This window comes from uncultured Mailhella sp. (assembly GCF_947631555.1).
Classification (GTDB): domain Bacteria; phylum Desulfobacterota; class Desulfovibrionia; order Desulfovibrionales; family Desulfovibrionaceae; genus Mailhella.
Window position 1 is genome coordinate 1 of the sequence record NZ_CANRLT010000014.1, and the last position, 43,812, is coordinate 43,812.

Annotated in this window: 42 protein-coding genes; 20 read left to right on the top strand and 22 right to left on the bottom strand. The window is 54.8% G+C overall.

Annotated elements, in window-relative coordinates; genetic code table 11:
• Positions 1-52 precede the first annotated feature (52 nt).
• The 9 genes from speB to rnc all read right to left on the bottom strand — a co-directional run bounded on the left by speB (position 53) and on the right by rnc (position 14,579).
• A complete protein-coding gene (gene speB / locus Q0Z94_RS03290) occupies positions 53-931 on the bottom strand; it encodes an agmatinase (protein ID WP_298067594.1) in 879 nt (292 codons plus the stop codon).
• Positions 932-961: 30 nt separating this feature from the next.
• Positions 962-4,069: an efflux RND transporter permease subunit gene (locus Q0Z94_RS03295; protein ID WP_298067595.1), complete on the bottom strand. Its 3,108-nt coding sequence runs from the start codon at positions 4,067-4,069 to the stop codon at positions 962-964.
• Positions 4,066-5,187: an efflux RND transporter periplasmic adaptor subunit gene (locus Q0Z94_RS03300; RefSeq protein WP_298067596.1), complete on the bottom strand. Its 1,122-nt coding sequence runs from the start codon at positions 5,185-5,187 to the stop codon at positions 4,066-4,068. Before Q0Z94_RS03300 ends, Q0Z94_RS03295 begins: the two co-directional genes overlap by 4 nt.
• Positions 5,188-5,261: 74 nt before the next feature.
• On the bottom strand, positions 5,262-6,029 hold the full coding sequence (locus tag Q0Z94_RS03305) for an RNA methyltransferase (protein WP_298067597.1): 768 nt from the start codon (positions 6,027-6,029) through the stop codon (positions 5,262-5,264).
• A complete protein-coding gene (locus Q0Z94_RS03310) occupies positions 6,026-6,562 on the bottom strand; it encodes a DUF456 domain-containing protein (RefSeq protein ID WP_298067598.1) in 537 nt (178 codons plus the stop codon). Before Q0Z94_RS03310 ends, Q0Z94_RS03305 begins: the two co-directional genes overlap by 4 nt.
• A complete protein-coding gene (locus tag Q0Z94_RS03315) occupies positions 6,559-7,344 on the bottom strand; it encodes a DUF1786 family protein (RefSeq protein ID WP_298067599.1) in 786 nt (261 codons plus the stop codon). Before Q0Z94_RS03315 ends, Q0Z94_RS03310 begins: the two co-directional genes overlap by 4 nt.
• A gap of 59 nt (positions 7,345-7,403) precedes the next feature.
• Positions 7,404-9,413, bottom strand: a complete 2,010-nt coding sequence (locus Q0Z94_RS03320; protein ID WP_298067600.1) for a U32 family peptidase — start codon at positions 9,411-9,413, stop codon at positions 7,404-7,406.
• Between the two features lie 6 nt (positions 9,414-9,419).
• Positions 9,420-13,754, bottom strand: coding sequence for an acyl-CoA dehydratase activase-related protein (locus Q0Z94_RS03325; RefSeq protein ID WP_298067601.1), 4,335 nt, complete (start codon positions 13,752-13,754; stop codon positions 9,420-9,422).
• A gap of 69 nt (positions 13,755-13,823) precedes the next feature.
• The gene (gene rnc, locus Q0Z94_RS03330; RefSeq protein WP_298067602.1) at positions 13,824-14,579 is read right to left on the bottom strand and encodes a ribonuclease III; all 756 of its coding nucleotides are present in this window, start codon (positions 14,577-14,579) and stop codon (positions 13,824-13,826) included.
• Positions 14,580-14,725: 146 nt separating this feature from the next.
• Here rnc and Q0Z94_RS03335 point away from each other — a divergent pair, with 146 nt between their 5' ends.
• Together Q0Z94_RS03335 and Q0Z94_RS03340 are read left to right on the top strand one after the other, a co-directional pair.
• Positions 14,726-15,052: a hypothetical protein gene (locus Q0Z94_RS03335; RefSeq protein ID WP_298067603.1), complete on the top strand. Its 327-nt coding sequence runs from the start codon at positions 14,726-14,728 to the stop codon at positions 15,050-15,052.
• Positions 15,053-15,293: 241 nt separating this feature from the next.
• Complete coding sequence (locus Q0Z94_RS03340) at positions 15,294-15,707, top strand: DsrE family protein (protein ID WP_298067604.1); 414 nt, start codon at positions 15,294-15,296, stop codon at positions 15,705-15,707.
• Between the two features lie 334 nt (positions 15,708-16,041).
• On the opposite strand, the gene Q0Z94_RS03345 is transcribed toward Q0Z94_RS03340, so the two are convergent.
• On the bottom strand, positions 16,042-16,638 hold the full coding sequence (locus Q0Z94_RS03345) for a DVU0298 family protein (RefSeq protein ID WP_298067605.1): 597 nt from the start codon (positions 16,636-16,638) through the stop codon (positions 16,042-16,044).
• A gap of 263 nt (positions 16,639-16,901) precedes the next feature.
• On the opposite strand from Q0Z94_RS03345, the gene Q0Z94_RS03350 reads away from it, so the two are divergent.
• The 4 genes from Q0Z94_RS03350 to Q0Z94_RS03365 all read left to right on the top strand — a co-directional run bounded on the left by Q0Z94_RS03350 (position 16,902) and on the right by Q0Z94_RS03365 (position 20,323).
• Complete coding sequence (locus Q0Z94_RS03350) at positions 16,902-17,168, top strand: PxxKW family cysteine-rich protein (RefSeq protein ID WP_298067606.1); 267 nt, start codon at positions 16,902-16,904, stop codon at positions 17,166-17,168.
• Between the two features lie 83 nt (positions 17,169-17,251).
• Positions 17,252-18,532 carry a M20 family metallo-hydrolase gene (locus Q0Z94_RS03355; RefSeq protein WP_298067607.1) on the top strand — a complete coding sequence of 427 codons (1,281 nt, stop codon included), beginning with the start codon at positions 17,252-17,254 and terminating at the stop codon, positions 18,530-18,532.
• Between the two features lie 19 nt (positions 18,533-18,551).
• Positions 18,552-19,676, top strand: a complete 1,125-nt coding sequence (locus Q0Z94_RS03360; protein ID WP_298067608.1) for a glycosyltransferase family 4 protein — start codon at positions 18,552-18,554, stop codon at positions 19,674-19,676.
• 89 nt (positions 19,677-19,765) lie between these two features.
• A complete protein-coding gene (locus Q0Z94_RS03365) occupies positions 19,766-20,323 on the top strand; it encodes a cyclophilin-like fold protein (protein WP_298067609.1) in 558 nt (185 codons plus the stop codon).
• A gap of 48 nt (positions 20,324-20,371) precedes the next feature.
• On the opposite strand, the gene Q0Z94_RS03370 is transcribed toward Q0Z94_RS03365, so the two are convergent.
• On the bottom strand, positions 20,372-21,220 hold the full coding sequence (locus tag Q0Z94_RS03370) for an acyl-ACP thioesterase domain-containing protein (RefSeq protein WP_298067610.1): 849 nt from the start codon (positions 21,218-21,220) through the stop codon (positions 20,372-20,374).
• 270 nt (positions 21,221-21,490) lie between these two features.
• Here Q0Z94_RS03370 and folK point away from each other — a divergent pair, with 270 nt between their 5' ends.
• Positions 21,491-21,988 (top strand): 2-amino-4-hydroxy-6-hydroxymethyldihydropteridine diphosphokinase, encoded by a 498-nt coding sequence (folK, locus tag Q0Z94_RS03375; protein WP_298067611.1) that lies wholly within the window; start codon positions 21,491-21,493, stop codon positions 21,986-21,988.
• Positions 21,989-22,034: 46 nt separating this feature from the next.
• A complete protein-coding gene (locus Q0Z94_RS03380; RefSeq protein WP_298067612.1) occupies positions 22,035-22,307 on the top strand; it encodes a transcriptional regulator in 273 nt (90 codons plus the stop codon).
• Between the two features lie 55 nt (positions 22,308-22,362).
• Here Q0Z94_RS03380 and rsmG read toward each other — a convergent pair whose 3' ends face one another.
• From rsmG to Q0Z94_RS03400, 4 genes are read right to left on the bottom strand one after another with little or no spacing between them, the layout of a single operon-like run.
• Positions 22,363-23,013 (bottom strand): 16S rRNA (guanine(527)-N(7))-methyltransferase RsmG, encoded by a 651-nt coding sequence (gene rsmG / locus Q0Z94_RS03385; protein ID WP_366517567.1) that lies wholly within the window; start codon positions 23,011-23,013, stop codon positions 22,363-22,365.
• Positions 23,000-23,779, bottom strand: a complete 780-nt coding sequence (locus tag Q0Z94_RS03390) for a lysophospholipid acyltransferase family protein (protein WP_298067613.1) — start codon at positions 23,777-23,779, stop codon at positions 23,000-23,002. Before Q0Z94_RS03390 ends, rsmG begins: the two co-directional genes overlap by 14 nt.
• Positions 23,780-23,793: 14 nt before the next feature.
• Positions 23,794-25,008, bottom strand: a complete 1,215-nt coding sequence (locus Q0Z94_RS03395; RefSeq protein WP_298067614.1) for a replication-associated recombination protein A — start codon at positions 25,006-25,008, stop codon at positions 23,794-23,796.
• Complete coding sequence (locus tag Q0Z94_RS03400; RefSeq protein WP_298067615.1) at positions 25,005-25,739, bottom strand: 16S rRNA (uracil(1498)-N(3))-methyltransferase; 735 nt, start codon at positions 25,737-25,739, stop codon at positions 25,005-25,007. The genes Q0Z94_RS03395 and Q0Z94_RS03400 overlap by 4 nt, the downstream gene beginning before the upstream one ends.
• A 198-nt stretch (positions 25,740-25,937) precedes the next feature.
• Here Q0Z94_RS03400 and Q0Z94_RS03405 point away from each other — a divergent pair, with 198 nt between their 5' ends.
• Positions 25,938-26,909, top strand: coding sequence for a GAF domain-containing protein (locus Q0Z94_RS03405; protein ID WP_298067616.1), 972 nt, complete (start codon positions 25,938-25,940; stop codon positions 26,907-26,909).
• A 90-nt stretch (positions 26,910-26,999) separates the two neighbouring features.
• Here the strand turns inward: Q0Z94_RS03405 and Q0Z94_RS03410 are convergent, their stop codons facing one another.
• Positions 27,000-27,665: an NUDIX domain-containing protein gene (locus tag Q0Z94_RS03410; RefSeq protein ID WP_298067617.1), complete on the bottom strand. Its 666-nt coding sequence runs from the start codon at positions 27,663-27,665 to the stop codon at positions 27,000-27,002.
• Between Q0Z94_RS03410 and Q0Z94_RS03415 the strand changes: the two genes are divergently transcribed.
• The 3 genes from Q0Z94_RS03415 (at position 27,664) to Q0Z94_RS03425 (ending at position 30,347) form a co-directional block, all read left to right on the top strand.
• Positions 27,664-28,170: a GNAT family N-acetyltransferase gene (locus Q0Z94_RS03415; RefSeq protein WP_298067618.1), complete on the top strand. Its 507-nt coding sequence runs from the start codon at positions 27,664-27,666 to the stop codon at positions 28,168-28,170. The genes Q0Z94_RS03410 and Q0Z94_RS03415 overlap by 2 nt on opposite strands.
• Positions 28,167-28,655 carry a pyridoxamine 5'-phosphate oxidase family protein gene (locus tag Q0Z94_RS03420; protein WP_298067619.1) on the top strand — a complete coding sequence of 163 codons (489 nt, stop codon included), beginning with the start codon at positions 28,167-28,169 and terminating at the stop codon, positions 28,653-28,655. The genes Q0Z94_RS03415 and Q0Z94_RS03420 overlap by 4 nt, the downstream gene beginning before the upstream one ends.
• A gap of 816 nt (positions 28,656-29,471) precedes the next feature.
• A complete protein-coding gene (locus Q0Z94_RS03425) occupies positions 29,472-30,347 on the top strand; it encodes a PHP domain-containing protein (protein WP_298067620.1) in 876 nt (291 codons plus the stop codon).
• A gap of 81 nt (positions 30,348-30,428) precedes the next feature.
• Here the strand turns inward: Q0Z94_RS03425 and Q0Z94_RS03430 are convergent, their stop codons facing one another.
• Positions 30,429-31,205, bottom strand: a complete 777-nt coding sequence (locus tag Q0Z94_RS03430; protein WP_298067621.1) for an HAD-IIA family hydrolase — start codon at positions 31,203-31,205, stop codon at positions 30,429-30,431.
• Between the two features lie 215 nt (positions 31,206-31,420).
• Here Q0Z94_RS03430 and glpA point away from each other — a divergent pair, with 215 nt between their 5' ends.
• The 6 genes from glpA (at position 31,421) to Q0Z94_RS03460 (ending at position 38,127) form a co-directional block, all read left to right on the top strand.
• Positions 31,421-33,031, top strand: a complete 1,611-nt coding sequence (glpA, locus tag Q0Z94_RS03435; RefSeq protein WP_298067622.1) for an anaerobic glycerol-3-phosphate dehydrogenase subunit GlpA — start codon at positions 31,421-31,423, stop codon at positions 33,029-33,031.
• Positions 33,015-34,265, top strand: coding sequence for an anaerobic glycerol-3-phosphate dehydrogenase subunit GlpB (glpB, locus tag Q0Z94_RS03440; RefSeq protein ID WP_298067623.1), 1,251 nt, complete (start codon positions 33,015-33,017; stop codon positions 34,263-34,265). Before glpA ends, glpB begins: the two co-directional genes overlap by 17 nt.
• A 4-nt stretch (positions 34,266-34,269) precedes the next feature.
• Positions 34,270-35,475, top strand: coding sequence for an anaerobic glycerol-3-phosphate dehydrogenase subunit C (locus Q0Z94_RS03445; RefSeq protein WP_298067624.1), 1,206 nt, complete (start codon positions 34,270-34,272; stop codon positions 35,473-35,475).
• Between the two features lie 34 nt (positions 35,476-35,509).
• Entirely contained in the window at positions 35,510-35,755 is a 246-nt protein-coding gene (locus Q0Z94_RS03450) for a hypothetical protein (protein WP_298067625.1), read from the top strand.
• Between the two features lie 124 nt (positions 35,756-35,879).
• Positions 35,880-37,523: an FmdE family protein gene (locus Q0Z94_RS03455; RefSeq protein ID WP_298067626.1), complete on the top strand. Its 1,644-nt coding sequence runs from the start codon at positions 35,880-35,882 to the stop codon at positions 37,521-37,523.
• 1 nt (position 37,524) lies between these two features.
• Positions 37,525-38,127 carry a molybdenum cofactor guanylyltransferase gene (locus tag Q0Z94_RS03460; RefSeq protein ID WP_298067627.1) on the top strand — a complete coding sequence of 201 codons (603 nt, stop codon included), beginning with the start codon at positions 37,525-37,527 and terminating at the stop codon, positions 38,125-38,127.
• A 160-nt stretch (positions 38,128-38,287) separates the two neighbouring features.
• Here the strand turns inward: Q0Z94_RS03460 and Q0Z94_RS03465 are convergent, their stop codons facing one another.
• The 5 genes from Q0Z94_RS03465 to Q0Z94_RS03485 form a co-directional block, all read right to left on the bottom strand.
• Positions 38,288-38,665 (bottom strand): iron hydrogenase small subunit, encoded by a 378-nt coding sequence (locus Q0Z94_RS03465; protein WP_298067628.1) that lies wholly within the window; start codon positions 38,663-38,665, stop codon positions 38,288-38,290.
• A 12-nt stretch (positions 38,666-38,677) separates the two neighbouring features.
• Positions 38,678-39,928, bottom strand: coding sequence for a [FeFe] hydrogenase, group A (locus tag Q0Z94_RS03470; protein WP_298067629.1), 1,251 nt, complete (start codon positions 39,926-39,928; stop codon positions 38,678-38,680).
• A 206-nt stretch (positions 39,929-40,134) separates the two neighbouring features.
• Positions 40,135-40,929, bottom strand: coding sequence for a MetQ/NlpA family ABC transporter substrate-binding protein (locus Q0Z94_RS03475; RefSeq protein WP_298067630.1), 795 nt, complete (start codon positions 40,927-40,929; stop codon positions 40,135-40,137).
• Positions 40,930-40,971: 42 nt separating this feature from the next.
• Complete coding sequence (locus Q0Z94_RS03480) at positions 40,972-41,634, bottom strand: methionine ABC transporter permease (RefSeq protein ID WP_298067631.1); 663 nt, start codon at positions 41,632-41,634, stop codon at positions 40,972-40,974.
• Positions 41,627-42,634 (bottom strand): ATP-binding cassette domain-containing protein, encoded by a 1,008-nt coding sequence (locus tag Q0Z94_RS03485; protein ID WP_298067632.1) that lies wholly within the window; start codon positions 42,632-42,634, stop codon positions 41,627-41,629. The genes Q0Z94_RS03480 and Q0Z94_RS03485 overlap by 8 nt, the downstream gene beginning before the upstream one ends.
• A gap of 170 nt (positions 42,635-42,804) precedes the next feature.
• Between Q0Z94_RS03485 and ybaK the strand changes: the two genes are divergently transcribed.
• Positions 42,805-43,287 carry a Cys-tRNA(Pro) deacylase gene (gene ybaK, locus Q0Z94_RS03490; RefSeq protein ID WP_298067633.1) on the top strand — a complete coding sequence of 161 codons (483 nt, stop codon included), beginning with the start codon at positions 42,805-42,807 and terminating at the stop codon, positions 43,285-43,287.
• A 4-nt stretch (positions 43,288-43,291) separates the two neighbouring features.
• Positions 43,292-43,812: GAF domain-containing protein (locus Q0Z94_RS03495; protein WP_298067634.1), on the top strand; the 521-nt coding region annotated here is incomplete at its 3' end.

A 43,812-nucleotide genomic window follows, 5' to 3' on the forward strand; every position in this document is an offset into this window, starting at 1 on the left:
CTATCGGCCTGAAGGCCGAGGTCTCAAACCATAAAGGAAGTGAGATGAAGTGCTAATCTTCCCAGCCGTGAGCGCGGGAGATCAAGCCCATGATGGCATAGGTGAGGCTGGCCGCGGCAAAATCCGAAGCGATCCGTCCTTCACGGGGCGCGAGTTCCACGACGTCGAAACCGAGAACCCGGCGTCCGTGCATGGCCTTTTCCAAGAGTTCCAGTGCCTGATACCAGCCAAGTCCTCCGGGCACGGGCGTACCCGTTTCGGCGATGATCGAAGGGTCAAGTCCGTCCAAATCGAAGGTGATGAAGATATTTTCCGGAAAGTCTTCAGGAACGAGACAGTCAGGAACACCCTCGCGCCAGAGCTGCGGAGCGTCCCAGCTCAGGACATGGAAACTCTTTCGAGCGTTAAGTTCTTCCCGGCAGAAGATACGGTTGCCTATCTGGATGAGAGGCAGATTAAGATCCTTTACGGCCCTGCACATGGCACAAGCGTGGCTCCAGCGGCTGCCCTCGTAGCTGTCGCGCAGATCGGCGTGGGCGTCGAACTGGATGAGTCCGAAGCGCCCATAGTGTTGTTTCAATGCGACGAGTTCCCCATAGCTGAGGGAATGCTCACCGCCGAGGACCACGGGAATCGCGCCGTAATCCAGAGCTTTGTTTACGGCCTCCGCAATGCGTTCCATGACCGTTTCCGGTTCGCCGGAACAGTCCACAGGAGGCTGGGTAAAGATGCCTCCGTGCCCAGGAAAGCCGATTCCATCGCAGAGTTCCAGCTGATTTGAGGCATTGAGGATGGCCTCCGGCCCTCGGCCCGTTCCGTCTCCATAGCTTACCGACGCTTCATAGGGAACGGGGATGACGTGGAAGCGTACTTCATCCGCGGGGCGGGACGGAACTTCTGAAGCTAGAAAGCGGTTTTCATATTCCTGCATAGGGTACTCCTGAGGGAAGCGGGAAAGGGTTCAGTCCTGCGGTGCTGCCAGGTTCTTGCGGAAAAGGCGGCGCATATGCCGTCCCACCCACTGACCGAAGCGGTCGAGATAGACGTAATAAACCGGCGTGATGTACAGCGTCACAAGCTGTGAGAAGATAAGTCCTCCGGAGACGCAGATGCCTATGGGCTGGCGGGATTCAGCGCCCGTACTCCCAATGCCGAAGGCCAGTGGAAGCGCGCCCATGACAGCGGCCAGCGTTGTCATGAGGATGGGCCGGAAGCGGATGAGACAGCCCTGAATAACGGCTTCTTCGGAATCCATGTGTCCGCTTCGTTCGGCACTCAGAGCGAAGTCCAGAACCATGATGGCGTTTTTCTTAACGATGCCGATGAGCATGATGATGCCCACGAAGGCCGTCATGTTCAGTTCGGAATGGAAAAGCCAGAGTGCGAACAGAGCGCCGAAGCCGGCAGAGGGCAGACCGGACAGGATGGTGATGGGGTGGATGAAACTTTCGTACAGAATACCGAGGACGATATAGATCAGCACGAGGGCCACAATGATCATGACAATCATGTCGTGCACGGACTTCTGAAAATCGCGGGCCGTTCCGAAAAGGCTCCCCGACACGGAATCCGGCAGCAGATCGCGCGCGGTATTGACCACGTCGGTCATGGCATCGCCCATGGCATAGCCCGGCGCAACGTTGAAGGACACGGTGACAGAGGGAAACTGGCCCAGATGGTTGACCGAGAGCGGGCCTGCGGTGAGTTCACGCGTGACCAGCGTTTCCAGCGGAACCAGTTCACCGCTGCCTGCGCGCAGATAGACGGTATCCAGAATGCCGGCACTGTCCTGAAGTTCCCGCAGAACTTCCATTTTCACGGTGTAGTCGCTGACATCCGTGTAGATAGTGGAGATTTCCCGTGTGCCGAAAGCCGAGTACAGCGCCTGTTCGATCTGGGAAAGGGTAATGCCGAGCATGTTGGCTTTTTCCCGATCCACGACCAGACGTATCGCCGGAGTCATGAGCTGAAGATCCGTTCCCACATCGCGCACACTGGGCAGGCGGGAAACGGCGGCTTCCACGTCGCGGGCGGCCTGATACAGTTCTTCGGTATCACTGCCCACGAGCGTATAGGCATAGACGCCGATGTGACGGCTGCCAGCGCCCTGCATATTGGCGTTGCGCAGAGAGACCATGAGCGTGGGATTGTTGCCGAGCTTCTGCCGCAGACGGTCGATCACGGTATTGATGTTTTCGCGTTCGCCGACGGGCTTCAGACGGATCATGATGTTTGCGGTATTCGTGTCTGCGCGGGTACCGCCGCCAATGGTGGTGATATAGCTGCGCACCGCCGGATCCGCTTCAATAAGGGGGTGGAGTTCGCTGACCGCCTGAGTGAGAGCCGTGAAGGAGATGGATTCCTCAGCTCTCGCGGAGACGCGGATGCGCCCGCCGTCGATGGCGGGAAAGTAGCCGGTGGGAACCATGGTGGAGAGCAGCCAGGTAGCGAAGATGAGAGAAAGTGAAGCCAGAAAGGTGAGGAACTTGTGCCGCATGACCGCGCGCAGGCTGCGCGCATACAGTGAGAGCAGACCGACAAAGGCGCGCTCCATGACAGCCTTGAAGCCTGAATGCTTCTGGTGCACAGACTGATCGGTGAGAAACACGGCGCTCATCATGGGCGTGAGGCTGATGGAGATGAAGAAGGAGATGGAAATGGCGATGATGATGACGGCGGCAAATTCAAAGAACATGCGCCCTGCCACGCCCGGCAGGAAAAGCAGTGGGATGAACACCGTCCCAAGAGAAACCGTCATGGAAAGGATGGTGAAGCCGATTTCGCCAGCGCCGTCCATGGCCGCCTGAAACGGGGATTTTCCCATTTCGCGGTGACGGATGATGTTTTCCAGCATGACGATGGCGTCGTCCACCACGAAGCCCACCACCAGAATGAGAGCCATGAGCGACATGTTGTCCAGACTGAAGCGGGACACCAGCATGACCGGGAACGTGGCCACCACGGAAAGGGGAAGCGCCAGACTGGGGATAATGGTGGCCATGCCGTCGCGCAGAAAGAGATAGATGACAAGCACCACCAGAAAGATGGTCAGAAGCAGCGTGAATTGTACCTCGGCCACCGATTCCTTGATGGGAATGGAGGTGTCTTCCACGATGGAAAGCTCCACTGAAGGCGGAAGAGAGGCTTCAATTTCAGGCAAAAGTTCAAGTACATCTTTAACTACTTGGACGGTATTGCCGCCGGGCTGCCTTGTGACCTGCACAATAACGCCGGGATTTCCGCTGATGAAGCTTGCCTGATTGGTTTCTTCCACGCCTTCGACCACATCGGCCACATCATCGAGATGAACGGGGGCATTATCCCGCCAGGCAACAACGATTTTGGCGAAGTCCTCAGCTTTAACCAGCGCGCCGTTGACTTCGATATTGCGGATACGGTCCGGGCTTTCGAGTTTGCCGGTGGGCAGCGTGACGTTGGCCGCGTCAATGGCATTGCGGATCTCGTCCGCGCTTACATCGCGCGCTACCATGAGTTCGGGGCGAAGGTTTACCCGCACGGCGTACCGCTTGGCTCCGCGCACTTCCGTCTTGGAGACGCCGCTTACCATGGACAGACGCTGCGAAACGTAGTTTTCTGCATAGTCCGTAATCTGCTGGCGGGTGAGTGTGTTGGAGGTTAATGCGAGCTGAATGACGGGAAGGGCGTCTGGATCAAGCTTCATGAAGCGCGGCATTTGGGTCATGGTTTCCGGCATCCGGGAGTAGGCGATGGAGATCGCCGACTGCACGTCGAGGGCCGCGCCATCGATATCGCGATCCATTTCAAATTCGATGACCACCAGTGTTCTGCCGAGCTTGTTCGTTGAGGTCATGCTCTTGATGCTCGCGATGTTGGAAAGCTGCTTTTCCAGAGGTTTGGCCACGGACGTAGCCATGACTTCAGGTGAGGCTCCGTCCAGCGTGGCCGAAACGATGATAACGGGAACTTCCACATTGGGATTATCATTGATGGGCAGACGGAGATAGCTCATCATACCGAAAATGAGTATTCCCGCCATGAGAAGTGTGGTTGCTACAGGCCGTTTGATGAACAGTGAAGAGATGTTCATCCCTCAGCTCCCGTCTTTGGACTATTCTTTTCCGCGTCATCTTCGGCAAGACGGACTTCGACGCCGTCCTTGAGGCGCACATGCCCCTCCAGAACCACCTTTTCTCCCGCTTCAAGTCCTTTGGAAACAACGGTTACGCCATCATTTTCCACGTCTGTTTCCACCAGCCGGATATGCGCCTTCCCGTCATCACCCACCACGAAGACCAGGGGGCCGTCAGGCCCGATCATGACGGCGCGGCTGGGGACGGTGACGGCGTGTTCGCGCACGTCCAGGGTGATGCGAACGCGCAGAAATTCCCCGGCCCAAAGTTCGGAGCCGGCGTTTTCAAAGCGCGCCTTCAGCGGAACCGTTCCCGTGGCAGGAGCCACATTACCCACAAAGATCACAGTTCCGGAAACTGGAGTTCCTTCCTTGCTCACCGCGGAGACGCGAAGCGCGCCCCGTTCCATGCTGCGTCGCACCTGTGGCAGGTATTTCTCCGAAATGCTGAAAGTGATGTCGGCAGGGTGAACGGTGTCGAGCATGAGGAGGGAAGTCTGTGGCGTAACCACATTGCCCCGGTCGACCTTGACTTCCCCGGCTCGTCCATCCATAGGCGCACGGATCTCGCAGTAGGAAAGATCCAGCCGGGCCTTTTCCACGGCTGCCTCATCTTCCTTGACGGCAGCCCGTGCGCTGATGAGATTGACTCTTGCGGCATCGTTTTCCGCCACACTGGAAAAGCCGCCCTTGGTCATTTTCTGTGAGCGGGCATAATCATCTTCGGCCTTGGTCAGCCTGGCCCTGTCGCTTTCCAGTCTCGCCAGAGCCTGATGCAGGACTATTTCGGAGGGGTCCTTCTCGATGACGAAAAGGAGCTGTCCCTGCTTCAGCGTATCGCCGTCCTTGACAAGTATCTGTTCAAGTTCTCCTGCCGTGCGGGAGACAATATTGACGGAAGCCGAAGGCTCTACGGTGCCTACGGCTTCCACTTCGCAGGGGATGTCACGATAGGAAGATTCGGTCAGCCGGACAAGAGCCTTGGTTTCAGTCGTGCTGTTTTCAGACGTTTTCTCGCCGGAGCAGCCGGCAAGAATCAGGATGGAGAAGGCACAGAGGAGAAGCGGTTTGAACACGGCGGCACTCCTGAAGTTCTGGATGGACGGCCGAAGCCTGTGGTTACTCCTTTTCCCAGTCTGCAAAGATGCGGTCAAGGCTGTTTGCCTTTTCCTGCAAGGTGCAGCATCTGGCGGCAGATACCCATAAAAATATCCATTTCATGGCGGCGCACATCTGCCCGATCAAAAAAGCGTGCCAGAGGCAGGAAAAAATGTTCGGGGTTGTCCGAAGGGAGTGTTCCTATGGCCATCAGGGAATCCTTCAACGCTTGAAAAAGGATTTCTCTTTCTCCTGCGTTGATGCGGCGTGACTGGCAGGGATGACTGTCCATGCGCACAGCGTCCGGCAGGGCAAGGCAGCATTCATACATCATGAGCAGCACGGACTGAGCCAGATTCAGGGACGAAGCGTCAGGAGCCGTGGGGATGGTCACCAGGCGGCCGCAGTTTTCCAGATCCTCGTTGCTCAGTCCACGATCTTCAGGCCCAAAGACAATGGCCGCTTCTTCCCCAGCCGTCAGACGTTCAGCGATTTCACGAGCCGTCTGCCGCGGTGTGGAAAGCTGTCGCCTGGCGCCGCCTGTCCGCGCTGTCGTACCAACTACCAGTGTACACGGAGCCACGGCTTTCTGAAGCGTATCGGTGACGGTAAGGGTATCGAGCAGGGGCTGTCCCTGGCTTGTGGCCGTGAGCAGGGCTTTTTCATAGTTCCAGCGGCGGGGGGCTGCGAGATAGAGCGGAGCGTGGCCGAAGTTCGCCGAAGCTCTTGCTGCCATGCCTATATTTTCGGGAAAATTCGTTCGCACGAGAACAAGGCGCAGACGGCGAATCGGGGTAGAAAGGCGTTCGGAATCCGTCATAGCGTCACCGTCCTCAGCGGCACAGCATCAGGCCAGATATAGGACGCCGTAAGCGCGATCAGGGAGACCCCGATGCCGAACTTGACGATCATCCCGAAAAATTTTCCGACAAAGGCTCCCTGCGCGGCGCGAAAGGCGGCTTTCGAATCCTGATGGCGGAGAAAGCGTTCCGTCAGATAGCATCCGGCCCAGGCCCCGAAGAGTGAGCCGAGCACGGCTCCCAGACCGAAGAGAAAGGGGGAACCGGCCAGAGCACCGAGAATGGCTCCGACGATACCGGCGAAAGTCGAAGCCGGAGAAGAGCCGTATTTTTGCGAACCCCAGATCTGCATCAGAAATTCCATCCCCTCTCCCAGCAGGGCAAGCCCGAAGAAAAGGACAAAGAATCCCGCCGTCAGTGTATTGCCGGGCACAAGCATGGCCCAGAGAACAACGAGTACGGCCATGGCCCAGTTGCCGGGCAGCGTGACCAGATTGAGAAGCGCACACAGACTCATGGCCAGAAGCAGAAAGACAGCGAAAAGAAAACTCATGCCGCATCCCTCCGTTTCAGAGCTTCCAACAGTCCGAAACAGCGAGCAAAGGCTTCGTCCTGGCAGGTTTTGACAAGGCGTCCGCACTCTGCAAAACGTGTACTGTTAGGGCCGAAGACAAAGGTCGGGCGGAAGCCTTCGGCCTCTGCGGGCAGCTCCCCGCAGATACAGCCGTGACCTCCGCTCGCCCGAACTTCTTCATCAGGAAGCCAGTTCAAACGCATTTCCTCCACATGCCTGCGAAAGGTTTCCAGTGCGACGGAAGAATGCTGCTCATACAGCCCCAAAAGTCGTTCACGGTAGACCATGAAGACCTGAACATGGCTGTGACCGGCGTAAATCAGAGTTACACCTTCCTGCTGGCAGCGTTCCCGCACGGTGCGAAGGCTGAGTCCGGCCATGAATGCGGCGGCCGCGCTGTCAGCGGCAAGTGTGAGTGGGAAGACGGAAGCTGTTTTTTCAAGCAGTGCTTGAACTTCCCATCCCGGCAGAGTGTTGCACAAAACGCGCTCGGGGCACAGTCCCGAACCGTGAAGCTCCGCCTTCCAGCGTCTCATCCGGAGTGCATCTGCAGGAGAAGCCGCGGGATGTATCCCCATGCCGCAGACAAGTGCAAGCTCCGGCTGGGGGAAGCCTCCGTCACAGAGGAAGGTTGCGGCGTCGCGGACAGGATGGCCCGCCGGAACGATGGTTTTTGGCCATTCGGAAGGCTCGGAATCGGGCAATGCCAGGAGAAGCGTGGTAGTACCGCTGCCGGCATCCAGGACGAGGGTTGTTTTCATGAGGCTGGATCCCGTGTCAAAAAAAGAACGTGTCTCATGGTACAACGCTCGTTCCATTATCACAAGAGGCTGCCGTTCCAGTTAAATTCGCTGGTGCGGCGCAAAGGAGGCATTCCCGGCGGCAGGTTCTCTTCCAGTTTGGCGAAGAAGCAGTATCCTGCGGCTTCCAGTTCCTGCCGATGGGCGGAAAGATCAAGAGGCCAGCCGGGGTAGATCCACAGATTGCGGCCGTAGTTCCGCCCCCAGAAACTTTCTCCCTTGGGACTGTAAAACGTTTCATTGGCCTTGACGAGATTCAGGTCGTGGCGGGATATGCCCACGGGCCAGAACCCGGAAAGAACCATGCCGAGGGGAAGGCAGCATTGTTTCGGCAGGGACAGAAAATCGTCTCTGGACAGCTCCGGGCTGACGAACGCAGACTCGAAGCCCATGCTGGACAGCAAAGCCACGGCCGCAGGGTTGGCAATGTTGCAGAACGGTCCCGCAGTGAGCTGGAGGGAACGTTGCTTCGCTTCCTGAGTAAACAGGCTGATCTGCCACGGGGAATTGCACACAAAACGTGTGGCTCCGCCGCGGATGGCTTCCATGACGAGACGCTGCCAGAGTGCGTCTTCTTCCGGCCAGATGACAGGCGGCAGCCACCAGGAGATGCGGGGCATGACGGTACGGGAGATGGCCCTTACCGTATTGGGCGACATCCACAAAGCCGTTGTCACGGAGCGGGATGCGCGGGTCTCCCGCCCCTGGGGCAGGCTGGAACGGACGAGGTAGTCCGGCTGCCGCCGTCCTCGTACGGGAGCGGGCAGACGAGGTGTCCATTCCACCAGGGGACTTTCCACCCTGCGGCAATTTTCCAGCTTGTTTTCCCAGTCGCGAAGGATCCGGACAAGTTCAGGTTCGCGGCGGTCGATGAGAAAGACCGGAACGCCGGCTTTGGGCATTTTATTCTTGCCGAGTCGCAGCGTGCAGGTTCCGGCCTTTGGCGTGCGGCGGGTCACGGGAATGGTGTCATGCCAGGGTTCATCTTCATAGCCTATGCGCAGAAGATCCTTAGGCAGAAGTTCAAGCCGTGGCTTGATGAAGGGACAGGACGTTCCGCTCCGTTTTTCGAACTGAATCTTGCCCACGAGCATACCGGAACTTGTCGGTTCTGTGGGCGTGGAAATCTGGATATTTTTTTGAGGCAGGAAGCGGGCGTGGGTCGAGGGGCGCCCCAGCGCCATGCCGAACAGTGCTTCAGCATCTTTTTTGGCCTGCGCCCAGTTCTCGGTTCCCAGAGAGTCAAGAAGCATGCGGTAGGCCGTGACAACATGATAGACATAGTGCGGGCCTTTTTTGCGGCCTTCAATCTTGAGACTGCGGACGTGGGGAATGCCGGTCAGCGTTTTGACGAGAACGTCAAGCGAAAGATCCTGACAGGAGAAGAATCGGCCTTCGCGCCCCTTCTGCCTGTAAATGCGGCGGCAGGGCTGGACGCAGCGGCCTCGCAGTCCGCTCTTGCCGCCGAGATAGCTTGACCAGTAGCAGCGACCGGAGACGCACCAGCACAGGGCACCATGAATGAACATTTCAAAGTCCATGTCGTGCGGGGCTTGTTCATCCATCTGACGAATTTCATCGATGGACAGCTCACGGGGCAGAACCACGCGCTGCACGCCTCTGTCATGGATCGCGAACAAATCCCGGGATGAAGAGATGTTGGACAGTGTGGAAAGATGGAGTTCGCCCTCGTATCCTGCCTGACGTGCCACATCGATGAGTCCGATGTCCTGAATGATGAGGGCATGGGGATGAGCGTCTCTTTGGAGGCGCTTGATGAGCCTTCCTGCGGAGGTGAGGTCAGAAGCCTTGAGCATGGAATTGAAGGCTACATAGACCTTTCTGCCGTTCTGGTCTGCCAGATCCACCATGCGGGCCAGTTCTGTGGTACTGAAATTTTCGGCCCCGGCTCGGGCGGAAAAGTTTTTCAGGCCCGCATAGACGGCGTCAGCGCCTGCGGCTATACCCGCAAGAAAGGAGGAAAGGTCGCCGGCCGGAGCCAGAAGTTCAGGCAGTGTCTGTTGGGTCATGGTATCCTATGTCGATGGCCGGCCTTCGGTTTCTCCCTGCAGGGCTACGGACATCATAAGTTTGATGCGGTTGATCTGGTTTACTTCACTTGCGCCCGCATCGTAGTCGACGGCTGCGATGTTTGCAGTGGGAAAACGGCGTTTCAGTTCCTTAATGACGCCCTTGCCGGTGATGTGGTTGGGCAGACAGCCGAAAGGCTGCATACAGAGAATGTTCGGGACGTGCTCATGGAGCAGTTCCATCATCTCTGCAGTGAGCAGCCAGCCCTCGCCGGTCTGCTGCCCCAGAGAAACAACGCCATCGACCATGCGGCGCAGCTTACTGAACGCCAGGGGAGGCGCAAATCTCCGGCTTCTGGAAAGCGCGAAGCGCAGGGGCAGGCGCAGCGTAAGCAGAATGCGAAGCAGCAGGCCGCTTGCCAGAGCACGTTTCATACTGCCGCTGCACTGCCGCCAACGGTGGATTTCGTCATAGAGACCGTAAAGGATAAAGTCCGTAAAATCGGTGAGAACGGCTTCGCCCCCTTCGGACTCCACGACATTGACGGCATGGTTGTTGGCGTCAGGATGATACTTTAAAAGTATTTCGCCGACAAGTCCTACCCTGGGACGGCGGGGAACATCGCGAAGGGGTAGGGCGTCGAACTCCTTTACGGCCTGGCAGAGATGCCGGTAGGAACTTAGGAGCGAACCGCAGAGAATGTCCCGCTCGAAGACGGCCGCCCAGCGTTCGGCCAGAGCTTCAGCGCTGCCGGGGACGCTTTCGTACGGCCGGGTGCGGCAGAGCATACGCATGAGTCCGTCACCGCACAGGATGGCCTGAACGGATCGCAGGAGCATACGGCTCGTAACCCTGAAGCCTGGATTACGGCTCATTCCGGAGAGATTGAAGGAGAGGACAGGGATGTCCGCAAGCCCGCATTCCTTAAGGGCTTTTTTCAGGAAGCCGATATAGTTCGTGGCGCGGCATCCTCCTCCCGTCTGGGACAGGATCAGAGCCACGCGGCTGCGGTCATATCTGCCACTGTGCAGGGCGTGGAGGAGCTGCCCGATAACAGTGATGGCCGGATAGCACACATCGTTGTTGACGTGGCGCAGGCCTTCTTCCACAGCTTCTCTGTCCACCACGGGCAAGAGTTCCGCCTTGTAGCCGCAGGAACGCAGCATGGATGGCATGAACCGAAAGTGCATGGGGGATAACTGCGGGATGAGTATGGTATGCGTCCTGCGCATCGCTTCTGTAAACGGAGGCGTGTCCTGCTCTGGTTCCGGCATGGGGACTAGAAACGGGCTTTGGGCTGTTGTCCCGGGGAGAGCGTGCTTCTGCCGTTCCTTCATCGTTGCAAGCAAGGAACGGATACGGATACGCGCCGCCCCGAGGTTGGCCCCCTCGTCAATTTTAATCTGTGTGTATAAACGTCCTGTTTTTTCAAGAATCTCTTTCACCTGATCCGCCGTGACCGCATCAAGGCCACAGCCGAAGGAGACCATCTGCACCAGTGAAACCCGATCAGATGTGGAGGCGAACAGTGCGGCACGGTACAGTCGTGCGTGATAGGTCCACTGGTCGACCACACGGAGATGCTCCGGTTCTGGCGCAAGATGGGCGATCGCATCTTCCGTCAGGACTGCCAGTCCTGCAGCCGTGATCAGATCCGGAATGCCGTGGTGAATTTCCGGGTCAATATGGTACGGATGTCCCGCCAGAATGACACCCATCCTTCCTGCAGCCTTCAGCTCTGCAAGAACCTGTGCACCCTTTTTGCGTATGTCGTCCTTGAAGCGTTTCTTTTCCCTGAAGGCTTCGCAGAGTGCTCCCTCCAGTTCGATGAGCGGGATGTTTCGAAAGAGCTGGAGACGGGGGAGCATCCTGATCAGACCGTCCTTTTCCACTGGCAGGAAGGGACAGATGAACTGAACGCCTTTTTCACGAAGCAGGTTCACGTTATTTTTGAGAAGTTCGGGATAGCCGCCCACTACCGGGCAGTTATAACGGTTGTCCTGTGAGGCGAACTCGCGGCGTTCGAAGGCAATGCAAGGATAGAAAATACGCTTTATTCCACGGTTGATCAGTTCCAGAAGATGTCCATGACTGAGTTTTGCCGGATAGCACACAGTCTGAGAAGGAATGGTGGAAAGCGCTTTGGCGTACTGCCCTTTGGATGACGGGGAGGAAAGCTCCACGCGGAAGCCCAGATTGGTGAACAACGTGAACCAGAACGGATAATCCTCGTACATGTTCAAGACGCGCGGGATGCCGATAACGCCGCGGGGAGCCTTCTCCATAGGCAGGGGGACATAGGGCGCGAAGAGTCTTTCATACTTGTACGCCGCCAGGTTGGGCATCTTTCCTTCTGCATGGACTTGACCCGCGCCACGTTCACAGCGGTTGCCGGAAACGAAACGATTTCCGTCAGAAAAGCGGATCACGGTCAGAAGACAGTGGTTGGAGCAGCCCGTACAGCGTGTGGCGGAGCTTTCGTAGGAAAATGCCGCGATTTCTTCCCTGTTCAGCAGCGTTGAAGTTTCATGGGCGCTTTCGCGGGCAATCAGTGCCGCGCCGAACGCCCCCATCAGTCCGGCGATATCGAGGCGAACCACTTCGCGCCCCAGACATAGTTCAAGGGCTCGGAGCAGCGCATCGTTTTTGAAGGAACCGCCCTGCGCGATGATATGTTCTCCCAGCTCTTCCGGGCTGGAAATCTTGATAACCTTATAAAGTGCGTTCCTGACCACGGAGCAGGAAAGTCCAGCCGCGATGTCGCTGACAGGACGCCCTTCCTTCTGGGCCTGTTTCACGCGGGAATTCATGAAGACCGTGCAGCGCGTACCGAGATCCACAGGATTTTGAGCGTGCAGGGCCTCGTCCACGAAGTCAGGAAGCTCCATGCCCAGAGATTTCGCAAAAGTCTCGATGAAGGAGCCGCAGCCAGCAGAACAGGCTTCGTTGAGCTGGATACGATCCACAATGCCGTCTTTGACGTGCAGGCACTTCATGTCCTGGCCGCCGATGTCCAGAACAAAGGTCACTTCCGGCAGGAAAAACTGTGCGGCCTTGCAGTGTGCAAGCGTCTCTACCTCATCGATGTCGGCGTGGAGTCCAGCCTTGAGCAAGCCGCCTCCGTATCCCGTGACGCCTGCCCCGGCGATGCGTACATGCTCGGGAAGCAGAGCGTAGACTTCCTTCAGAATGTCCACGGCGGCGTCTAGAGGTCGCCCCTGACCAGGCGCATACGTTGTGTGGAGGATACGTCCTTCCTTGTCGATGAGGACGGATTTGATCGTGGTGGAACCGGCATCTATGCCCAGATAGACAGGGGCAGGCTGTTGCACCGTGCCCGGAAGGGTACATATATCAGCCCGTGCCGCACGGTGGGAGGCGTGACGCCGGCGAAACGCAGCCAGTTCCTCGGCGTTTTTGAAAAGGGGAGGTAAAGAAAGAGCCTGTGAAGCATTTGGGGAAGACCGCATGGTTCCGGCGAGGGTTAAAAGTTCCTCCGTCGTCCAGATCCGTTCCCCAGCCTGCTGCGAACCGGGAACGTCTTGCCGATAAAGGGACTGCATGGCCGCTCCCACGGCCACGAAGTATTCCGCGCCTTCAGGGAAAAGCGCATTCTCTGCCGAGAGGTGCAGCGTCTCGGTGAAACGCTTGCGCAAACTGTCCAGAAAGGCCAGGGGGCCGCCAAGAAAGGCCACTTTGCCCTCGATGACACGCCCGCAGGCCAGACCGCTGACTGTCTGTTCCACTACGGCCTGAAAGATGGACGCCGCGATGTCTTCCCGAGAGCAGCCTTCGTTGAGCAGGGGAAGGACATCTGTCTTGGCAAAGACGCCGCAGCGCGAGGCAATGGGGTAGAGTGTGTGGCTGTGGGAAGCCAGATCGTTCAGGCCAGCGGCATCGGTATCAAGAAAGGCCGCCATCTGATCGATGAACGCACCTGTGCCTCCGGCACAGGTTTCGTTCATGCGCTGTTCAACGCCATTGGTGAAGAACGTGATCTTTGCGTCTTCTCCGCCCAGCTCAATAGCAACATCTACGCCGGGCAGACGGCGGCGGAGGCTCTCGGCGGACGCAATGACTTCCTGAACGAAGGGGATGTGAAATTCAGCGGCGAGTGCGATAGCTCCTGAACCTGTGGCCGCCAGTGTGAACTTGCGCTCCAAGAGACACGGCCGCCCGAGAGCTTCCTGAAGAAGCCGGGCAACCGTGGCGCGCACATCGGAACGATGGCGCTCATATCGCGCATAGAGTACACAAGCATCTTGGTCGAGAGCAACGAGCTTCACCGTTGTGGAGCCGATATCCAGACCAATGTGAATCAAGGTAGACCTTGTATCCATACAAGATACCCTGAGGGAATCGAACGAAGTCATCATAGCGGGAATCGAAGTTTCCGCAAGGGGGATATGCTAGCCCTGAATGTTTTCAGAAGGTGGGGTATTGCAGGAAGCGTCTTCATCGTCAAGAGCTTCGAGTGCCAGTTTTGCGGCTTCCTGCTCGGCACGCTTGAGGCTGCCACCGCTGGCTGTAAAGCTGCGTCCGTTGGAGAGAGCGAGGTGAACCTGAAAGGTGCGGGCGTGTTCCGGACCACTGCTCGAAAGGAGGCTATAGACCGGCAGTGTGTGCAGGAGCGATTGTGTGACTTCCTGAAGGCGTGTCTTATAGTCTTTGACTTTACCGGCGTCTCCGTAAGATGGCCAATGACCTTCGTACAGACGGCTGACAAGCGCGGAGGCAGCAGCTTGGCCGCCGTCCAGATACACTGCGCCAAGTACGGCTTCCACGGCATCCGCGATGAGCGCAGGGCGTGACCTGCCGCCTTGTGCCTCTTCCCCCCGTCCCATGAACAGTGCTTCGCCGAGGCGCAGACCGCGGGCCAGTTCAGCGAGTTTCCCTTCACTGACGAGAAGAGAGCGCAGACGCGTCAACTCGCCTTCGCGTTCTGTGGGAAATCTTTGATAAAGCTCCAGAGAAATGTTGATTTCCAGAACCGCGTCACCAAGAAATTCCAGGCGTTCGTTGTGCATCGTGCCGTGTTCATTTGCCCAGGAGCTGTGCGTCAGAGCCGCAGCAAGCAGTGAAACGTCGTGAAACTGGTAGTGGAGTCGCTCTTCTACGTCGGAAAGGAGCTTCTGGTTCCCGGGGGACAGGGGGGGCTGGTGCATAGTTTTCCTCGCTTCCCAACGTCATAGACGTTCCATCGATGCTTGGCAAGCACGTTATGCTGTCTGTCAAGCATGCTCTCCTTGACAAGGCGGCCGTGACTTCCTAACTTTCGGTTACCACATCTGACAAGGAAAGGAGTTGAATCATGGCCTACGATATTCGTTTGGTGAAAATCGTTACCGGCGAACTTGTTATCGGCAAATTTGATACAGAAGCCAACGCACTGAAGGACGTCGCCATCATGCAGACCGTGCCGACTCAGCAGGGAGTACAGCTGATGATGCTCCCCTACGGCTACCCCTTCGATCATGATTGCAGCGGCAGCATCGATGCCAGGCATTTTCTGTTCGAATACAAGAGTACACCTCAGGACGTGCAGGACAAATATCTGGAAGTGTGTTCCAATCTTTCTCTGTCTTCCGGAGGACTCAATCCCAATCCCCAGAACGGAGGGGCCGGACTCATACTGTAGTTCAGCTCCGCCTGCCGGAAGCGTATCTTTCGTCAGACAGGAGAAAGCACACGGATGGAAGCCCGAAAAGCGGCTGTATTCACAATCTTGGCAGGTCAAAAAGAGATTGACAGAGAGCTTGCAGTGAGGATATGCGTTTACTGTGTTCCCTGTATGCTTCAGCGTTCGGCTCGGAACCTGCCACGGTTGTTTGCGGCGTCGGCGCTGTAGACTGAAACCGCTTCGTTTCAAGGAGAATGTCATGAACTATGATCTGGTCATCCATGTAAACGCCAACGATCCCGCTGTGTTAGAGCTGGCTTTCAGCCAAGCCGCCAACTACAGGAAAGCAGCACTTGCCAAGCGGCACAAAATTTCACCCCAGGAGATCGCTGTTGAAGCCGGATTCATGGCTCTGGAAGGAGAGGCTCCCTTCAAGCTGATCATGGTTGTCAACGGCCCGGCCGTACAGCAGCTTGTGAAGGAAAACGCCGAGCTTATGGAAGTGGCGCAGCAGGCCATCGCCAACGGGCTGAAGATCCATGTTGGGCAGTGCGCCATGAATTCCCATCACCTGGAAAAGGATATGCTCTGGCCGTTTGTGGAAGTAGTTCCGTCGGCTACGCTGGAGCTTGTCCAGCTTCAGGATGCAGGTTTTTCGTACATCAAGGTGTAGCCAGCCGCAGGAAAGAATTTCAGGCCGAAGAACGGGACGTTCTCCGGCCTGTTTTTCATTAAACGTTCCTTTGACGTACCCTCCCGTCTTTCAGAGGAAAAGAAGGATGGACAAAACGGCAAAGCCAATGAACGCTTTTCCGTAATTTCCCTCTCATGGACGGGCAAATTTGCACGGCCTCTCTCTATTGGCAGTAGAGGCTATCGGCGGAAAGGGACAACTGTGGAATGAAACAGCTTCAGTCTGTTCGGAAAGCGTTGTTCTCTGTGAGGACGGCGCTTTTTGAGTTCAGAAAAAACTTTGATTTCCTCTATAGGCAGTCAGCCGGAAACTTTCAGACCGGTGACCGGAACGGAGTGAGCATATGCGTCCGCACAAGGGCACAGGCAGCCTCCCGGCAGGCATGGTCGGTCTCATTTTCTGCAGAACTTCTAAGCAGGGGAAGAGCTTCTTCAGCAAATTCGGGGCGGGCCGCGAGCAGTCTGGCAATGGCCTTGTAGCATGAGATACGCAGCGGGGCATAGTCACAGAAGGCCGTACTCTTATCTTCCGGGGCATCATAGACATAGTGGAGCAGGACACGGCGGAAGGCGTCAGCAAGCGGCGGGCATTGGGCAAGTGTTTCTCCGAAAGCTTCCGGGATACCCCAGCCGATGTTGCCCGATTCCTCATTCATGTGCCACATGAACCTGCGGATGATATTTTTTGCGTCTTCCGGGGAAGTGCTGTAGACCTTGCCCACCTGCATTCCCAGCGTCTGGGCTGCGCGATCTGTCATTTCTCCGCCTTCGGGCAGGCAGGCGAACAGAGGCTGAACAATGCTGATGGGCGGAATTTCTGAGCATTCCGGGGGTAGAGGATTTGCCGGCGTCCAGTCTTCACGGGCAAGCCATGCACGGATCAGAGCCTTCAAAGTGCGAAAATGTGGCATAAGCGCTTCTCCTTCCTTGCGCAACTATATAATCCCCTTGCACGGATTGTCCAGAAGCGGCGGAAGGACTTCTCCGTGCAGCGTTTTTTGCTGGTTCTGAAGGACGCAATTTTTTAGTGATGCTGCCGGGCGGCTCCTTTGCCGAAAGTTTTCCGTGAGCGGCATATGTTTTTCCTTGACAGAATCACCGATCCGGGACAATTATTTGCGTTCCGGTTATGCTGACAACCCACATGTGTGGGGAATATGATTTGGAGGATTTTATGAGCACAGTTCTTCAGAACGCCGTCAAGACCGAGTCAGGCGTCGAAGTCAACGGTATCTCTGTTCAGCCCATTGTGGAAAAATGCGACGGCTGCGACCGCGTCTGCGAATTTGAAGGACAGAAGTACTGCGGCAGCTATCCCGTCCCTGCCAGAAAGTGGGTTTCAGGCAAGTGCAACTTTGCAACCCACATTAAGGTCGAAGCCGCTGCCAAGGCCAAGGTGAATCCCTTGAAGGCCTCCAAGCGTGCCGCCAAGGGACGTTAAGCCTTTTTTTCATTTTTCCCTGTTACCGGATACCGCCTGCGGCATCCGGTATCTTGTATTTAATGCGCCGCGAGGGAGCAGGTATGACAGAAAGGATGGCTGGGCCTGGAGATCCGCTTTTACACAACGAACAGAAACAAACGCTTCAGAAAGAGCTTTCCCATGCCGGAGACCTTGTCTTTGAGCTGCAAAGCCGCTTGACGGCGTTCAAGGCTCTGGGTCCGGACAACGGCGGCTCAGGAGAGCAGGAAAAGGCCGATTTTCTGGAAGGCTGGCTTCGTTCCGCGGGGGTGGACGATATCTGTCACGTTGATGCACCAGACAGTCGTGTTCCTTCAGGCAGACGTCCCAATCTCATCGTTCGTATTCCCGGGCGCAGTTCCCGCACTCTCTGGATACTGGGACATATGGACGTTGTGCCGGCGGGTGAAGCGAGCCTCTGGACCTCGGATCCCTGGACTGTCGTCCGTGCCCCCGGCGATCCTGATCTCATCATCGGACGAGGCGTCGAAGACAATCAACAGGCAGTGGTCTGCGGATGCATTCTGGCAGCGGCTCTGAAAAAACTAGACATCACGCCGGATCTTGGTCTTGGGCTCATCTTCGTTTCCGATGAAGAATCCGGCAACACTCACGGCATCCATCACATCTTCCGGGAGAAACCGGATCTTGTACGGGAAGGAGATCTCGTCCTGGTTCCGGATTCCGGCAGCGAGGACGGTGACTTCATCGAAGTGGCTGAAAAGGGCATTCTCTGGCTTAAAGTCACGGTAAAGGGACGGCAAAGTCACGGTTCCCGTCCTGACGATGGCAAAAATGCACTCGTGGCTGCCGCCGGTATGATTCTTGGCTGCGCTGAGATGGAGCACTCGTTCCCGGAACGGAACGCCCTTTTTTCGCCCGCCCGATCTACCTTTACACCCACCAGACATGAAGCTAATGTGCCTAACATCAATACCATGTCAGGGCAGGAGATCTTCTACATCGACTGCCGTGTGCTTCCCTGCTATACGCTTGAAGAGGTCATTGAGGCTTTTCGCAGGTTGGGGAAGACCAAGGCGGAGAGATACGGAGTGGAGATTCTGGTAGAGCCAGTAATGAGTGAACCCGCAGCTAGTCCGACGCCGGAAGACAGCACCGTGGTATGCAGCCTGAAGAGGGCCGTTCGGGAAGTTCTCGGTCGGGATTGCCGCTGCGGCGGCGTTGGAGGATCGACGGTGGCCGTGAGTTTTCGTGGGCGGGGCATTCCCGCTGCCGTTTGGTCGCGTATTCTGGAAAACTGCCACGCTCCCAACGAGTCCGCCCGTATTTCCTTCGCTCTTGATGACGTGAAGGTATACGCTCATATGCTGTTCACCGGCTGAGCCATCAAAAGGAGTGTCCATGCGTACCATTCAGGTCGTCAACGTCCGCTGGTATAACGCCACCGCGTGGTATGGCGTCACTCTGGCACAATGCCTGCGAAACGCTGGTCATGAATCTCTTGTCGCCGGTCTGGAAGGGACACCTCCACTGAATAAAGCTAGAGAGCTGGGTCTGCCCACCGTGAGTCTGCCCTTTAATTCTCAGGATCCGCTGAATCTGCTTCGATCCTGGCGTGGAATGGACGCACTCATCAGAGAGTTCCGGCCGGATATAGTGAACTGTCATCGAGGCGAAGCATTCATCCTCTGGGCGCTCCTGAAGCATCGCTACGGTTTTGGACTGGTGCGGACAAGGGGAGATCGCCGTCTGCCGCGTGGTGGTGTGGTGAACCGTTGGCTTCACTGCCGATGCGCTGACGCCGTTATCGCCACAAACACACTCATGACTCGCCACTTCAGGGAATCACTCCATGTGCCGGAATCCCACCTTCACACCATTCTGGGCGGCGTAGATACGGCGCGCTTCCATGCCGACGCCGGAGCACGGTCCGCGATGCGAAAACTTTATGGCTTTTCCGAGCCAGATGTCGTCATGGGACTTCTCGGCCGTATGGACGAAGTAAAGGGCATACGCGAAACCCTGCTGGCGCTTGCCAAGGCTCGCGAACTCTCTCCTGCAGCACAGGCACTTCGATTTCTTATCATCGGCTTTGATTCGGAGTTTTCCACTGAGGACGTAGCTCGCTGGACAAAGGACGCCGGTCTCGGTGAACTGGGCAGTATTGTGACGGTCACAGGCCGTGTAGAAAAACCGGAAGCAGTGATCAACGCCCTGGATTTCGGCATACTTGCGTCATTGGGTTCCGAGGCCATAGCACGAGCTGCGCTGGAGATTATGGCCAGCGGCATTCCGCTCATCTCTTCCACAACGGGAGTCATGCCCGACCTCATTCCCCCACGCTATAGTTTCGAACCTGGAGATATTTCCGCTATGGCTGAACGGATGCTTCAAGCTCTGGAGTCAGAATGGCGGAGACAGCTGGGGCAATACTGTGAAGGGCGCGTTTTTAAAGGCGGTCTCCGCCTTGACGACTTTCTTCATGCAACGCTGAACGTCTATAACGACATATTGAAAAAGTCCTGAACTCTGTAAGCATCCAATGGAAGTCTCTGCCAAAAGGTGCTTGCAGAAAAATGTTGGATAATGTCTGTGTGCAAACATGGGGCGGAAGAATGTCGACTGTTGTCCTGGCTTTTCTCGTTTTAACCTGTGCGTTTCCATGCGTCAGCGGCGCAACGGAAAGCACGTTGACGCCTCAGGTATGTACGGAGACAGCAAGACTGCCGGAGCAGCTTACGTCTGGAGGATACTCACACATGCAACCTGGCGGGAAAACAGGTGAAGCAGCTCTGCGGCAATCAGCGGAACCGGGAACGATCAGAATCGCCATAGGTAAGGAAACGATGACGGCCGTTCTCGAGAAGAATCCGTCCGCCGAAGCTTTTCTTGAACTCCTAAAAGAAGATCCAGTCATTGTATCCATGCACGATTTTGGCGGGTTTGAAAAGTCCGGCGAGCTTGAAACGAAGCTTGTCCGCAGTGATACCCGCATTACGGCTGAACCGGGGGACGTCACCTTGTATTTCGGCAGGACGATTGCCATTTATTATGACAGCAATACTTGGAACCTCACAAGACTTGCCAGAATCAAGGATAAGACGCAGACGGAGCTGAAAAAGCTTCTCAAGGCCGGTGGTGAAGACGTCACTGCGACATTTTTCATCGAATGAGCGGTGCCGAGGCAACCGCACATTCCAGTAACGCTGTCCGGAATGATTTCAGAGTGATGAATGATAAGGTATGTCCGGCGGCGTTTCCCAGAGCGTCAGCGCCCGGCAGACTTCGTTGCCGTCAGGGACACGCTGTATACTGTGAAGCAAGGCATGGGGAACTTTCCTGCCCATGACCTCAGCGGGTACGCCCGCCGGAGGTGTCACGGGTGCATAGAGGCTTCTGAGTTCTTCCTGAGGAAAGCATTCGCTGCGGAAAGTGACATCGACAAGACTGGGGATGGGGAGTGTTCCATTCGGACTTCCGTCGTAGATTGGCTGCGGGAGAGCCTCCATGAGCCACGCCAGATAACGGGTATTGTTCACATGGCCGTTCATATCCAGATCGTCACAGCGCACTCGGATAACACTGTCGCCCGTTTCTTTGCGGAGACGGGGAATGACCCGACAGGCAAAACCGTCACAGGGTCTGGGATGCTTCGGGTAACGATCCGCCAACGGTTCAGGGATTGAGGAAAGGGAGCGCTCGTGAATGTCCATGACCAGCCAGGCGCTGCCGCCGCTGAGAATAAGTCTTCCTTCGGCGTCGTAGATTTCATATCCGCGTGTGCCAAAATGATCCAACGTAGAAGGCCAAGTATGAACGCGCAGGTGTTCTTCCGCCACGGGAAGCCTGACAATGCGCAGAACCAGACGGGCGAGTATCCAGGTCTTTCCCAAAGGAAGCATGTCGTTTGCACCGAACCCCAGGGTGTCAGCACTCAGTCCTGCAGCCTCCTGAAGCCAGTTGCCCACGGCGGAGAGCGTCGCTACTCCATTGGCTCCGATTTCGCCATAGCGAACGGAAAAATCCATGTCATAGGCCAGTTCTACAAAATTTCCTTCTGGTTGTATCATCAGGACTGCCTTTTTATTAAGAGAGATTTCCACAGCATTGAGTAGGAGGTTAGCACCAGAGAGCAGTGGAGTCCAGTACGGTGCGGTTTGCCGTTTCCAGGAGTTGGAAACAAAAGATCGTCTGAAAATTCCGAAAAGATGCTCATCGTTAATGTAAAACTTTAATAAAACGTTCTTTCTTCAAACAGCTTGTCGCCAGGCGATGAAACAGACTGGACAGAAAAAGGTCTCTCCCGTTATAGTCTGAGGGACGGCAAAGGAGAAGCAGCCATGAAGCAGGCTTTCGTTTGTCTCGGGTCGAATATGGGCGATGCCATGCAGAATCTTGAACGTGCTCGCCGTGAACTGGCGGCACTACCTGGAGTTTGCACAGTCACTGCATCCCAGATTTACAGGACGGAGCCGCAGGGCAGGAAGGAACAGCCCTGGTTCCTCAATCAGGTTCTTCGCCTTGAATGCATGGAAGATATGACGGCTTGCGGACTTCTTGAAGCCATGCTTGACATGGAAACTGGGATGGGGCGGATCAGAGACTCGTCCGATCGCTTTGGGCCTCGCGTCATTGATATGGACCTGCTGCTTTTCGGGGAGGAATGCAGCAGCGATCCTCACGTTACACTTCCTCATCCGCGCATGTCGGAGCGAGCCTTCGTGCTGGTTCCTCTCGCGGAACTTGCGCCTGACTTGAGACTGCCGGACGGCAGGAGTATACACTCTCTGCTTAACGCCTTGAATTATCGGCTTTCCGGCACTTCGATCTTTCAATAATGTTTAAGTACTTTCCCTGAGACGGGGTCTTTCAAAAGGAGCGGATATGATCTTCAAGGTTGTTCTCTTTGTACTGGTCTGCTATGTGCTGTACCGGCTTTTTATGAACGATCGCAAAAAGAGTGCCGATCAGGAAGTAAAAGAGCAGAAAAAGCGCATGGATACAGGCGAAATGGTTCAGGATCCCATTTGCGGCACGTACGTGGACAAGGAAAATGCCATCAGCGTCCGCAATGGTGATCAAGTCACTTATTTCTGCAGCTATGAATGCCGTCAGAAATATCTGGATCACCTTGAGGAACAGCGGAAACTGGACTAAATGAGTCCGCAGATACTGATAAAAGGGTCGCTATGCGCGGCTCTTTTCGTGTGATTCAGACCGCAGAAAATGCACAGAAATGCCGTGTTTCTTTCCCTGTCTCATAGACGTAATGTCCAACCTTCAACCAATCTGTGCCGGGCGGGGTATGGAATTCTTCCAATGAAAGAAAGACCACAACTCCTCCAGGTCTGAGAAACCCGTGGACAAATTCAAGCAGTTCCCTCCAGGGCATGAATGCCCGGCTCACGATGAGGTCTGCCTTTTTGTCCCGCATGAAAACTTCGGCACGCCCTCGAAACACTCGTGTGCCCGGCAGCGTCTGGCGTGCCAGGACAGTAGAAAGAAAGATGGCTCGCTTTTCCCGTGCCTCCACCAGCCAGTATGTGCCGTCCTGCCAGAGTATGCGGAGCGGTATGCCTGGAAGCCCGGCGCCGGCTCCAAGATCCCAAATCTCTGGGGCAGTGGGGAGTTTCATCAGGATTTGTTCCTGAAGAAAGTGTTCGAGGTGGAAGCTGTCCATGACAAGCTCATCCAGTGCATCACGCCAGCGCTTTGCCCCCACAAGATTCATGACCTTGTTCCACTGCATGAGCAAATTAAGATAGTCTGAAAGAGCCTGAGCCTTGGCCTTGTCTAATAAGAAGCCCTGTCGTAAGCAATATTCAACGAGAAAGGCGGGTGTGCACCCACTAAGCGCATCCATCGCTCTTTACCCATGCGTCCCAGGTTGTTTTAATGAACCGCACGATCTGGGCGTGCTCTTCACGTCCAGGGCCGCTGATGGTGACGGCTTTCCCAAAACGTATACGGACGGGAAGCTGGGGGCGGATTAGCCCCAGATCCTTGATAAGTGTTCCCTCCGCCCAAGCGTCCGTCTTGAGGGCTATGGGCACGACGGGTACTTTGGCTTTGCGGGCCAGCTTGACGCCAAGACTGTTGAAATCCTTTTCCTCCACCACGGGCATACGGCTGCCCTGAGTGAAGATGATGATGGATCGGCCAGAGGCAAGAATTTTGCTTCCTCCATCCAGAACGAGGGCCAGATCCTCACGTGGGTTTGCGCGGCCAAGAGCCAGAGGTTCACGGGAGGCAAGTACCGGCCCCAGCACAGGATACCTGAGCAGGGACTTTTTGACGACGAATGTCACGTCCTTGCGCGGCTCAATGATACAGGGCAGAAACATGGTTTCCATGGTACTCATGTGATTGGCTTCAAAAACGCAGGGGCCGTCGAAGTCGATATTCTCCACTCCATCGATATGCAGGGAAAAGCCGAGGCGCTCCATGAGACGGGCGACCTGTTCGCTGTCATGGATCCAGCGTTCTGCAGAATAGCGGCCGGACTTGAACGTTTTGTCAGCGTCACGAAAAATACCGATCATGCCAAAATAGAAACGCAGAGTAGGAAAGTTGACGCGGACATCCGAGATCGGAGTTTCGTAATTGCGGGAAAACATCATCGAGTTCATGGCATCCTCAAAACTCATCCGTCCTGTGCAGTGCGGCGATGCCTTCTGTGCCAGGAGTTGAGACGGGGTTCTTCGCCCTGATCCTTGCTTTGATAGTAATGGCGAGCGAGTACGGTTTCCGGAAGGTATTCCTGATCTACCCAGGAGCCAGGAAAATTATGGGGGTACTGGTAATCCTTGCCGTAGCCCCATTGCTTCTGCAGTGTGGTCGCAGCGTTGCGCAGGTGGAGGGGCACGGGCTGCATACCGTTGTTCTTTATCTCGCGTACAGCGTTGTGGTAGGCAGCGTAGCTGGAATTGCTCTTTGGTGCAAGGGCGAGATACGTCACCGTTTCGGCAAGAGGAATATACCCTTCGGGCATTCCGACAAATTCCACGGCCTGTTGGCAGGCGACGGCGAGAGGCAAAGCCTGCGGGTCACCGAGACCCACGTCTTCCGAGGCTGAGAGGATGAGCCTGCGGCAGATGAAACGGGGATCTTCTCCGCCCTCCAGAAGACAGGCAAGATAGTAAAGGGCGGCGTCCGGATCACTGCCACGAATGGATTTGATCATGGCCGAGGCCAGTTCATAGTGACTGTCACCGTTTTTGTCATGGCGCGCTACGAGTTCAGGCAGCGCCTGCTGCACATGGACGAGCCCCCGTTGATCTTCAGGAAGTGCGGCAACGTATTCAAGGAGATTGAGCAGAGAGCGGGCGTCTCCTCCGGCAGACGCGGATAAAAATTCTAAAACATCATCAGCAAAATTGACCCCAAGCTTTTCGGCACCCCGTTTGGCCAGAATGACCAGTTCGGAGCAGCTTAGGGGCTTCAGTCTGAGTACATGGAGACGGGACAGAAGTTGACGGGTGACGCTGAAGGACGGATTTTCCGTAGTCGTGGCGATCATGGTTATTTCGCCACTTTCCAGAAGAGGCAGGAAAAAGTCCTGCTGCGCCTTGGAAAAGCGATGCAGTTCGTCCAAAACGAGTACGTCAATGCCTGAAATTTGTCTGCGAAGCTGTGCCAGTCCCGCTTCAGGAGCGCTGAGGCGCAGGAAGCTGTCACTTTGGGAACGTGCGAGGAGCAGCGCAAGCGTTGATTTTCCGCATCCGGGCGGCCCGAACAGCAACAGGCTCGGCAGGTGTTTCGCCGAACGAAGAGTCTGGATCTGAGAGCGGAGATGGCTCTGACCAACAAACTCTTCCCAGATGGACGGGCGAAGTTTTTCCGGAAGTGGCGCTTTCATGTCTCGCTCTCCTGCCCCTGCCGTTTCCACCAGTGCAGTCCAAGGGCCATCAGTGCGGCAGTCTCCCAGCGGAGTATGCGTCTGCCCATGCTGAGGGCGTGGAAGCCTGCATTGCGAAGTTTTGCCGCTTCGCTGTCCGTAAAGCCTCCTTCCGGCCCAATGACGCAAAGTGTACGCCCTGGTAGGGCAAGACAGGCTTCGTCCATGAAACCATCCGTGGTCAGACGGTGTTCAACAAGCACATGACGGTGTTCAATATCGAGGCTTTGATGGATAAGTTCTTCCACTCCGCCCGGCAATGTACGCAATTCGGGAAGCCACGGATTTTGGCTTTGCTTCGCTCCGGCCACCAGTGAGGCTCGCCATGCTTCCTTGATATCAGCTGGGACGGGGAACTGACTGCGCTCTGCCTGCCAGAACCAGAGACCTTGGGCTTCCAGTTCAACGGCTTTTTCCAGAAGCCAGCTCCGCCTGGCCTCTCTGCCCCAGCCTGCGGCCAGAACAACGCCTGACTTGGGACGTGGAACAAAGGCTTCTTTCAGTACAGTCAGGGAGACGCACTGCCGGGAAATGGAAGAAATAGAGCATACGGCCGTACGTCCGACACCGTTGAGCAGAAGGATCGTTTCTCCCTGACGAAGACGGAGAACTCGACTCAGATGATGCGCCTCCTGGCCGGAAAGCTTCGGAGAGGGTTCCCACTGTCGTGGAGAAAGATAAAATGTATGCATAGACACTCCTTCCAAACCTGCGCCAGAAGTATAGCGACAGCGGGAGCTTTTGAAAAGCCCGGAAGTCATCCCCAGAATGCACTGACAGCACGGGGTGTTAAGACATGAGCGGAAAGACTTGCCCCGAGGGCAGGCTGCTGATATGCTTGAGGCCGTCAACAGCAGTATTTCCTTTAATGCACACACTCAGAAACAGCCATGATCGTCAAAAATCCCGTTGAATCCATACTTGCGCTGGCCGCCAGCGTTTTCGATGCTTATTCCGTAGTCCTGTTTGACGCCACCAGGGACGGGCAGGGCGCTCAGCTTATCGCTGCCTACAGTCAGGAAGATCATATCGATCAGAATACTGTGGTCACGCCGGGCAGGGGACTGGTGGGCTGGATTCTCCGCAACAACAGCCCCATTGTTATCGGTTCCATTGACGAGACACATGCGTATCTCGGCTATTATGAAGAAGACTGGGAGCCGGATATCTGCTCTTTTTTAGGCTGTCCCCTTCCCAATGGCGGCATACTCTGCATCGACAGCCGCCAGCGTCAGGCTTTTTCTCAGGACAAACAGGTGCTCATCGCGACCTTCGCTGATATCCTTTCTCAAACGCAATCCATGGAAATGCCCAAGGAACAGGGGAAATCGAAATACCTGCAAGCCCTCGATGAACTGGACAGGCTGCGGAAAAACTATTCCGGCTGGAAAGTCTATCTGCAAAAGGCACTGCCCATCATGCTCAAAGCTTCAGGTATGCAGTATGCGGTATTCGCTTCGCGCGTGGAAGGCAGTTCGAACTATATCGTTGAAGGGGAAAGTCCGGATCTGCTTCTCACAGATCAACAGCCGTTGGAACTATCCGTACATAACGGCATCATCGGTTGGGTCTTTCGCAATGAAGAAGCTGTCTATAATGATGGGCGCACTGGTATGACGCCACTATTCGGGAAACGCGAAGGTATTCCAGAATTCAGCAGTATGCTCTGCACTCCGGTGAGTATGAATAAAAATACTTGCGGCGTCCTCTGCCTGACCTCTAAGGAAGGAATGCCGATCGGCGAAGAACTGCGCACCTTCGGGCGTCTTGCAGCTGACGACCTTGGCCGGCTTCTGGAAATGCTCTCTCTTCGCTATAAGCTGCGTATGGCGGAAAAGGAACGAAAAACTGGCGGACAGTAATCTCTGCCACCTCTCCAAAAAAAGCAAGGTATTCACCAATGTCCTGGAACGGTTCTCTAAAAAGGCACGGTAACGCAGACCGCGGAGCAATCAATGGAACTTTTCTGCTCCGGGGGAAATTCTGCCTGACTGTACGGCCCAGATTAATTCTGGCGTGAGCAGACTTTGCTGATGTTCAACCAACCCCTGCAGCTCAAAGACATCAACAAACATGCCATCGGATGTACTGCCTGGTGTGGGAATCGCCGGACATGGGCCGGCAAGAAAAAATGTGGCAGAAAGATTGGCTCCGGTACTGTCGGCATAGGGCAGGGAACCTATGTTGCGCAGTCTGGTTGCGCCTATACCGAGTTGCACGGCAAGTTCGCGGCGTGCGGCGTCTTCCGAAGATTCTCCAGCAAAGATTCGTCCTGCGGCAGAAACGTCCCAAAGCCCTGCATAGAGTGCTGAAGTTTTCGTTTTTTTCTGAAGATAGACTTGTCCGCGAATATTTTTGAGGCAGACCAGCACCACTCGATGAAGCAATCCGAGAGAAGGAGCCAAACTCTGGGATGTGAGTATGAAAGGACGTCCGTACGCATCTAAAAGTTCAACCATCTGTTGAAGCTGGGACGGGGGGAGAGCGTAAGGCCCATCAGGCAAAGAGGAAAGGTATCGTCTGTGCATACGTTGTTCCTGAACTGTTTGAACATGGTCGTTTATCCCTGCGCTGTCAACTCTGTACTTTTTCTTTTTTGCGCGGTACATATACCACATGAACGTAATCCGCTGGCTCACTCTGAAGGATATGCCCCTCGTGGCAGAACTTGAAGCTCTCTGTTTCCCCACAGCGTGGTGCGTTGAACAGTTTATCCATACATGGAATAATGGCTTTTTTGCGGCTTACGGTTCCTTCCTTGGGGAAACTTTGACGGCGTATATCACCCTTTCCGTGTCATCCGAAGAACTGGAAGTTCTGAATATCGCCGTCCTGCCCAAATATAGGGGGCAGGGGCTTTCTCGGCCACTCATGGGCTTCGCTTTGGCCGATACTCTGAAAGGTGGACATCTTCTTCGTCTGGGCAAGATGGCAAAAGGTTGGGAATGTGCCTTTCTGGAAGTTCGTCCCAGTAATGTTACGGCGCTGTCGCTCTATGCCAGCCTTGGTTTTCGCTGCGTTGGACGACGTAAACAGTATTACGAAGACGGTGAGGATGCACTTGTGTACTCGCTGGAGAAACAGGATTTCCTGAATACCTGGCATGAGGAGAAGCAGCTATGAGAAGAAAAGACAGAGAAGTTTCGGATCGTGCGGCAATTTTCGACATTATGAAACGCTGTCCGGTCTGTCATGTGGCTTTCGGCGGCGATGACTATCCGTACGTCATTCCCTTATCCTTCGCTTTTGCAGAAAAAAACGGTGGTGTGATTCTGTATTTCCACAGTGCAACGGAAGGGCACAAACTTACCCTTCTGGCACGGGATCCGAAGGTGGCCTTTTCCATGGAAGCCACCGATGTGTCCGTAGTCACCGATGACAACATGGCCTGCCGCAGTACGGTATTTTTTGAAAGTGTCTGTGGAACTGGCGAGATGTATTTGCTCTCAGAGGAAGAAAAACGCGCGGGACTCATCGCGATTGCCGAACGCTACAGAATGAAAGGTGGTTCCTGTCATATTCTTGACGCTGCGCTTGAACGTACCACGGTCATGGTGCTTCAGGTGCGCGAGATCACGGGAAAGCGGCATCTGCAAGAACACTGCTAAAAGGAACGCGGCCCTGCCGGAACGCCAGGCGTGCTGGGAAAAGCGGAAGCTCGCCTTGACGGAAAGGAGTCGGCATCGGGATGATAGCGCATGTATGGTTCGCGCCCCGAAGTCAAGAAGAAATCCGAAAGGCATTATCATTTTCACGAGATTTGATTAACTTTTCGCTAAAACAGTCTCCTTTCCGGACATCTTCTTGATAGGTTCAGGCTCTGATGGCTTGCGGAGAGTGCATGCATGTATCCGGCTTTCGCTTTTGCGAGCCATGATGAAATCCGCACGATGAGTTCCTATCACTTTTTCAGGGTTGTTACCTTTGCTTCATGCCGGAGTTCCCCATCGTCGGCTCTGCCGTTTTCTTATCTTTCAAAAAAAATGATGCTCACAAAGAGGTTAAATACTGCCTTCGTTGTTCGGGATTCCTCCTGTTCGTTTAAAGGTTTATATCATCAGCGGCCACTTCAGTAGAGGCGTCTGCATGTGAACATGACAGTAGTAGACGTCACCGAAAAGACTTTCTTTGATGAGCGCCTCCGGCACGGCAAGAACTTTCCCGTTTTTTAATATTTCAAGGCAGACAAGGTAAGGCCTGCCCGAGACGTGAACATTGACAAAAAAGGAATCCGTACTCAATAATAGATATATGGCGTTACTGTCTCCCCCTTCAGCTTGCACTGAAGGTCATCCGGCTGACAGAAGCCTCAAGGCAACGATTTCTCGTACCACACGACGTGTACAGCAAGAGGGACAATTTTTTTGCGTTGAATTCCGCACATGAGAAATACTTAATCATCATTCAGCAAAGGCAGGTAAGACATGGCCGTATCCCGTATTGATCTCCATATCCACAGCACGGCTTCCGATGGTTCGGACAGCCCTTCAGCCATCGCAGAACAGGCGGCATCCCTGCATCTTGCTGCCTTTGCGCTGACAGATCACGATACGTTGGAAGGACTGGAAGAAGCGGAAACTGCTGCGCAGCGTCTGGGTGTGCCCTTCGTGCGTGGCTGCGAAGTGAGTACTCACACTGAATGGGGGGCGGCACACTTCCTCGGACTGTGGCTGCCGCACGACAAAGAGCGCCTGACTGAACTGCAGGAAACACTTGAAGTGGTGCGAAAAGACAGAGCAGAGCGCAATTTTCGCATGACTGAAAAACTTCAAGAGCTGGGTTTCCCCGTGAACTATGAAGAAGTCACTGCGATCGCTGGAAATAAAGTAGTCGCGCGTCCCCACTTCGCTGAACTGCTTGTCAAAAAAGGTATTGTGAAGACAGAGGTAGAGGCGTTCGAGAAGTATCTTGGCAACGGCAAACCGGCCTACATTCCACGCAAGGTTCTTTCTCCCGAAGAGGCTGCTGAGCTGCTCAAGCGAAGCGGGGCCCTGGTGGTCATGGCCCATCCTCGGTTGCTTAAGGCTCCTCGGAAGGCGCTGGAACAGCTCATTGCCCGCCTAGTTCCTCTGGGGCTTGACGCACTGGAGGCGTACCACAGCGAACACAAACCCAATGATGTGCGTATATGTGTCGAACTTGCCAGAAAGTATGGCTTGCACCTTTCTGGTGGTTCAGATTATCATGGTACGCACAAGAAAGATATTCGCATGGGCTACGGGAAAGGCAGTCTGTGCGTGCACCGCGGAATCTACGACGATCTTTTGCAATACAGGGAAGAGAAGGGACTCATTGATTGACCTTAACGCTTACAGAAAAAGCCGCTCCGACAGAGAGCGGCCTCTTCTGTAGCTTGAAAGAGCCCACGGGAAAAACGAGTATTATTCTTCCCATGCCTTGCCCAGATCTTCAGCAATGACCGTGGGCTGAATCGATTCTGCAAGAGCTTCTTCCAGTGTCGCTTCGCCGCTGAGTACGAGGATAAAGTCAATGCCTGCATTTTCAGCAAGCTTTTTGTCCGTACTCAGGCGGTCGCCCGCCATGACCATGTCTTCCCTGCGATATTTTGACGTGAGCGGTTCCAGAACCGCGGGGTCTGGTTTTCCGAAAATATATTGTGGTTCGCGCCCGGTAGCGACTTTGTACAAGGCAAGCATACTGCCGACGTCCGGCAGAGGGCCTTCGGGAGACGGACAGACTTTGTCTGGATGGGTAGCGAGAAAGAGCACGTTCGGATGATTTTCCAAAAGCAGGGCAGAGCGGGACAGCTTCTCATAGGTAAGCTCGGTGTCATAGGCGAGAATGACGGCCTGAGCCCCTTCTTCCTGCTGAGCCAGTTCCGGCATACGTTGGGCCAGATCTCTGCAGAAATCCCTGTTGCCCACGATATAAGCGGTATGGATACCGTGAGTTTTCAGAAAATGTACCAGAGGCGTGGTGGGTGAAAGGATGAGATCCAGCGTCGCGGGTATCCCCATTCCATTCAGTTTTTTCACATAGGTATCTGGAGCTTTTGACGTGTTGTTGCTGAGGAAGTGGAAGTCCAGCCTGTCCCAATTGTTGCGAATGAAGTCCACAGCCCCCCGGATCGGGATGTTCCCAAGGTAGACGGTTCCATCCATATCGAGAACGACACAACGTTTTTCGGAAATCTTCATGGCAGACTTTCTCCTGTGAGAGGTGACAGTACTTGTCTATACCAAAGAGTCTATCCAAGACAAGAGGAAACCTTTTTGTTTTTAATTTGTTGAATTTTTTGAAATTACGCCATGTTATACGATATCTTGACGCCCGTTCCGTTAGGGGCTACACAAAAAAATCATATTGATTCATTTTTCTCAAACGAAAAGATAACCGTGTGGGAAGGGTGGAAATGAAGCATACAACTGTAGTCATCATTGGCGGAGGAGCCACAGGCATAGGCATTCTGCGTGATCTGAGCATGCGCGGAGTCAAGGCCGTTCTTCTAGAACAGGGGGGCATAGCTGCGGGAGCGAGTTCCCGTTTCCATGGTCTGCTCCACAGCGGCGGTCGGTATGCCGTCAAAGACAATGAAGCGGCGCGGGAATGTATCGAAGAAAATACGATACTTCGGCGCATCGGCCGCGAATGTGTCGAGGAATCGGAAGGTTTTTTCGTCCTTACCCGCGAAGACGATCCTTCCTATGAAAAAATATGGGTAGATTCTTGTGAAAAAGCTGGTATCAGCGCTGCTCCTTTAGATGTTAAGGATGCGCTCAGACTTGAACCGAACCTTGATCCCGATATTCGGGCAGTCTATCGCGTCCCAGACTCCAGCGTAGACGGTTTCCGCTTGGTCTGGCACAACGCGATGTCGGCTCGCCGCTATGGCGGAGAGATGCTTACGCATCATCAGGTCATTGCCATTGATCAAGAAGGAGGACGGGTGAAAGCCGTACGCGCCCGTAATCTTATCACCGGCGAAGAAGTCTGCATAGCCTGCGAAATGGTGGTGAACGCCGCCGGTTCCTGGGCCGCACAGATCGTTCGGCTTGTGGGACTGGACGTGGGTGTACAGCCAGACAGGGGCACACTCATCGCCTTTAACCACCGCTTTACCTCCCGCATCATCAACCGACTGCACATGAGTTCCGATGGCGACATTTTTGTACCCCACGGTTCCATTACCATTCTTGGCACCACATCGTTCAAGGCCGACCGGCCTGACGATCACCATGTTCCTCCAGAAGACGTTCTCCGGCTTCTTGACATTGGCGAAGTGCTTTTCCCACAGCTTCGCAGTTACCGCATTCTTCGGGCATTTGCCGGCACCCGTCCCTTGTATATCAGCAACGGCAGCGCCGCAGGGCGAGCGGCAAGCCGCGGCTTCCACATCTCCGACCATTCGGAGGAAGGCTTGGAGGGGATGCTGTCCATTTTCGGCGGCAAATTCACGACGTACCGCCTGATGGCCGAAAAGCTCTGTGATCTTCTCTGCAGCAAACTCGGCGTCACGGCAAAATGCCGCACGGCTTTGGAGCCGCTCATCGCCGATCCTTCCCCCGAAGTACTGGAAAAAGCCAGGAAGGTTTTTCCCGTCCACGGGGCGGAGCTGGCAGCCAATCGTTTGGGAGATGCTTTCCCCACCGTTGTGGAACGTGCTGAGGCCATGAAGGAAAATACGCTTCTCTGCGAATGCGAAATGGTTTCCCGCGCGGAAATCGAATTTGTGGCAAACGATCCTGCCAGCACGTCGCTTACTGATGTGCGTTTGCGGACACGTCTGGGCATGGGAACCTGTCAGGGAACCTTCTGCTCACTGCGTACCATTGGCACACTTACGGAATGCGGCGTATCTTTCCCGATCTCTCCCGCCGAAAACCTGAGGGGATTCCTCCAGGAACGCTGGAAAGGCCTGCGGCCTGCACTTTGGGGCATACAGGCCAGAGAGATGGAGCTTGGGCGTGCGGTCTATGCAGCCACACTGAACCTCGATGGAGCGAAACATGAACAGGAAAAGTGATATCCTCGTTGTTGGTTCAGGCCTTGCCGGTATGACGGCGGCACTGACAGCTGCTGCATCTGGAAAATCGGTAACACTCCTTTGTTACGGCGCAGGTTCCTTGTCCATCAGCAGCGACTGCATTGATGTTCTAGGATATTTTGGCGGTGAGCGTACGAAGGAGCCTTTCACAGTCATGGAGCGTCTGCCGGAAGAACATCCCTACCGCAAAATCGGCACGCAAGCAGTCAAAACCGCGTTGGAATGGTTTGAAAAATTTTGTGCCGGCGCGGGATTAGATCTACACAAACCGGCGGAAGGAGAGGGCAACCACGAACTCATTACTGTCATGGGAACCACAAAACCGAGCTGGCTTTGCCCTGACAGTCACGATGCGGCCTGTATCCGTGATGCAAAACATATTGCCGTCTTCACCGTTGAAAACATGAAGGATGTGCATCCAAGACTCATCATCGATCAGCTCAAGCATTATCCGTTCTTGGCAGATAAGGATTTTCAAGGCTTTACCCTTCCTTGTCCCATCAAGGATGCCCGCCGCAACATCACGCCTCTGGACATTGCGCGCTATGTGGACAAGCCTGATGGTCTGCGCTGGCTTCACGAAAATCTGGAAGCTTTTGCCGGGAAGTTTGATGTTTTTCTGCTTCCGCCTATCTGTGGCATGGAGCTCGCTCAAAACGTATGGAAGAAACTCAGCACTGAGCTGAACGTCCGTATTGTCGAAATGATCTCCATTCCACCTGCGGTCTCCGGTCTGCGACTGTACGATGTACTGCGCAAGTCGCTCAATCAGAAGGGCGTGTACCTGGCCGAGAACGTCCAGATCCTGAGTGCGGATGTGGAGCAGGGGAAGTGCAGGGCACTGTATTCTGAGGAGGGTCAGCGCTGGGAAGCCGATGAATTTGTCATTGCCACAGGAGGTCTCCTGAGCGGTGGTATCAGCACTGAACCAGGAAAAGCGTGGGAAAGCATTTTTCATATTCCGCTGAATGTTCCCGCTGATATAGAAGCCTGGTCTTCGCCTGATATCTTCGGCAGCAGCCTCTTTGCACGTATGGGTGTTTCCGTGGGAGGCGATCTTCGGCCTCTGGACGAGGGCGGTGCGATCCTGCTCAAGAATGTCCGTTTTGCCGGACGCGTCCTCGGCGGATACGATTTCGCTCTTGAAAAAAGCGGTCACGGAGTGGCTCTTGCCACGGGCTGGCTGGCCGGTACACTGGCTGGAAAGGAGTAGGGCAATGAAACACCGCAATCCCGATAAATGTGTTGCCTGCAGCACCTGTGTGGTGCAGTGCCCTGTTGCTGAAGTGACGTCCAAATTCCTTGGGCCACGAATGACCGGGCCGGCCTCGGAACGTTTCCGACTGCTGAACGCGGGCGAAGACGAATCACTAAGCTACTGTGCTAACTGCAAAAATTGCAATATTTCCTGTCCGCAGGGTGTAGACGTGGCCAATATCAACATGCTGGCCCGGACTCGCTACAGTCGCGAACATCGTCCTTCTTTCCGAGACTGGATACTTGCCCACGGTGAACTGGAAGCCGATCTGGTGCGATTCTTCCCCTCGAGTCTGGTCAACTTCGGCATGGTCAATCCTCTGACGAAATTCGTCCTGGACGCGATCGGTATCAGTAAGAAGGCGGATCTCCCAACCTTTGCCCGGGATCAATTTCCGGCGCTGTTCAAGTCTTACCGTCAGCCAACTCTTCACAAAAAAGTTGTTTTCTTCCCTGGTTGCTATATCAAAGCCTATGCCCCTGAAACAGGCATAGATCTGGTCTGGCTGCTCAATAGGGCAGGGTACAACGTCATATATCCTGAAAATTTCTGTTGCTGTGGCACACCGCTGTACACGAACGGCTTTGAAAAAGACGCTCGCAAAAATGCCGCTGTTAATTTGCTTGAACTGAAAAAATGGCGTGAGGAAGGGATTCCCGTCCTGTCTCTATGCCCAAGCTGCCAGCTTATGTTCCGTTCGGAGATTCCAATTTATTTTCCTGAGTTGGCTGAAGAGCTGGATGGAAAGACGGCCTTGGACGACGCCCAGGAATTTATTCTTTCCTGCATCGAAAAAGGGGAATTGCCCCTCGCTGGCGCAGAACAGAATAAACTTGATGTCATGTACCATGCGCCCTGCCATCTTCGGGCGCAGGGCATTGGTATGCCCGGGCTTGAACTTCTCAAAAAACTTCCGGGCGTACACGCTGTCAACGCTGACGCTGGTTGCTGCGGAATATCGGGCAGCTATGGATTCAAGAAAGAAAAATATGACATCGGCATGGCCGTTGGTTCACAGCTTTTCCGAACCATCAAGGATAGCGGCATAGAGCAGGTAGCTACCGACTGCGGAACCTGCCGGGTTCAGATTATGCACGGCACGGGCCATCCTGTTGCTCATCCGTTGAATATCCTACGCCGTCGTCTGGACACAACGAGACGTTAAACTTACGTCTGTTTTTCAGACACGGATGCATCTCATGAAAAGAACTGCCGGTTTTCAGGCAGTTCTTTTCATGAGTGCCCTGGAAGTCTTGCCTATACTTCGAACAAGAGGACAAAAACGTGTACGCGTTGAGCGTTATGGTATGATTTTTGCGGATTTGTATTTAAGGTTTTTTGTGTTAGATTTTCGTTCAGTTTTTTTGTTGGGCGATAAAAGTTTACATAATTTACATTATGGGACATTAATTATTATCGCTTTGTTGCCTGTTCACCTTATATAGGGGTTGCTCGACGCTCACCAGAACCTTCTTTTCTTTCATTCGCTTGCCGCGTATGCTAATATCCTACTTTGGATGAGTTCACCTTAACCTCTCACGGCTCACAGATAAAGCCACGGATACTTCCATGAACATTGAAACCTACACATTCAAAGAGTTTAAGGCTCTGGCAGCTAGTTTTCACGGGTATGCCGCACCAGGGATTCTTCTTGGTGGATACATGGTGGCTTTGGGCAAAAGATTACTTCCGGAGGGAACACTGTTCGAGGCCGTTTCTGAAACGCCAAAATGCCTTCCCGACGCCGTACAGCTTTTGTCCCTTTGCAGCATGGGAAATCAACGGATACACATTCGGGATCTTGGCCGTTATGCCGTGACGCTTTATGACAAATACACAGGACAGGGCGTCCGCATAAGCGTAGATATGGAAAAGCTTCGAGCGTGGCCGGAATATTATTCCTGGCTCATGAAGCTTAAACCTAAAAAAGATCAGGATGAGAGCAAACTGTTGCAGGAAATAGAAAATGCAGGCGATTCCGTTTGCCGGGTGGAAGCTGTATCCGTATCGCCTGAGCTGCTAGGACGCCGGCATTCTGGTTCAATCGGGATATGCCCTGTCTGCGGAGAAAGTTATCCTGTGGAACACGGGCCGCTCTGTCGAGGCTGTCAGGGAGAAAACTATTTTATCCATAAGGCAAAAAAAGAGGAATCTCCCCTTCCCCCCGGCGTTCAGGTAGTTCCGCTGGAAGATGCTGTTGGCAAAAAACTCGTTCACGACATGACCAGAATCGTTCCCGGCGAAAGCAAAGGGCCGGCCTTTACTGCTGGACAGCTCGTAACAGCAGGCGATCTTTGCCGCCTTCAGCAGATCGGTCGCTTTGAAGTAGCGATACAGACGGATGCCTCGTCTGGGGACGCTGACTTCATCCATGAAAATGCCGTGGCTGAAGCCTTTGCCAAACGCATGGCAGGAATTGGTGTACGCTACTCCCTTCCGCCTCACGAAGGCAAAATCGACTTTGTGGCCGCATATTCCGGCCTGCTCTCTGTCGATGTACGCAGACTTGAACGCTTCAACCTTGTTCCTGATGTCATGTGCGCCAGCCTGCACGATGCCACACTTGTCACTGAAGGAGAAAAATTTGCAGGTACCCGTGCCATACCGTTGTTTCTCGAACGAAGGAAGCTTGCCCTTGCACTCTCGGAGCTGGGAACAACACCGATTTTCACGGTCACGCCTCTGCGTAAGGCAAAAATGGGTATCCTCGTCACAGGTACGGAGGTTTTTAACGGGCTGATCGAAGATAAGTTTATCCCTATCATGCGAGAAAAGGCCCATCAGTACCGTTGTGACGTCCTTTGTACTGCGGTCACTCCTGATGACAAAAACACCATTGCTGAACAGGTTCAGCGCATGCTCAAGTCTGGCATCGACCTCCTCGTGACCACAGGGGGTATGTCGGTAGACCCTGGTGATGTTACCCGCCCTGCTCTGCTTGAAGTCGGACTCACCGAGGTTCTATATGGAATGCCTGTGCTGCCTGGCGCCATGGCTATGGTCGGACGTATCGAAAGTGCAGCTGGTGCCGTGCAGGTCATGGGCGTGCCCGCCTGCGCACTTTTCTTCAAGCACACGGTCTTTGATCTGCTTCTGCCGCGTCTTCTTGCGGGGCGCCGCATCACCCGTGCCGAACTCGCCCGCCTTGGGGAAGGTGGCTATTGTCGTTCCTGCTCTGTCTGCACCTTCCCCAAATGCGGTTTTGGGAAATAACATGATCGGAGTCATTCTTGCGGGCGGACAATCTTCGAGGTTTGGAAGTGACAAATCTCACCTGCTTCTTCCAGGCCGTAACATTACCCTTCTGCAACACCTTCTCTCTGTACTTTCTGCCCTGCCCTGTCTGTCTGGCACGGCGATTTCCTGCCGCTCAGAACAGCTTCCTCTGCTGGAAAATTTCGTCTCTTCCCGCTTTGTTCTTGACCATACGCACGGTGAAAACGGTAAACCAACGCCTCTTCGCGGTCTTATCTCTACAATTGAAACTTTGGATGACGCCACCCTTGTCATTCCATGTGACCTGCCGCTCATGACAACAAGCACACTGGCACTTCTGGCGAATGCTCGCTCACAACGTGCGACGCCAAAAACACTCCGCACCGCCTTTGTTCACGATTGCGGCATGATGGAACCTCTTGTCGCCATTTATGAAAAAGAAGCTCTCCCTCACCTGCTAGACGCACTTCGCAAACAGCTCTTGAGTCTCCATGACGCCATACCTCCAGAACGGCAAATTCTGGTTCCAAGCGGCGACAGATCCCCCTTTTTCAACCTGAATACGCCCGCCGATCTCTGTGCACTCGCAGGCCTTTCCTGATCTCCCTCAATTTTTATGGTTTTACCACTTTCAAGTATTCCTTGAAGATTCTCTCGTCACCCACTGCCTTTCCACAGAAAAGGCGGCCTGCCACAGACAGACCGCCTTTTCATAACAAGTTCAAAAAGCAATCAAAAAGCCACGTTTTCAGACACAAAGCCTACGCTTCGTAGGGATACTTCTTGTTGAGGAACGCTCCCCCGCGAGGACCTGGATACTGCCCTTCCTCATGAAGCTTCTTCACCGCTGCGGACTTGTCATACCAATGGGAATGAAGCAGATGTTCTGCGGTTTCGCTCAGAGGTTTATCCAAGTAGTTCTTGTAAAGGAGCTTGACTTGTGCATTATCCTGGGAAGCACGATGGGCAAAGGCCTGATCTTCGCGGTACACGCTGGCTATCCGTTCGCACATATGGGACATGAGCGTCTGGACACCGGCCATAGCACGGCCAGTCCAATGAACACCAAAGGCAAGTCCACCTGAAAGGACAAAACAGCCGTAGAGGAAACCGCGGCGAGTGACGCTGGTGATAGACATGACAATTCCTCCTTATGCCTGGCTGTTTTCAAGGCGCTGTCTGTAGCTGGCGAACAGCTGACCGGTTCTGCGTTCAAACACTTCCCAAACGGAAGGCATAATGGGCTGACCTCCTCCGCAGACACAGCCGCCGGGACAGGCCATAAACTCAATGAAATGATAGGGACTTTTGCCTTCGCGAACCATATTGAGGACAGACGGGAAATTCTTGGCGCCATGCACCACCGCGACGTGAACCTCGATGCCTCCAACGTTGATGGTGGCGTCGCGAAAACCTTTCATGCCACGAACAGGCTTGAAATCCATCTTACCGGGCTTCGAGCCGGTTACGGCCTCATACGCATAGCGCAGAGCAGCTTCCATGACCCCGCCCGTCACGCCGAAGATGGTGGCGCCGCCCGTGGATTCCCCCATGAGGTCGTCAACTTCACCGTCAGGAAGGTGCGCCAGGTCAATACCGGCCTTTTTGATCATATAGGCCAGTTCGCGGGTGTTGATAGTGGCGTCGATATCACGCATACCGCTGGCCTGAAGTTCAGGGCGCAGACCTTCGTATTTCTTCGCTACGCAGGGCATGATCGACACGGTATAGATGTTTTTTGGATCATAACCACGTTTTTCTGCGCCGTAGGTCTTGGCCAGCGCACCGTTCATGCCCACCGGAGATTTGCAGGAGGAGAAATGCGGAAGAAGGTCGGGATAATAGGTCTCGCAATACTTCTGCCAGCCGGGGCAACAGGAGGTGAACTGGGGAAGATCCTGCTTTTCGGTGAGACGTTTGACAAATTCCGAGGCCTCTTCCCAGATGGTCACGTCGGCGGCAAATTCCGTATCCCAGCAGTGAGCGAAGCCCAGCTTCTTCAGTGCAGTGAGCATCCGGCCGGTAGTCACGGATCCGACGGGCATACCAAAGGCTTCGCCCAAAGCATAGCGGACGGCAGGCGCAGGCATGGCAATGCACTTGATCTTTTTGTCGGCCAGCTTCTGTTCGAGTTCGGGCACCCATGTGTGCTGCTCATAGATAGCCCCTTGCGGGCAGTGGACGAGACACTGGCCGCAATTGATGCAGGCTTCGGGATGAGGGATGCTGTGCGCCTTGCCAGACGAGCCATAAATGGCATCTACAGGGCAGTACCGCTGACAGGAATCGCAGCCGATGCACTTCGAGGGATCAATCTGGACGAAGCCAAACTGATCCGGATTGCTTCCAACTTCGGGGGTGTGCATTTCGTACTGCACATGCTCCATAGTGATACGAGCCATTCAACTCTCCACGGCTAAAATGTGTCTCTCCTTTCGGCCTCCCGCGAACGCGGTCAGGTTGAGGCCACGGATTCCTCGTTCACAAGGTATAAAATAATACGGAAATCTTGTAAACAGTATCCTCGAAAAAACCTTCCCCGCGCAGGCATAAAAAAGAGCCATGCCACGGACTAGCGGCACGGCTCCGGCATGGATGGAGAACTCCCCTACTTGCTGGGCACGACTGCGCCTTCGTACTTTTCGTTGATGAACTTTCTAATCTCGGCACTCTTAAGAATGGCCGCAAGGTCCTTCAGTTCCTGACGGTTTTCATCCCCATCCCGCACAGCGAGAATATTGCCGTAGGTTGCGGCGGCAACGGAATCGGTGGTTTCAGCGGCCAGGGCATCTTTTACCTTCAAGCCACCCAAGATGGCGTAGTTTCCGTTGATGGTGGCAATGTCCACGTCGGGAAGCGAACGAACCAGCTGTGCAGCCTCAATCTCTTCGATCTTCAGTCCAAGAGGATTGGCCACAATATCCCGGCGAGTGGCATTCAGGCCCGCGCCGTCCTTGAGTTTCAGAAGTCCATTGTCCTGAAGCAGAAGCAGCGCGCGTGCCTCATTGGTCGTATCGTTGGGCACGGAGACAATGGCGCCTTTCTTGAGTGCCTTGAGTTCCCTGGTCTTGCCGGCATAGATGCCGAAAGGCTCATAATGCACTGTCGCGATGGAGATCAGCTTTGTGCCTTTTTCACTGTTGAAGTCCGTAAGGTACGGCTGGTGCTGGAAGTAGTTGGCGTCGAGTTCACCAGCATCGAGGGCCATGTTGGGCTGTACATAGTCTGCATACTCTACGATTTTGAGATCATGCCCCTTGGCCTTCATCATGGGAATGGCAGCCTGAAGGATCTCTGCGTGGGGAGTGGGCGAAGCCCCGACCTTGACTTCCGCTGCGTATGCGGAAGCGGCCGTCAGGGAGATGCTCAGCATGGCCGTGAAAAGAAGACTGCGAAGATTCATGGTTCACCTCAGAAAAAGGTTTGACGCCTTGCGGCATCGTGTTCAAAATAAACGTTTATCCGAACGCTTCGTCGCCCAGTTGCCCAGCATCTGAAAAAGCTGGACGATGATGATGAGCAGAACGATGGTAGCGAACATGATATCCGTCTGATACCGGTTGTAGCCGTACATGATGGCCAGCTTGCCCAAGCCGCCGCCGCCCACCGCGCCGGACATGGCCGAATAGCCGAGAATGGTAATGGCCGCCACAGCGCTTCCATTGAGCAGAGAAGGCAGTGCCTCGGGCAGCAGAACCTTGGCAATGATCTGCCAGGTGGACGCTCCCATGGACTGTGCGGCTTCCACTACTCCGCTGTCCACTTCCAGCAATGACGCTTCAATGAGCCTGGCCACGAACGGAGCCGCAGCGATGACAAGCGGAACGATGGTGGCATTGTTGCCGATGGTCGTTCCCACCAGAAAGCGGGTAAAGGGAATGACCGCAATCATTAAAATGAGAAAGGGGAAGGAGCGCGTCAGGTTCACCACCACGTCCAGAACGCCGTAAAGAACGGGCCGGGGCCAGATACCGTCCCTGCGACATATGACGAGGAGCACTCCCAGAACCATGCCGAACACATAGGAAAGGAAGGTCGAAACCACCGTCATGTAGATTGTATCCACCACACCTTCCCAAAGCATGGCTATCATCTGCGCGTCAAACATGCTTCATATCCTCCAGTTCCAGGCCACGGGACGCGGCAAAGGCATAGATGCGTTCGCAGGCTTCTGCGTCATCGGGCAGCTGGAGTACCATCTGTCCGCATACTGCACCGTCGATCTCGCGCAAGTCCGAATACAGAATGCTGAGGGGCCGTCCACAGTCAAGAATCATGTTGCCTATGACCGGTTCGAGACTGCTGCTGCCCGTGAACACGATGCGCACTACTCGCCCCTGGGGAAGCCGCTCCGGATCCAGTGCCTCGGGCATGACCATAGTTCGCGCAGCCTCCGTGCGGGGATGATAAAAGACTTCCTCCACAGGACCGGTCTCGGCAATCTTTCCTCCGGCAATGATGGCAACATGACTGCATATCTTCTCGATGACGCTCATTTCATGGGTGATGACCACCGCCGTGATACCGAGTCGGCGGTTAATATCCTTGATCAGAGCGAGTATGGAAGCTGTGGTGCTGGGATCGAGCGCTGACGTGGCCTCGTCGCACAGCAGAACTTTGGGATTGGTAGCCAAAGCGCGGGCAATTGCCACCCGCTGCTTCTGACCGCCGGAAAGCTGCGAGGGATACGAAGACGCTCGTTTTGACAGGCCCACGAGTTCCAGAAGTTCCGCAGCCCGCTTGCGCGCCGTTTCTCTGGGCGTACCAGTAAGTTCCAAGGGAAAGCAGACGTTCTCCTCGGCAGTACGCTGCATGAGCAGATTGAACTGCTGAAAGATCATGCCCATCGAGCGGCGGGCTTCGCGTAAGTCGCACTCAGGCAGACGACAGAGATCCTTTCCCTCGAAAAGCACCTGTCCTCCTGTTGGGCGTTCCAGCATATTGATACAGCGTACAAGTGTAGACTTCCCTGCTCCGCTTCTACCGATGATACCGAAAATATCACCCTGATGTATGTCAAGATTTATGCCTTTGAGCGCATAAACCTCAGAATTCTTGCTCTGGAATTTCTTCTCCAGTCCTCGTATGCTGATGATTGGCTCAGCCATGTATCGCTCCATCCGTTCTGGCAAACGGCCTGTTTCTGAAAGAAAACGAAAAAGGATGGTATCGTGTTTCATCACGGTTGTGAATAGATTTCTGCCCATGCGCATATGTACTTTCGGCAGCTTCAGGCATACTATGACAGGCAAGGCGATACTGCGCTTCTGGAGGAACGATGTCTTCCCTCAAGAAAACCAACGCTGCCCGGACCCTCGACAAGCTGGGCATTCCCTACGTTCTCAACAGCTACCCTGTTGATCCCGATGACCTTTCCGCCACACATGTGGCCGAAGCTCTCAACGTCGATCCCGCCCGCGTGTTCAAGACGCTCGTGACCCGCGGACATCCGAACGGAATAGCGATGGCCTGCATACCCGGCGACGCCGGACTTGACCTCAAGAAACTGGCGGCAGTCTTCGGCGACAAAAGTGTCGAAATGGTTCCACTGAAGGACGTTCTGCCTCTCACCGGCTACATTCGGGGCGGCTGCTCCCCTGTAGGAACCAAAAAGAAGTATCCCGTCTGCATCGACGCCAGCGCAAAAAATTTCGAAACTATCTACGTCTCCGCAGGCCAGCGCGGACTTCAGTTCGTCATCGCACCCGGAGATCTCGCACGCGCCGTTGGTGCCGTCTTTGCCGACATCGTCATGGAGTAGCCCCATGCACCTTGTCCTTCTCACAGAAATTGCCGATGCCCTGGAACGGGCACTGCCTCCGGAACAAGGGCTTCAGCTTTCCCTGCAGATCATGGCCAGGCATCTGCCCATGAAGCGAGCCTTCATCGCACTCACCGAACCCGAGGAACAGGACATCAGTATCCGCGCTTCGCTGGGGCTGTCTTCCGCAGAGCAGGCGCGCGGACACTATCTTCCGGGAGAAGGCGTCACCGGCAGCGTCATTGCCAGCGGCCGCCCGGAGATTGTCCCCGATATTTCAGACAGCTCCCGCTTCCTCAACAGAACGCGCTCCCGCAACCTCAAGCGGGAACATGCCGCCTTTCTGTGCGTCCCCATACGGCTTGACGATCAGGTGATCGGAGCCCTTGCCGTGGACAGACGCATGGGTATCAAGGAAGCTCTGGACGATCAGGCAAGGCTTCTTGTCATTATCGCCTCCATGCTGGCTCATACGGCATCGGAATGCCGTTCCCGCCCTCACACGCCGCACCGTGCCCTGCCACG

What these genes read in the sequence shown, in the direction of transcription:
- speB (WP_298067594.1), bottom strand. Translation starts at nt 931, where the DNA reads ATGCAGGAATATGAAAACCGCTTTCTAGCTTCAGAAGTTCCGTCCCGC.
- Q0Z94_RS03295 (WP_298067595.1), bottom strand. Translation starts at nt 4,069, where the DNA reads ATGAACATCTCTTCACTGTTCATCAAACGGCCTGTAGCAACCACACTT.
- Q0Z94_RS03305 (WP_298067597.1), bottom strand. Translation starts at nt 6,029, where the DNA reads ATGACGGATTCCGAACGCCTTTCTACCCCGATTCGCCGTCTGCGCCTT.
- Q0Z94_RS03310 (WP_298067598.1), bottom strand. Translation starts at nt 6,562, where the DNA reads ATGAGTTTTCTTTTCGCTGTCTTTCTGCTTCTGGCCATGAGTCTGTGT.
- Q0Z94_RS03315 (WP_298067599.1), bottom strand. Translation starts at nt 7,344, where the DNA reads ATGAAAACAACCCTCGTCCTGGATGCCGGCAGCGGTACTACCACGCTT.
- Q0Z94_RS03320 (WP_298067600.1), bottom strand. Translation starts at nt 9,413, where the DNA reads ATGACCCAACAGACACTGCCTGAACTTCTGGCTCCGGCCGGCGACCTT.
- Q0Z94_RS03325 (WP_298067601.1), bottom strand. Translation starts at nt 13,754, where the DNA reads ATGGATACAAGGTCTACCTTGATTCACATTGGTCTGGATATCGGCTCC.
- rnc (WP_298067602.1), bottom strand. Translation starts at nt 14,579, where the DNA reads ATGCACCAGCCCCCCCTGTCCCCCGGGAACCAGAAGCTCCTTTCCGAC.
- Q0Z94_RS03335 (WP_298067603.1), top strand. Translation starts at nt 14,726, where the DNA reads ATGGCCTACGATATTCGTTTGGTGAAAATCGTTACCGGCGAACTTGTT.
- Q0Z94_RS03340 (WP_298067604.1), top strand. Translation starts at nt 15,294, where the DNA reads ATGAACTATGATCTGGTCATCCATGTAAACGCCAACGATCCCGCTGTG.
- Q0Z94_RS03345 (WP_298067605.1), bottom strand. Translation starts at nt 16,638, where the DNA reads ATGCCACATTTTCGCACTTTGAAGGCTCTGATCCGTGCATGGCTTGCC.
- Q0Z94_RS03350 (WP_298067606.1), top strand. Translation starts at nt 16,902, where the DNA reads ATGAGCACAGTTCTTCAGAACGCCGTCAAGACCGAGTCAGGCGTCGAA.
- Q0Z94_RS03355 (WP_298067607.1), top strand. Translation starts at nt 17,252, where the DNA reads ATGACAGAAAGGATGGCTGGGCCTGGAGATCCGCTTTTACACAACGAA.
- Q0Z94_RS03360 (WP_298067608.1), top strand. Translation starts at nt 18,552, where the DNA reads ATGCGTACCATTCAGGTCGTCAACGTCCGCTGGTATAACGCCACCGCG.
- Q0Z94_RS03365 (WP_298067609.1), top strand. Translation starts at nt 19,766, where the DNA reads ATGTCGACTGTTGTCCTGGCTTTTCTCGTTTTAACCTGTGCGTTTCCA.
- Q0Z94_RS03370 (WP_298067610.1), bottom strand. Translation starts at nt 21,220, where the DNA reads ATGATACAACCAGAAGGAAATTTTGTAGAACTGGCCTATGACATGGAT.
- folK (WP_298067611.1), top strand. Translation starts at nt 21,491, where the DNA reads ATGAAGCAGGCTTTCGTTTGTCTCGGGTCGAATATGGGCGATGCCATG.
- Q0Z94_RS03380 (WP_298067612.1), top strand. Translation starts at nt 22,035, where the DNA reads ATGATCTTCAAGGTTGTTCTCTTTGTACTGGTCTGCTATGTGCTGTAC.
- rsmG (WP_366517567.1), bottom strand. Translation starts at nt 23,013, where the DNA reads ATGGATGCGCTTAGTGGGTGCACACCCGCCTTTCTCGTTGAATATTGC.
- Q0Z94_RS03390 (WP_298067613.1), bottom strand. Translation starts at nt 23,779, where the DNA reads ATGAACTCGATGATGTTTTCCCGCAATTACGAAACTCCGATCTCGGAT.
- Q0Z94_RS03395 (WP_298067614.1), bottom strand. Translation starts at nt 25,008, where the DNA reads ATGAAAGCGCCACTTCCGGAAAAACTTCGCCCGTCCATCTGGGAAGAG.
- Q0Z94_RS03400 (WP_298067615.1), bottom strand. Translation starts at nt 25,739, where the DNA reads ATGCATACATTTTATCTTTCTCCACGACAGTGGGAACCCTCTCCGAAG.
- Q0Z94_RS03405 (WP_298067616.1), top strand. Translation starts at nt 25,938, where the DNA reads ATGATCGTCAAAAATCCCGTTGAATCCATACTTGCGCTGGCCGCCAGC.
- Q0Z94_RS03415 (WP_298067618.1), top strand. Translation starts at nt 27,664, where the DNA reads ATGAACGTAATCCGCTGGCTCACTCTGAAGGATATGCCCCTCGTGGCA.
- Q0Z94_RS03410 (WP_298067617.1), bottom strand. Translation starts at nt 27,665, where the DNA reads ATGTGGTATATGTACCGCGCAAAAAAGAAAAAGTACAGAGTTGACAGC.
- Q0Z94_RS03420 (WP_298067619.1), top strand. Translation starts at nt 28,167, where the DNA reads ATGAGAAGAAAAGACAGAGAAGTTTCGGATCGTGCGGCAATTTTCGAC.
- Q0Z94_RS03425 (WP_298067620.1), top strand. Translation starts at nt 29,472, where the DNA reads ATGGCCGTATCCCGTATTGATCTCCATATCCACAGCACGGCTTCCGAT.
- Q0Z94_RS03430 (WP_298067621.1), bottom strand. Translation starts at nt 31,205, where the DNA reads ATGAAGATTTCCGAAAAACGTTGTGTCGTTCTCGATATGGATGGAACC.
- glpA (WP_298067622.1), top strand. Translation starts at nt 31,421, where the DNA reads ATGAAGCATACAACTGTAGTCATCATTGGCGGAGGAGCCACAGGCATA.
- glpB (WP_298067623.1), top strand. Translation starts at nt 33,015, where the DNA reads ATGAACAGGAAAAGTGATATCCTCGTTGTTGGTTCAGGCCTTGCCGGT.
- Q0Z94_RS03445 (WP_298067624.1), top strand. Translation starts at nt 34,270, where the DNA reads ATGAAACACCGCAATCCCGATAAATGTGTTGCCTGCAGCACCTGTGTG.
- Q0Z94_RS03450 (WP_298067625.1), top strand. Translation starts at nt 35,510, where the DNA reads ATGAAAAGAACTGCCGGTTTTCAGGCAGTTCTTTTCATGAGTGCCCTG.
- Q0Z94_RS03455 (WP_298067626.1), top strand. Translation starts at nt 35,880, where the DNA reads ATGAACATTGAAACCTACACATTCAAAGAGTTTAAGGCTCTGGCAGCT.
- Q0Z94_RS03460 (WP_298067627.1), top strand. Translation starts at nt 37,525, where the DNA reads ATGATCGGAGTCATTCTTGCGGGCGGACAATCTTCGAGGTTTGGAAGT.
- Q0Z94_RS03465 (WP_298067628.1), bottom strand. Translation starts at nt 38,665, where the DNA reads ATGTCTATCACCAGCGTCACTCGCCGCGGTTTCCTCTACGGCTGTTTT.
- Q0Z94_RS03470 (WP_298067629.1), bottom strand. Translation starts at nt 39,928, where the DNA reads ATGGCTCGTATCACTATGGAGCATGTGCAGTACGAAATGCACACCCCC.
- Q0Z94_RS03475 (WP_298067630.1), bottom strand. Translation starts at nt 40,929, where the DNA reads ATGAATCTTCGCAGTCTTCTTTTCACGGCCATGCTGAGCATCTCCCTG.
- Q0Z94_RS03480 (WP_298067631.1), bottom strand. Translation starts at nt 41,634, where the DNA reads ATGTTTGACGCGCAGATGATAGCCATGCTTTGGGAAGGTGTGGTGGAT.
- Q0Z94_RS03485 (WP_298067632.1), bottom strand. Translation starts at nt 42,634, where the DNA reads ATGGCTGAGCCAATCATCAGCATACGAGGACTGGAGAAGAAATTCCAG.
- ybaK (WP_298067633.1), top strand. Translation starts at nt 42,805, where the DNA reads ATGTCTTCCCTCAAGAAAACCAACGCTGCCCGGACCCTCGACAAGCTG.